Source organism: Mycobacterium kyorinense (assembly GCF_001672775.1).
In the GTDB taxonomy this organism is placed as follows: Bacteria; Actinomycetota; Actinomycetes; order Mycobacteriales; family Mycobacteriaceae; genus Mycobacterium; species Mycobacterium kyorinense_A.
In genome coordinates this window covers 1-55,917 of sequence record NZ_LZKJ01000193.1, presented here as the reverse complement: position 1 = coordinate 55,917, position 55,917 = coordinate 1, and the positions used below count along the sequence as shown (strand labels likewise).

Below are 55,917 nucleotides of genomic sequence, written 5' to 3'. Positions count from 1 at the left end.
ACTGCTCGGCGGCCTTGACCATCAGCGACAGGTCCGACATCGCGAGCATCTCGATCATCGTGATCGCCGCGCCGACACCGTCGCCGCCGCCGCCGCCGCGGGGACCGAATCGCCCCGCACCGCCTTCTCAATTGCCCACTCAGCGATTCCGGCCGCCCGTGCCCGAGCCAGAGCCTGCGCCGCCGCCCGCTGAGTCGACGCCACCACCCGACCGGCAACCGGCCGGACCAACGCCGCCGTCGGAGGCACCGACCCGACGATTTCGGACGCCTCAGCCGACGCCGGAACCGCCGCCACCACCGCCCCCACCGCCGACCGACCAACCACCGCAGCCCCCGACACCGCCGCCGCCCCAACAAGAACCGGCCCCGACATCCCAGCACGGAGGGTCCGATCTGATCGGGCGGATGACTGGAGCGATGCAACGGCTGATCCCCCACCAGCCCGAACCACGCCCGCACGAGATGACGCCGACCAGCCCGCTGCCGCACGCCGACGTCACCCACAGTGCGGCTCCGCCAGAGAAGCCTGCGGCCCTGGGCACATTGGAGACAGAACAGTTGGGCCTCAATATCGACGGGCACGCGGTTCTTGTCGACGTGTCCTTCACCGCCCAGCCGGGCACGCTGACTGCGGTCATCGGACCGTCGAAGGCGGCCCGCTCGGCTCTATCTCACCTACTCGCCGGTGAGATGCGGCCCAGTCTGGGCGAAGTCACCATCGGCGGTCACGACGTGCACGACGAATTCGCTTCGCTGCGAACCAGTATCGGGCTGGTAGGTCCATATGACGTGGTGCATCCGCAACTAACCATCGAACAGGCGTTGGGTTACATCGCTGAGTTACGGCTGCCGCCAAGCACTTCCGCTGACGAACGCCGCCGGGCAGTCAACCACGTCATCGCCGAGTTGCAGTTGAACTCGCTGCGTACCATCCAAATCGGCAAGCTTTCCGACGAACAGCGTCAACGCGCATCGCTGGCATCCGAGCTGATCACCGCGCCGTCGCTGTTGGTCGTCGATGAACCTGTGGCGGGATCCGACCCGCAGACGATGGCGCTGCTGCGCCGACTCGCCGATGCCGGGCGGGTCGTGGTGGTGTCGACAGCCTCGCCGGACCACGTCGATGTGTGCGACCAGGTGTTGCTGCTCGCGCCGCAAGGAACCCCGGCGTTCGTCGGGCCGCCCGCCGAGATCGACGACGCGTTGCGCAGCGCCAACTGGGAGGAGACTCTCGAGCGGGCTGGCGCAGTCCAGCACCGGCTTTCCCCGCCGAGCCCACAAGCTCGGCAGACCGCCGTGGAACCACTGGCTCCGCCCGAACACCTCGGGCTGTGGCGCCAAATCGCGGTCGCGGTCCGTCGGCAGGCCTGGCTGTTAATCGGCGATCAGCGCTACTTCATCTTCTTGACGATCCTGCCGGTGTTGTTCGGCGCCCTGACGCTGGTCGTGCCCGGCCACGCCGGCCTGGGGCAAGCCGACCCGTACGGAAACGGTCCCGACGAAGCCCTCGAAATATTGATTGTGCTGAATCTGGGCGCTGTCTTCATGGGCACCGCGTTGGCGGTCCGCGATCTGTTCGGCGAGCGCCGCATCTTCCGGCGCGAGCAATCCGGCGGGTTGTCGACGCCTGCTTATCTGACGGCCAAACTCACGGTCTACAGCCTGGCCGCCCTGGTTCAGACCGGCATCATCACCACCGTTGCCGTCGCCGGTAAAGGCGCACCGACCAAGGGTGCGGTTCTGCTGGGCAGTCCGGTGTTGGAGCTGTATCTCACGCTGGCGGTCACTGCCGTCGTCTCCGCGACCGTCGCACTGGCGCTGTCGTCGCTGGCGAAGTACCGCGAGCAACTGCTGCTGATGGCCGTCTTGGTGATCCTGCTTTCATTTCTGTTCTCCGGCGCGGCATTTCCGCTGGCGGGCCGTTTCGGTTTGGAACAGGTGTCTTGGCTGCTGCCATCGAGGTGGGGTTATGCGGCATCGGCGTCCACCGTCGACCTGCCTGCCGTCAATCTGCTGGCGACCAGCGACGAATCGTGGACACACTCGGCGGGTTGGTGGCTGTTCGACATGGCGATGCTGATCGCCCTCGGGGCGGTGTGCGCCGCGTTTCTGTACTGGCGGTTGCGGCGCCGCGCTGAACCCGGCACCGCGGTGAGCGAAACGGCTGACACTGGGCTGCCGGATGCGGGCGCGGCGCGTTACGGTCAGGTATGACCACGACTGCCGAACACCTGCGCAACGCCCTCGACGGGCGGTGGCGCGATGTGAAGAACCAGATGCGGGACAGGCTGACCGATGAGGTCTTCCGCCCGCACCACACCCCCAACACCGTGATCGCCCGCACCAAAGTGGTGGAACAGATGACGATCATGGCGGCGGCTGGCGCGGCAGACGACGGTTTCCGCAAAGAGCACGGCGGCACCGGCAACGTCGGCGCGGCGATCACGATGATCGAGATGCTCGCGATGTCGGACCTGTCGCTGATGGTCAAGGCCGGCGTCCAGTGGGGCCTGTTCGGCGGTGCCGTGGAAAACCTGGGCACCGAACGCCACCACGAGGCCTACGTCAAGAAGATCATCAACCTCGAGCTGCGGGGTTGCTTTGCGATGACCGAGACCGGGCACGGCAGCGACGTGCAGTCGCTGGAGACGACCGCGACGTACGACCCGGACACCGAAGAGTTCGTCATCGACTCAGCCACTCCGACTGCCCGCAAGGACTACATCGGTGGTGCCGCCGAAACCGCCACTATCGCAGCAGTATTCGCGCAGTTGATCACCACCGAGGACGGCAAGCCGGTCAATCATGGCGTGCACTGTTTTCTGGTGCCGATCCGCGACGCCGACGGCAACGACCTGCCCGGCGTGACGACGTCGGACAACCACTACAAGGGCGGGCTGCCCGGCGTCGACAACGGCCGCATCGTGTTCGACCAGGTTCGCGTTCCACGGAACAACCTGTTGAACAAATACGGCGACGTGGCGGCTGACGGCACCTACACCTCGCCGATCGACAACCCCGGCCGCCGATTCTTCACGATGATCGGGACGCTGATCCGCGGCCGGGTGTGCGTGGGCGGCAGCGCGGGCAACGCAGCGCGGCTGGCGTTGGACATCGCCACCCGGTATGCGTTGCAGCGCAGGCAATTCAGTGCGCCCGACGAAGACAACGAAGTGGTGATCATGGACTATCTGGTGCATCAGCGCCGGCTGTTCCCGCTGATCGCCAAGTCCTACGCATTGCAGTTCGCGCAGAACGAACTGGTGTCCAAGTGCCACGATCTGCAGACCGCCGACGAACCGGACGCCGAGGAGCAGCGTGAGCTGGAATCGCGGGCGGCCGGACTCAAGGCGGCCAACACCTGGCATGCCAGCCGCGCCATCCAGGAGGCCCGCGAAGCGTGCGGCGGAGCGGGCTACATGGCCGAGAACCGGCTGATCGCGCTGCGCGCCGACACCGACGTCTTCACCACGTTCGAGGGTGACAACCATGTGTTGACCCAGTTGGTGGCCAAGGAACTGCTGACCGCCTACGCCGACGACATCCGCAGCATGAACCCCGTCGAATGGGTCCGCTTCGCGGCGAATGCCGTCGGCGAGCGGGTGATGAAACGGACTGCGGCGGAGACGATTATGCAAAGAATCGTCGACGCCCGCCAAGACAACGAAGAAGAGGGCAGCCTATTCAACCGCGGCACCCAGGTCACCATGTTCGAAGACCGCGAGGAGTACCTGCTCTCCTCGGTGGCGCGCCGACTGCAGTCCAAGTCCAACGAGATGTCGGAGTTCGACGCGTTCAACGCCGTGCAGGACCACGTGCTGCACGCGGCGACCGCGCACATCGACCGGGTGGTGCTGGAGGCATTCGTCGCCGGGATCGACTCGTGTGAGGACGAGCAGGCTCGCGAGATCCTCGAGTTGGTGTGCGACCTCTACGCGCTGTCAGTGATCGAGGATGACAAGGCCTGGTACATCGAGCACCGGTATCTGTCCACCGAGCGGGCCAAAGCGGTCACTGCCGGGATCAACGAGCGATGCCGGCAGTTGCGGCCACACGCCGAAACGTTGGTCGACGGGTTCGGGATTCCCGAGGAATTGCGCTACGCCGAGATGCTGCACCCGGAGAACCTGCCGGAATAACAGGCAGGGTCTGCCGACGAGGTGGCTCCCCCGGAAGGACTCGAACCTTCAACCGTTCGGTTAACAGCCGAATGCTCTGCCAGTTGAGCTACAGGGGACTGCCCGGTCCACGCGGATGCAACCGCGTGACGAGGGATGACTCTAGCCTACGGGCCTACGGCGGCGCCAAGTCACCGCCGCCGCCCGCCGCCGCCTGACGATGTGAGGCAGGATGTAACCACGCACCGTTGTTTGGAGGGGACCGCATTGATCCGGTATGTCGTCGTGCTGGGACTGGGTTACATCTTGGGCGCGAAGGCGGGCCGCCGCCGCTATGAACAGATCGTCGGCACCTATCGCGCGATGACCAGCAGTCCTACCGCCAAATCGCTGATCGAAGCGGGGCGACGCAAGGTCGCCAATCGAGTCTCGCCCGACGCGCGGATGGTGACGTTGACCGAGATCGAGGATGGAACCAGCGTCGTCGAACCGCAAAAGCGGAACGCCGCCAGATAGCAGGGTCAGGCTGTCAGGTCGTCGCCGCTGGCCTGCTCCAGCAGGCTGCGTCGATAGGCCTCCATCGCGACGAGGTCACCGAACAGCGCGTGATACTCGTCGCCTTGCTCCACCGGTGACATGCGCTGCAGCTTCGACTTGACCTCGGCAATTTGGCGGCCCACCCAGACTTCCTGCAGCCGGGCCAGCACCCCGGCGATGTAGCGCGGCAACCTCTCGTCGTCGTCGACCCGGATGCCCTCGACACCCAGTTCGCTGATCAGTCCTGCCGCTGCCGGCGACGGAGCCCGTTGGCGCACCGCGTCGAGCCACTGGCCTCCGCTGATGCCGGCGTTGGTGCCGCCAGCCGCCTCGATTGCGGCGCGTACAGCGGCATAACCGGGATGGGTGAAGCTGTCCACAGTCAGCGCGTCGAACACCGGTCCCGACAATGCCGGATATTGCAGCGCCGACTTGAGCGCCTCGCGTTGCGGCCACAGCGTCGGATCCCGCGGATCGGGACGCACCGCGGCGGCCCCGGACGTCTTCTCGGCCGGCGCCACGGCGCTCCGCTGCGGCCGGCCCCGGCCTTTGGCTTGATCACGCACCCGGCCGACGACTTGGGCGACGTCTGACCAACCAACCCAGCCGGCAAGTTGGCGCGCATACTCGTCGCGCAGCGTGGGGTCCTTGATCTGGGCGACCATCGGCACGCAGCGACGCAGCGCGGCCACCCGGCCCTCGGCGCTGTCCAGGTCGGTCTCAGCCAGTGCGCTGCGAATCGCGAACTCGAACAACGGGGTTCGCCGCGCCACCAGGTCCCGCAGCGCGCCGTCACCGGAGGCCAGCCGCAGATCGCAGGGATCCATGCCGTCAGCAGCCACCGCGACGAACGACTGTCCGGCCAGATGCTGTTCGCCGCCGAACGCCTTGAGAGCAGCGTTTCGGCCCGCTTCGTCACCGTCGAACACGTAGATCAGTTCGCCGCGAAAGAAGTTGTCGTCCATCATCAATCGCCGCAACATCGCCAAGTGCTCGTCGCCGAAGGCGGTGCCGCAGGAGGCGACTGCCGTGGTCACTCCGGCCTGGTGCATCGCCATCACATCGGTGTAGCCCTCGACCACGACGGCTTGATGCCCTTTGGCGATGTCCCGCTTGGCCAGGTCGATACCGAACAACACCGACGACTTCTTGTACAGCAGCGTCTCGGGAGTGTTGACGTACTTGGCTTCCATCGGGTCGTCGTCGAACAGCCGCCGAGCGCCGAATCCGATCACCTCACCGGCCGACGAGCGGATCGGCCACAGCAGGCGACGGTGGAACCGGTCGATCGGACCGCGCCTGCCCTCCCTGGACAGACCGGCGGCCTCCAGCTCCTTGAATTCGAAGCCCTTGCGCAGCAAGTGTTTTGTCAGCGAATCCCATCCCGACGGGGCGAAGCCGCAGCCGAAATGACGGGCCGTGTCGGCGTCGAAACTGCGCTCGGTCAGATATTGGCGAGCCGGCGCGGCCTCGGCGGATTCCAATGCTTCTGCATAGAACTGCTGGGCGGCCGCAGTGGCGGCCACCAGCCTGCTGCGGCTGCCGCGGTCGCGTTGCACACTGGTGGCTGCGCCGCTGTAAGTGATCGTGTAGCCGATCCGGTCGGCGAGCACTTCGACGGCCTCGACGAAGTTGACGTGCTCGATCTTCTGGACGAACGCGTACACGTCGCCGCCTTCGCCGCAACCGAAGCAGTGGAAGTGGCCGTGGTTGGGCCGCACGTGAAACGACGGTGACTTCTCGTCGTGGAACGGGCACAAGCCCTTCATCGAATCGGCGCCGGCGCGGCGGAGTTGGACGTAGTCGCCGACGACCTCGTCGATGCGGACTCGTTCGCGGATGGCGGCGATATCGCGATCGGAGATACGGCCGGCCATCGGCTCAGTGTAGAGCCCACCGGCGACTAACTTGCCTCGATGCGTTCCAATCGGCCCTCGGTGTAGGAGGCGATCTGGTCGACGATGACGCGCAGCCGGGCGCCGTCGTCGGCGGCGGTGTTGAACGCCGGGACGAAGATCGGGTCGAGGGTCCGCGGGGCGCCGGCCAACAGCCACTGCGCCACCCGGTGAATGCGTTCGCGCTGCCGGGCTTGGACTTCCCGGTGCCGCGGATCGGACATGATGAACTGCAGCGCCAGGATCTTCAGCACCGCGACCTCCCCGCGGACCAAGTCGGGCACCTGCAGGTTCACCGCGTATCGCACCAAGGGCCCAGGCCCGGCAGCCGCGCGGGTGGCCGCGATCGCTGCCGAGGCGAACCGGCCCACCAGCTCGCTGGTCAGCCGCTTGAGCGCCACCGACGCCGCCAGCGTGGCGTCGTACTTGCCGACCGCGGCGACCACCGGCAGCCCGGAGAGGCGTTTGGCGGCGCCGACCAGGTCGTCGGCGCGCACCTGGGTGAACTCCGTCTCCCCCAGTTTGGCCAGCGCGGCGGCCTCGTCGTCGTCGGCCAGCACTCGTAGGTCGATGCGCCCGGAGACGACACCGTCCTCGACGTCATGCACCGAATATGCGACGTCGTCGGCCCAGTCCATCACCTGCGCTTCCAGACAGGCCCGGTCCGGCGGCGCGCCCTGACGCACCCAGGCGGCAGCGTCGGCGTCGGCGTGATAAAAGCCGAACTTGCGCCGGTTGGCAGCACGCGGCCAGGGATATTTGGTGACCGCGTCCAGCGCCGCCCGGGTCAAATTCAGTCCGGAGCTCAGCCCCTGTGGGTCAAGGACTTTGGGCTCCAGGCTGGTGAGGATGCGGAAGTTCTGCGCGTTACCCTCGAAGCCGCCGTAGTCTGCGGCGACCTCGTCGAGGGCCTGCTCCCCGTTATGGCCATACGGCGGGTGCCCGATGTCGTGAGCCAACCCGGCCATGTCGACCAGGTCGGGATCACAGCCCAACCCGATCGCCATCCCCCGCCCGATCTGGGCGACCTCCAGCGAGTGAGTCAGCCGGGTGCGGGGAGTGTCGCTTTCCCGGGGCCCGACGACCTGGGTCTTGTCGGCCAGGCGGCGCAGCGCGGCGCTGTGCAGCACCCGGGCTCGGTCGCGGGCGAAATCGGTGCGGTGCTGGCCCTCGCTGCCCGGTAAGCCCGCCGTCTTGGGCGCTTCGGGCACCAACCGCTCACGATCGTGCTCGTCGTAGGGATCCTGCTGGGTCATCGCCGCTCAGTCTGCCAGTACGTTCCGTCGGCGGATTACATTGGCGACCATGCGCACCGTTCGTCTGCTCGGCCTGGTTTTGGCGGCCTTGAGTGCCGCACTGCTGCTGGCGCCGGGCGCGGGCGCGCAACCACCGTTCCGGCTGCCCGACTACGTCGTCGACAACGCCGGAGCGTTGAGCGGGTCGGGCCACGGCGCGGTCGAGTCGGCGGTCGACAAGCTCTACACCGATCGCAAGATGCGGCTGTGGGTGGTCTACGTCGACAGCTTCTCCGGCCAGGGCGCCATGAGCTGGGCGCAGAGCACCTGGCGAGCCAGCGACTTGAGCTCCGGCGACGCGTTGCTCGCGGTGGCCACCGTCGACCGCTCCTACGCGTTTCTGGTGCCGTCGACGGTGAAGAGCATCGGTTCGAAGCAGGTCGACGACCTGCGGCACAACCAGATCGAACCGGCGCTGCGTCGCGGCGACTGGGGCGGTGCGGCAGTCGCGGCCGCCAACGGCCTCAACCGGGGACCAGGTGCGACAAACTGGGCGCCGCTGGCGATCGCGCTGGGCGTCATTGCGGCGGCGGTGCTGGGCTTGTGGTTGATCATGGGTTACCGGCGGCGGCGCCGGCGGGCGGCCGAGGTGGCCGCGGCGCGACGGGTCGACCCCACCGATTCGGAGGCGCTGGCCGCCGTGCCACTGCACGCCCTCGACGACCTGTCGCGGTCGAAGGTGGTCGACGTCGACAACGCGTTGCGCACTAGCACCAATGAGCTGGCACTGGCGATCGACGAGTTCGGTCAACAGCGCACGGAACCGTTCCGCCGTGCGGTCGAGAACGCCAAAGATACTCTGGCGCAAGCGTTTAACGTGCGTCAGCAGCTCGACGACGCCATCCCCGAGACGCCGGCGCAGCGACGCGAGCTGCTCACCAGTGTGGTCGTGTCGGCCGCACGGGCCGACCGTGAGCTCGAAGCGCAGCGGGAGGCCTTCGAGCAGCTGCGGGACCTGGTCATCAATGCGCCATCTCGGGTGGACGGATTGACCCAACAGTTCGTCGAGCTCACCGCGCGGCTTGAGCCGTGCGAGCAGCGGCTGGCCGCGCTGCGCGACGAATTCGACGCCGCAGCGCTGACTTCGGTGTCCGGCAACTGTGAAACGGCCAAGGAGCGGCTGGCTTTCGCCGAACAGAACATCGGCCATGCCCGCGATCTGGCGGCCCGGCCGGTCAGCGGGCAGCTCAGTGGTTTGGTGGACGCCGTGCGCGCCGCCGAGTCGGCCCTGGGCCAGGCCCGTGCGCTGCTCGACGCCGTCGACAGTGCCGCCGGCGACATCCGCCACGCCGCCGCCACGCTGCCGGAGCTGATCGCCGACATTCGGGCGGGTATCGAGCAGGCCAACGTGCTGCTGGGCAAGGGGCTGGGCGAGCACACCCGCGAACTGGCCGCCGCGCGTGATGCCGCTGCCAAGGCCGTCGACGCCGCGCGGGCCGGCGGCTCGGCCGATCCGCTCGGGGCGTTCACCCGCTTGACCAAGGCCGACGCGGATCTCGACCGGCTGCTGGCCGTCCTCGCCGAAGAGCAGGCCACCGCCGAGCGGCTCAACCGGACGCTGGAGCAGGCGTTGTTCACCGCGCAGTCGCGGGTGCGGGCGGTGTCCGACTACATCGACACCCGTCGCGGCAGCATCGGCCCGGAGGCGCGCACCAGGCTCGCGGAGGCGAGGCGGCAACTGCAAGCCGCCCTCGACCAGCGGGCGACGAACGTCGGCGAGGCGATTTCGTATGCCAACGGCGCGGCGACGCTGGCCGCGCAGGCGCAGGCGCTGGCCAACGCAGATCTCGAGTCCGCGCAGCGTGCTTACGCCGCGCGGTACGGCGGCGGCAATCAGATGGGCGCGATGCTCGGCGGGATCATCATCGGAGACATGCTCGGCGGTGGGATGCGTGGCGGCTTCGGCGGGGGCTGGGGCGGCGGCGGTGGCTGGGGCCCAACGTCCTTCGGCGGCTCCGACGGCGGCTTCTTCGGCGGCGGCGGCCGCTTTTAGGTCCCGTTTGGGGCGCGAGCGTGCGTGTCCCCGGTCGACACGCCGAGGTGATTTCCGGATTTGCGCACGCTCACGCAGCACGCGAGGCGGCCAGCTCGATGTCGATTCGACGCACCATGTCCCAGGAGCGACGCCGCACGTCGTCGGCGACAATCGAAAGCACCGTCCAACCGACCTCGCGCAGCGCGGCCCGCTTTTGCCGGTCACGGCGGAGGTCGTCGGGGCCGCTGTGCCAGTCGTACCCGTCGTACTCGACGGCAACCAGGCGGTCGGGCCAGGCGAAGTCGACGCGCCATGTCTGCCAGTTTCGGTCGACGATCTCATACTGAAGCGCAGGCGCCGGCAGTCCGCCGTCGAGCATCGCCAGTCGGGCCTCGCTCTCCATCGGCGATTCCGATTCCGCTGCGGCCAAAGGAATTAACTCCCGAACATGGACAATTCCACGCCGACCGGCCTGACGGGCAGCCGCCGCTCGAAGCTGACGCCGACTGCATGTCTCGCTGCGTAGCGCGGCGTCCAGCGTTGCCAATGCGCGGGGCCGACGGAGGCCGCGCGCGACTTCGACTGCCGTCCAAGCTGGTTCGGTGGCCGGCCTGCCATCGACGATGCCTAGTGGCGCGCCGTCGCGGCGGTGCACGATCAGGCCGTCGGAGTTGCGCAACTGATGCCCGGCCGGGTTCAGCACGTGCAGGTCGTCTTCGTTCTCTGTGTCGAAACCATAAGCGGCGGCCGCGGTTCCCAGACAGATCGCAACGGGCTCACCGGCGCGCAAGTCCAGGCCCCGCAGTCGCAACAGGATGTCGGGTTCTGTGCGAGCGTAGACGCCCGTCCACACCGAAACCAGTTCCCCGCGCGCAACACCGGTTTCGAATCCGGCGCGGCCAAGCCGCTCGATGAGCTGACCGCTGGTCGCGACGCCGCCTTGCTCGGCCAGGAGGGTATCCAGATCGTTGACCATCGGCGGATTGTTCCGCCGCCGCGGCGGCGACGGTAGTCACGCCTGTGGATAGCGAGCGTGCGCGGATCCGGCGACACTCCGTATTTGAATCTGGGACACGCACGCTCGCGCCGGAAAGTTAGCAGCCCCGCAGGCGCGCTCCGAGGTAGTCGGCCACCCCGTCGAGCGCCACCCGGTCCTGAGTCATCGCATCGCGCTCGCGAATGGTGACGGCGTGATCCTCAAGGGAATCGAAATCCACTGTCACGCAAAACGGCGTCCCGATCTCATCCTGACGCCGATAGCGTCGCCCGATCGCGCCGGCGTCGTCGAAATCGACGTTCCAGCACTTGCGCAATTCGGCCGCCAGATCACGCGCCTTGGGGCTGAGGTCGGCATGTCGCGACAGCGGCAACACCGCAGCTTTGACCGGAGCCAACCGCGGATCCAGCCGTAGCACCGTACGTTTGTCCATGCCGCCCTTGGCATTTGGCGCCTCGTCTTCGTGGTAGGCGTCGATCAAAAATGCCATGAACGATCGGGTCAGACCGGCCGCCGGCTCGATTACGTAAGGCACATAACGGCTGTCAGTGGCTTGGTCATAGAACGACAGGTCGACACCGGAATGCTTTGCGTGCGTGGATAAGTCGAAGTCGGTGCGGTTGGCCACGCCTTCCAGTTCACCCCACGGGTTGCCTTGAAAGCCGAACTTGTACTCGATGTCGACGGTGCGATCGGAATAGTGCGACAGCTTGTCTGCGGGATGTTCGAACAGCCGCAGATTCTCCGCGTCGATACCCAAATCGACGTACCAGGACAGCCGTTCGTCGATCCAGTACTGGTGCCACTCGCGCGCCGTGGCCGGCTCCACGAAGAACTCCATCTCCATCTGCTCGAACTCGCGGGTCCGGAAGATGAAGTTGCCGGGGGTGATCTCGTTGCGAAAGCTCTTGCCGATCTGCCCGATACCGAACGGCGGCTTGCGACGCGCGGTAGTCACCACGTTGGCGAAGTTGACGAAGATGCCCTGCGCGGTCTCCGGCCGCAGGTAGTGCAGCCCCTCCTCGGTTTCGATCGGCCCCAGGTAGGTCTTGAGCATCATGTTGAACTCGCGCGGCTCGGTCCACCGACCGGGTTCGCCGGTCTCCGGGTCGCGGATATCGGCCAGGCCGTTGGGGGGCGGATGACCGTGCTTGGCCTCATAGGCCTCGATGAGGTGGTCGGCGCGGTAGCGCTTGTGCGTGATCAGCGATTCGACTAGCGGGTCGTGGAACACCTCGACATGCCCGGAAGCAACCCACACCTCACGCGGCAGGATGATCGACGAATCCAAGCCGACGACGTCGTCGCGGCCGGTGACCACCGAGCGCCACCACTGCCGTTTGATGTTCTCCTTGAGTTCCACCCCCAGCGGTCCGTAGTCCCAGGCCGATTTGGTGCCGCCATAGATCTCCCCGGCGGGGTAGACCAGGCCGCGTCGTTTGGCCAGGTTGACGACAGTGTCGATGACAGACGCCACGAGGTGCTGCACTCCTGTTCGATGGGGGCGATGGGCACCGTCATCGTAGCGACCGATCCCGGGCATCTTTGACATGCATCAGTGCGCATGTGACAGTGGAAGCAACCGAAAACGGTTCCCACTAGCTTCCCAACAGCGCAGGTGATGGCATGTCCCCCTCGACGTCAATGGCCGCCCCCGACGGCGACGAGCTGGTCGGCGACCACGACCACAGCGGATCGGCGACGTTCCCCGCGCCACCGTCGCGGGAGATTCTGGACGCCGCCGGTGAGCTGCTGCGGGCGCTGGCCGCGCCGGTACGCATCGCCATCGTCTTGCAGTTACGCGAATCCCAGCGTTGCGTGCATGAGCTGGTCGACGCGCTGGGCGTGCCGCAGCCGCTGGTCAGCCAGCATCTGAAAATCCTCAAGGCCGCCGGCGTGGTCACCGGGGAACGGTCGGGCCGCGAAGTGCTCTACCGGCTGGCCGATCACCACCTGGCACACATCGTCATCGACGCCGTCGCCCATGCCGGTGAGGACCGACGCCTATGACCCGCGCCGACGACGATGCAGAGCGAAGCGATGAGGAGGAGCGGCGCCTATGACCCGCGCCGGCGACGATGCAGAGCGAAGCGATGAGGAGGAGCGGCGCCTATGACCAGAGCGAGTGTGCGCTCCACCCGGCAACGGGCAGCGATCTCCACGCTGTTGGACACCCTCGACGAGTTCCGCTCGGCCCAAGAGCTGCACGACGAGCTGCGCCGGCGCGGCGAGAACATCGGCCTGACCACCGTCTACCGGACGCTGCAGTCGATGTCGGCGGCCGGATTGCTCGACACCTTGCGTACCGACACCGGGGAATCGGTGTACCGGCGCTGCTCGGAGCACCATCACCACCACCTGGTGTGCCGCAGCTGTGGATCCACCGTCGAAATCGCCGGCCACGACGTTGAAACGTGGGCCGCTCAGGTTGCTGCCGAACACGGGTACTCCGACGTCAGCCACACCATCGAGATCTTCGGCACCTGCGCCGAATGTCGAAGGTAAGCGCCCGCCATGAGCGCGAGCGTGCGTGGATCCGGCGACACGCTCGGCGTGTCGACCGGGGACACGCACGCTCGCCGAGAACGGACGGCCAGACGCTAAGTGGTTAGCGCGCTGCGGATCTCGGCCCCTTTGTCCAGCACCATCAAAATCAACGTACGAAGCGCATCGTCGGTCAGACCGGCGCCGGGAAAGTTGTAGCGCAACATCACGTCGGCGGTTTTTCCAGAGTTGCGCTTGGCGGTAACGTCTCTGACTTTCTCCACCAATGCCACCGAGCCCAACAGTGTGCTATCCGCTTGTGCGGCTACTCGATCGCGAACCTGCTTGTTGAGCACCAGATCCCACGCCAGAACCTGGGTAAGCGATACCAGGTCGAGATCCTCGACGATGGTCACCACTCGCAGCGACGCGAATGTCCCGCCGTGCCGCACCGTCAGTGCGCCGTCGGCTTCCTCTTCGACGGGCAACACCGCGCCGAGTACCGACACCAGTCGCTCCTGCAACGACGACATCAGGCCGTCCCGAAGCGTCGATGCCGGGAGGCATATTCTTCGCAAGCAGCCCACAGGTCACGGCGGTCGTAGTCAGGCCACAGCTTGTCCTGAAAGATGTACTCGGCGTAGGCGGCCTGCCACAACATGAAGTTGCTGGACCGCTTTTCACCGGAGGTGCGCAGCAGCAAGTCCACGTCGGGGATATCGGGTCGCTGCAGATGGCTGGCGATAGTCGCCTCGTTGACCCGCTCCGGGTTCAGCTTGCCGGCGGCTGCCTTACACGCGATATTCCTTGCCGCTTCGGCGATTTCGGTTCGGCCGCCATAGTTGACGCAATAGTTCACGGTGATGACGTCGTTGTCCCAGGTCATCTCTTCGGCGATCGCCAATTCCTTGATGACGCTGCGCCACAGCCGAGGCCGCGACCCGACCCACCGGATCCGCACCCCCATCTCCTTGAGGTTCTCCCGCCGGCGTCGCACCACCTCGCGGTTGAATCCCATCAAGAAGCGGACCTCCTCGGCAGAGCGCTTCCAGTTCTCCGTGGAAAAGGCATACAAGCTGAGCCACTTGATACCGATCTCGATTGCGCCACAAGCGATGTCGATCACCACCGCCTCACCCATCTTGTGGCCCTCGGTGCGGGGCAGCCCGCGTTGGGTGGCCCATCGGCCGTTGCCGTCCATCACGATGGCCACATGATCGGGCAATTGGCTGGCCGGAATCCGTGGCGGCGCCGCCTTCGACGGGTGTTGCGGTGGCCGGCACGGTCCACCGTCGGGCGACGGCGGCAACTTCGGGAAGACGACAGGCCAGGTGGACGTATCGGGAAACGTCGGGTAGTCGTCGGGCGCCGGAGGTAGCTGCGGGAAGTCAGCCGGCTTCTGGTTCCGCACCATGGGCAACATCCTGCCCGACCACCGCGATGCGGCGCCCGGCGAGGCTCGAATCGACACGGTCCACCCGCTGCATCCGCTCCACCAGCGGCAACGTCCGCAGTTGCCGCTCGAGATGCCATTGCAGGTGCGCGGCCACCAATCCGCTGACATGGCTGCGATGAGATTGCGGTGCGGCCTGCGCGGCCTCCCAATCGCCGTCGTGCAACGCGGACATCAGCTCCAGCACACCCAGCGGCGGTGTGGTGGAACCCGCTGGGCGGCAGTACCCGCAAACGCTGCCGCCGGCAGCGATGTGAAACGCCCGATGCGGGCCGGGTGTGGCGCAGCGGGCACACTCGGTCAGCGCCGGCGCCCACCCGGCGATGCTCATCGCACGCAGCAGATAGGCATCCAGCACCAATTCGCGGGGACGCCGCCCGTCGGCCACCGCCCGCAGCGCACCGACGGTCAGCCGGTGCAGTGCCGGGGCCGGCGCCCGTTCTTCACCCGCAAGGCGTTCGGCGGTTTCCAGCATGGCGCACGCACAGGTGTAGCGGCCGTAGTCGCTGACGATGTCGGTGGCAAACGCGTCCAGCGACACCACCTGGGTGACGATGTCCAGGTTGCGACCGGGGTGCAGTTGCACATCGATGTGGGCGAATGGCTCTAGCCGCGCGCCGAACTTGCTGCGGGTGCGCCGCACACCCTTGGCCACCGCGCGGACCAATCCGTGGTCGCGGGTGAGCAGGGTGACGATTCGGTCGGCTTCGCCGAGCTTGTGCTGGCGCAGCACCACCGCCCGATCCCGGTACAGCCGCATCACACCAGTCTGTCATCGCGCCGCGACATCGCCTTGCCCACGCGCCGATAATGTCTAATACCGATGAGTAGCACTTCCGGCGCCCGCTTTCCGACCCTGACCGAGCAGCTCTACCAGCTGGCCAACAATGAGGTGAGCTCCGACGAGCTGGTCCGCCGCGCACTGCACGCTATCGATCTCAGCCAATCGACGCTGAACGCGTTCCGTGTGGTTCTCACCGAGTCCGCGTTGGCCGACGCCGCCGAGGCCGATCGGCGCCGCGCCGCCGGCGAACAAGCGCCGCTGCTGGGTGTCCCGATCGCGGTCAAGGACGACGTCGACATCGCTGGCGTGCCCACCGCGTTCGGCACGTCGGGGGGCGATGTCCGGCCGGCCACCGGCGACGCCGAGGTGGTACGACGGCTCAAGGCGGCCGGCGCGGTGATCGTCGGCAAGACCAACACCTGCGAGCTCGGTCAATGGCCGTTCACCAGCGGACCCGGCTTCGGGCATACCCGCAACCCGTGGTCGCGCAAGCACACGCCGGGCGGATCATCGGGCGGCAGTGCCGCAGCGGTGGCCGCGGGCCTGGTCGCCGGGGCGATCGGTTCCGACGGCGCCGGCAGCGTGCGCATTCCCGCCGCGTGGACCCACCTGGTGGGCATCAAGCCGCAGCGCGGCCGCATCTCGACCTGGCCGCTGCCGGAGGCGTTCAACGGCATCACGGTCAACGGCGTGCTGGCCCGCACGGTCGAGGATGCGGCACTGCTGTTAGACGCCGTGTCCGGCAGCGCCGACGGTGACCTGCACAAGCCGCCGTCACTGACGGTGTCCGACCACGTGGGCACAGCGCCCGGCCCGCTGCGGATTGCGATGTCAACGCGGTTTCCCTACACCGGTTTTCCGGCCCGGCTGCACCCGGAGATCAAGGACGCCGTCGAATCGGTGGCCGAGCAGCTGCGGCTGCTCGGCCACAGCGTGGTGGCCGGCAACCCCGACTACGGGCTGCGGTTGTCGTGGAACTTCCTGGCCCGCTCCACCTCGGGGCTGCTCGACTGGGCCGAACGACTCGGCGCCGGCGTCGATCTGGACCGGCGCACGCTGTCCAACATGCGGATGGGCCGGCTGCTGTCGCAGTCGGTACTGCGCGCGGCCCGCGCACACGAAGCCGCCGACCAGCGCCGGGTCGGCTCGATCTTTCGGATTGTGGACGTGGTGCTGGCGCCGACGACTGCCCAGCCGCCCCCACCTGTGCACGCGTTCGACCGGCTGAGTGGCCTCGGCACCGACCGCGTGATGATCGCGGCGTGCCCGGTGACCTGGCCGTGGAATGTCTTGGGCTGGCCGTCGATCAACATTCCTGCCGGATTCACCTCCGAGGGCCTACCGATCGGCGTTCAGTTGATGGGACCGGCCCACAGTGAGCCGTTGTTGGTGTCGCTGGCAGCGGAATTGGAGGCGGTCGGCGGCTGGGCCGCCAAACAGCCTGACGTTTGGTGGAACACCGGCACCGGGATGCAGCCGGCGCAGTAGTTCACATTGCGCGGCTGATGATCTCTTTCATGATTTCGCTTGTGCCGCCGTAGATTCGGTTGACCCGGGAGCCGGTGTACATTTGCGCGATCGGGTACTCCATCATGTAGCCGTAGCCGCCGAAGATCTGTAGGCAGCGGTCCACGATCTTGTCGCTGGCTTCGGCGGCGAACAGCTTGGCCATCGACGCGGTCGCGGCGTCGTTCTTGCCGTCGATGTACTGCTGGATCGCGGTGTCGACCGTCGCCTTGATCGCGAACGCCTCGGCCTTGCACTCGGCCAGGGTGAACGCAGTGTGTTGAAACGCGCCGATCGGGCGGCCGAACGCCTCGCGGTCTTTCGAATAGCGCACCGCCTCGAGGATCGCGGCCTCTGCCACCGCTGAGCACATCGCCGCGATGATCAGCCGCTCCCGCGCGAGCTGTTCCATCAGCTGGTAGAAGCCCAGCCCCTCTTGCTCGCCGAGGCGGTTGCTGACCGGCACCCGCATGTCGGAGAAGAACAGCTCTCGGGTGTCCTGGCCGTGCTGACCCATTTTCTCCAGCACCCGGCCGCGTTCAAAACCGGCGAGGTCCTTGGTTTCGGCCACGATCAACGACACACCCGCGGCGCCCTGCGCGGGGTCGGTCTTGGCGACGATGACCAGAAGATCGCAGTGAGTTCCGTTGGAAATGAATGTCTTCGATCCGTTTATGACGTAGTCGTCGCCGTCGCGGATCGCGGTCGTGCGCACCGCCTGCAGATCCGACCCGGTCCCCGGTTCAGTCATGGCGATCGCCAGCACCAACTCGCCGCTGATGATGCCCGGAAGCCAGCGCTTACGCTGCTCGTCGCTGCCGTAGACATCGATATAGTGCGCCACAATCGGCGCGTGCACCGCGAATCCAAATCCGCTGTCGTGGGCGTAGACCAGTTCCTCCTGAACAACGGCATGCATGCCGAAGTCGCCGCCCAAACCGCCGTGTTCCTCGGGCAGTTCGAAGCCGAGCAGTCCGGCCTGGCCGGCCTTTGTCCAGAATTCACGGTCGACCGCGTGCTGCTTGGCCCATCGCTCCTGGTTGGGTGACGCCTCCTTGCGGAAAAACTCCGCCGCATGCTTGCGCAACTCGCGGTGGGCATCGGTCTCCCAGGACGGGCGGTAATCGGGAAACAACTGCGACATGACCAGCGACGACCTCCGAGAATAGACGATACAGTTGTATCGTAGACCAGTCAGGCGTACAGCTGCGAAGGAAGTGGTGGGATGGCCAGCCCGCGCGCATCCGACGACCTGACCGCCAAGGCGCGGATCCGCAACGCGGCGCTCGAGCTGTACGCCCAACATGGCGAAGAACGGGTTTCCTTGCGCGCCATAGCCTCCGAAGCCCAGGTGACGCTCGGGCTGGTCCAGCATCACTTCAAGACCAAGTCCGGGCTGCGCGAGGCGGTCGACAAGTTCGTCGCGGATTACTTCGCGCAGGCCATCGCGGCGGCGCCATCAGATGGCACACCGGCCGACATCGCCGCTGCACGCGACGAGGCGGTGCGGCAGATGCTCGAGGACAACCCTGCCGTCGTGAACTACGTGCGACGTGCGGTCCTGGAACCGTCTGCGCAGCGGCTGCACTTACTGGAGGTGCTGGTCGACTTGACTCGCAGCGAGGTCGGCATGCTGCGAGCCGCGGGGTTAGCGTCCACGAAGCGTCGCGAGTCGATTCAAATCGTCGGTGTGCTGGTGCGGCAGATGGGCGAGCTGTTGTTGCAGCCGTTGGTCGACGCGGTCTGGGACCGGGTTGCCCGCCCGAGCGACGGGTCCAAGCCGCGGCTGTCGGTCAAGGTCGAGGAGTAGTTCCCGACGGCGGGTCAGGCGTGGCGGATAGCCCGGTATGCCGCGCGGCCGACCAACTCCCCGAGTTCGTCTGGGCTGTAGGTGTTGTCGGGTGCGAGCAGGCTGCGCACGCCGGCTTCGCCCATCGAGACGAACAACTCCACGAGAACAGGTAGCTTGCGCGCCGCATCCTGGGTTTCCCAACGGTGCAAATCTGGCTGGATCAGTTCGGCGAACTGCTCGGCCACCCGTCGGCGCCCCCGCGCGAACAACTCCGCCACATCGGGTCCGGGGTTGCACCAGAACAACGTCCGCCAACTGTCGGGCTGGTCGGCGACCGTGCGGAGCAGCGCCTGCATACCACCCACGAACGCCTGCTGCGCGCTGTCGCGGCGACGGCCGGGCGTGGGATAGGCGGCCAACACGCCAGTGAGCAGCTTTTGCTCCTCGCGGGCCAGCAGCGCCTTGATCAGTTCGATGCGGTCCGCAAAACACGCATACACGACGGGGCGAGTCACACCGAGCCGTTCCGCGACAGCGCCGATAGTCACCGCCGGAATGCCACCATGCAGCGCGATCGCCTTCGCGGCGTCCAGCACCTGCGGGCGTCGCCGTTCCGGGCCGAGATGGGCCGCCCGCGGCCGATGAACGGCAGCATGCGAGACGGTTGCTTCACCCATGAAGGAAAATGCTACGCTGCTGTAGGAATTGCCGCCAACGTGACACGCGGAAGGACACTGTCATGCGCCAGCGCACTGTTGTTGAGCCCGCCGAGGACTACGGCTTCTTCGGTCCCGAGTCGGTCACGTGGAAAGTCTGGAGTTATCCGACGTCACTGACCGTCGGCTTCATTCGCGCCGTCGTGATCGAGGAGCTCGACCCGGCTCTGGTTGCCTCCGTCGACCACACCCACGACATCTACAACCGGCCGCGCACCCGCTATGACCGCACGCTGCGCTATTTCGCGATGGTGGCATTCAGCGATGCCCGCTCCACGTCCCAGGCTGCCGACGTGCTGGTTAAGGTCCACTCCAAGGCGATCGGCACCGAGCCCTACAGCGGGCAGCGCTACGACGCCAACGATCCGCATTCACAGCTGTGGATCCATCTGACTGCGTGGCACTCCATCCTGTACGCATACGAGAAATACGGTCCCGGCAAGCTCTCGGCCGAAGACGAAGCCCGCTACTGGGCGGACTGCGCCGTCGCCGCCGAGCTGCAGACCTGTGATCCGGCCGACGTGCCGCGAAGCCGGGAGGGCATCCAGGCCTACTTCGAGCGGATGCGCCCGCAACTGTCCGGCTCGCCGATCGCCCGTCAGGCGATGAAGCACCTGATCAACGGCGCGGCGCTGATTTCCCCGCTGCCGCGCTACCTTGCCCCGCTCACGTGGATCATCAACCGCACCCTGCAAGCCGGCGTGATGGCCACCATGCCGCAGTGGATGCGCACCATGGGCGGAATGCGGCAGTCACGGCTCAGCGATATCGCCGTCGTCCCGATTCTGCGGATCGCCTTCGCGGCACTGAATGCCAGCCCGCCGGCGATTCGCCTCCAGGTGCTACGCCTCCTGTCCCCTGCGACGGTACCGGTCGTCGCCCCTGTGCTGCTCGGAGTGCCCCCGCAAACCCCGGTCGTGCTCACACCGACAGAAGCCCGCGAGCGCTACGGCTACGATCGGCCGGCCGAGGCGCACCTGGAGTGGCGCGCCAAGCAACACAAGCGCGTGTTCACCGACGGCGCGGCACCCAGCGATCAAGGGCTGATCGAATCCCAGCCGATTCTCGGATCGATCAGTTGATGTCGCCTCGCTGTAAACCTTTGACCCGCATGACGATTACAGCTATTGCCGCGGCACTGGCTGTCGGCTGCTCGGGCACCGACCCCGCCAGCCTCGGGTCGTCAACTGCAGCGTCGACCAGCCGAATTGCCACTCCCAGCGGGCAATTCGTCGTGCAAGGCGTAATCCTGCATAAATACAACGAAACCGGCGGGCCGACCGGACCACTCGGAGCACCGATCTCCAACGAGCAGTCGGGACCCAACGGTGGTCAATACAGCAAGTTCCAAACCGGGGTGATCTATTGGTCGCCGCGTACCGGGGCCCATGTCCTGTCCGGCGACGTCCGATTGGCGTGGCTCAACCACGGCGGCGCCGAAGGCCCGCTCGGTTACCCGACCAGCGACCAGCACACCGTTCCCGGCGGTTGGCAAGCGGAATTCGAACACGGCACCATCACCGTCACCGACGGCCAGCCCCACATCAAGATTTACCAGTAGCACTGGTAACGGCATCAAAACCCCAGTCGGCCAAGCTGCTTGGGGTCACGCTGCCAATTTTTGGCGACCTTGACCCGCAGGTCGAGGTAGACCTTGGTGCCCAGCAGCTTCTCGATCTGGCCGCGTGCGGCAGTGCCCACTTCCCGCAGCCGGGCACCGCCTTTGCCGATCACGATGCCCTTCTGGCTGTCCCGCTCCACGTACAGCACCGCATGCACGTCGATCAGATCGTCGCGCTCTTCGCGCGGGCGGACTTCGTCGATCACCACCGCCAGCGAATGCGGCAGTTCGTCGCGCACCCCTTCCAGGGCCGCCTCCCGGATGAACTCGGCCATCAGCACTTCCTCGGGTTCGTCGGTCAACTCACCGTCGGGATAGAACGCCGGCCCGGGCGGCAGTGCGGCCGCCAGTACGTCGATCAGCACGTCGATCTGCTCACCGGTGACTGCCGACACCGGCACGATCTCGGCGTGCTTTACGAGTTCGCCGACCGCGGCCAGCTGAGCGGCCAGCTTGTCTTTGGGGACCGTGTCGATTTTGGTGACGACGACGACGAGCGCGGTGTTGGGTGCAATGGAACTAATCTGTTGCAGGATCCAGCGGTCCCCCGGGCCGATGGCCTCGTCGGCGGGTATGCAAAGTCCGATGGCATCGACTTGGCTGTAGGTGTCGCGCACCAAATCGTTGAGCCGCTTGCCCAACAGCGTGCGCGGGCGGTGCAGTCCGGGTGTGTCGACCAGGATGATCTGGAAGTTCTCCCGGTGCACGATCCCGCGGATGGTGTGCCGGGTGGTCTGTGGTCGGTTCGAGGTGATCGCGACTTTGGAGCCGACCAGCGCATTGGTCAACGTCGACTTCCCGGTATTCGGTCGTCCGACCAAACAGACGAAACCGGAACGGAATTCGCTCATGGTTCGGCCGGCGCGGTCATGACGGGTTTCCGGCGCCGTCGGTCAGGATGATCGCCGCTGTCGGCGACAGTTCGCGGACCGCCGCGATCCCGGCATCGTCGGCCGATCCAGCCACCAGTACCGCGGCTTCCAGCCCGGCCACACCGCTGGACACCGCCGCGGCGACCGCCGTCTGCAGCGCAGTCAACTGTAGGGCCGAGAGCTTCACCGGCGCGCCGGCGTAGGTCCGGCCGTCGAGATCACGCACCGCCGCGCCGCTGTCGGCTTCCGCGCGCGCCATCGCCGAGCGCGCCAGCACCACCAGCTTTGCGTCCTCGTCGTCGAGTGACTCAGGCATTGGCCTCCTCAGCACCATGACCGTCGGAATCGATGCGGCTCAGCAAGACAGTGCCAATCCGCAGACGTCCGCGATGATCGGGGCCGCCCTCCGCGTAGAGCCGCAGACCATGGGATATCACCTCGGCGCCGGGCAGCGGCACCCGGCCCAGTTCCAGGGCCAGCAGCCCACCCACCGTGTCGACGTCGAGGTCGTCGTCGAATTCCACACCGTAGAGTTCGCCGACGTCTTCGATCGGCAGCCGCGCCGAAACCCGGAACCGGTTGTCGCCCAACGGCTCTACCGGCGCCGTCTCGGCGTCGTCGTATTCGTCTGCGATTTCACCGACAATCTCTTCGAGCACATCCTCGATCGTCACCAGCCCGGCGATCGCGCCGTATTCGTCGACCAGCAGCGCCATGTGATTGCGGTCGCGCTGCATTTCGCGCAGCAGCGCGTCTAACGGCTTGGAGTCCGGCACGAACACCGCGGGCCGCATCACCTGCGCCACGGTGGTGTCGCGTCCTCCGTTGACCGAGTAATACGTCTGCTGGACAAGATCTTTGAGATAGACCACGCCGACGATGTCGTCGACGTTCTCACCGATCACCGGCATCCGGGAATGCCCGCTGCGCACCGCCAGCGACGTCGCCTGCCCGGCGGATTTGTCGCTCTCGATCCAGATCATCTCGGTGCGCGGCACCATCACCTCGCGGGCCGGTGTGTCGCCGAGTTCGAAAACCGACTGGATCATCCGGCGTTCGTCGGCGGCGACGACACCGCGCTGCTGGGCCAGGTCTACCACCTCGCGCAGCTCGATCTCCGAGGCGAACGGGCCGTTGCGAAATCCGCGTCCGGGGGTCAGGGCGTTACCCAGCAGCACCAGCAGCCGGCTGATGGGCATCAGCAGCCATGAAATCACCTGCAGCGGATATGCGGCCATCAATGAGATCGTGTACGCATTCTGCCGGCCCAGGGTGCGCGGGCCCACGCCGATGACGACGAAGCTCGTCACCACCATGATCGCGGCGGCAAGTAACCGCCCCCACTCCAGCTGGAGTTTTGCGTAAAGGAAGACCACCAGAAAAACCGTCGCCGCGATCTCACAGGTGATCCGTAGCAGCACCACCAGGTTGATGTAGCGGGGCCGGTCGGCCATCAGCCGCGCCAGCCGCTTTGCGCCCGGCCGTCGATCGCGCACCAACTCCTGGACACGGGCCAGTGACACCGTGCTGATCGCGGCGTCGGTCGCGGCGAACAGCCCACCGAGACCTATCAGCGCTATCGCGCTGAACAGCGGAACATATCCGTTCACGGCTCGTCGAAAAACCTTGACTTGTCCAGCAGCCGGCGGTCTCGTTCGAGTTGACGGTCCAGATGATAGGACTCGACCTGTTCGGCGACCCATTCCTCGAGCAGACCGCGTTGCAGGTCGAACATCTCCCTTTCCTCGTCGGGCTCGCCATGGTCGTAACCCAGCAGATGCAACACCCCGTGGATGGTCAGCAGGGCCAGCTCGTGGCCCAGCGAATGACCCGCAGCAGCAGCCTGTTCAGCGGCGAATTCCGGGCACAGCACAATGTCACCGAGCATGGCCGGCCCCGGCTCCGGGGCGTCGGGGCGCCCGCCAGGCTCCAACTCGTCCATCGGGAAACTCATTACGTCGGTCGGGCCGGGCAGGTCCATCCACCGCATGTGCAGATCGGCCATCGCCGCGGTGTCCAGCAGCACCATCGACAGCTCCGCTGCGGGGTTGACGTCCATCTTCGCGATGACAAACCTTGCCACGCTGATCAATTCGGCCTCGGACACGTCGATGCCGGATTCGTTGGCTACCTCGATACTCACGGGCGCCGCTCTCCCCCGCAAGCGGGAGGTGCCCCCACCTCATCGCTGCGTTGTATATCGTCGCCGGCGCGGATCATGAACGTCACCGGCGACTGCGGCCGCCGGACGCCCGCCGCGCGGCCCGGTTCAGCGCCAGGCCCGGCTCCTCGTGCTTGGCGTAGGCATCCACGATTTCGGAAACCAGCCGATGGCGCACCACGTCGGCGCTGGTGAGTTCGGCGATGTGGATGTCGTCGATACCCTCGAGGATGTCGACTGCTGCCCGCAGCCCGGATCGCGCGCCGCCCGGCAGGTCGATCTGCGTAACATCGCCGGTGACAACGACTTTGGAGCCGAACCCCAGGCGGGTCAGAAACATCTTCATCTGTTCGGCGGTGGTGTTCTGGGCCTCGTCGAGAATGATGAACGCGTCATTCAAAGTTCTTCCGCGCATATATGCGAGTGGTGCGACTTCAATGACACCGGATGCCATCAACTTGGGGATCAGCTCCGGGTCCATCATGTCGTGGAGCGCGTCGTAGAGCGGCCGCAGATACGGGTCGATCTTCTCGCTCAGCGTGCCCGGCAAAAAGCCCAGGCGCTCACCGGCTTCCACCGCCGGGCGGGTCAAGATGATGCGGGTGACCTGTTTGGTCTGCAGTGCGCTGACCGCCTTGGCCATCGCCAGGTACGTCTTACCGGTACCGGCCGGGCCGATGCCGAAGACGATGGTGTTGGCGTCGATCGCGTCGACGTAGCGTTTCTGGTTGAGCGTCTTAGGCCGGATCGTCTTGCCCCGGCGCGACAAGATGTCCAAGGTGAGGACTTCCGCCGGCGACTCATTGCCGGTGCCGACCAGCATGGCGACACTGTGGCGCACCACTTCCGGCGTCAGCGTTTGACCGCTCCCCACGATCGCGACCAGCTCCGAGATCACCCGCTCGGCAAGCGCGACATCGGCAGGCTCACCGGAAAAAGTGATGGCGTTGCCGCGCACATGCAGGTCGGCGGCCAGGATTCGTTCGAGTGCGCGCAGGTTTTCGTCGGCTGAACCCAGCAGGCCCACGACGAGGTCGGGCGGAACATCGATGCTGCTGCGAACCTGCGAAGACGGGGAGTCAGCAGCGTTGGTCTCGCGGGGCGTCACGTGGCTTCTGATGCCTGCTTTCTGCGGTTTTGACAGTCGGTCGGTGTCCCATTCTACCGCCGGCACCGTCACTCGTCTGCGGTGTGAGGTTTCGACAGCAGCGTATTGGCCGGCAAATCCTGGTCGAGCACCTTTCGCGCCTGGACGGCCCCGGTGATCGGCAGCTCGGTGTCGTCGAGCAGGCCGATCTGTGCCAGCAGCGACGCCTGATCCCAGTAGATGCGCTCGTAGGCGACCTTGCCACCCTCGATGCCCATCACGACCACCACCGGCAGCATGACCGGACGGCCGGTCGGCGCCACGTTCGGCAGGAAGGCCGGCATCGGTATGTCGTGGGTAAACGACATGATCATCTCGTCGACGACGCGATCGGCGCCGACGGTGCGGCACACCGGGCTGATTGTGGTGTCCTCGGGCCAGTGCCCGATGAAGTAGTTGGTGTAGAACTCCGTGAGCGCCGCGCCGCCGACGCCGCCCATCATCGTGGGCACGTGGTTGACGTTCGGTTCGGCGACCATGGTGGCCATCGTGGCGGCCACGTCCTTGGCGACGAACTCGTCGGCCACGTGCTCGTCGAAGATCGCGCTGAGATCGTGAGTGGCCTGACACATGAGGGACGCTCCCTTCGAGTGCTTAAGCTGTGATTATGACCACCGCGCATTCAACGGTTAAGGCTTATCGTTCGTGAACTTTCGGTATCTCGAGCTCCTGCGCGCCGGCTGGGGCCTGACGTTGCTGATCGCGCCGCGCACGGTGTTGGCTCGGGCCCGCGCTGTGCGGATTGACCGTAGGGCCGTTGTCGTCACCCGCATCCTCGGCGCACGCCAAGTCGTGCAGGCGTCGTTGTCGGGAACCCAACCGACGCCGGAGATCCTGGCGGCCGGTGTCTGGGTGGACGCCGTGCACTCGCTGACCGCGCTCGGGCTGGCGGTGGCCGACCCCCGACGGGTCCGCGTCGGTGTGGTCGACGCGGTCGTTGCCGCGCTGTGGGCGGCGCTGGGGGCCTACGACCTGCGTCGCGGCAATGTCCCACCAAACGACCACGCACAAGTCCGCAACCAGTTGGCGCGCACGGTTATCGGCGCCCTTCCGGGCGGTCGCATCGTGATGGACCAAGCGCGCAAGGCACGAGCAGGTTAGTCACGCTCCCACCGCGGCGTCAGCACGCCCAGCGCACCTAACGCCACCGCCGCCGCCGTCGACGTGCGCAGCACCGAGGGACCCAGCCGGACGGCCACTGCACCGGCGTCGGTCAGCGCGGTGATCTCCTCGGGCGCGATGCCGCCCTCGGGGCCGACGATCAGCATCAGCGAATCTGCCTGCGCCAACGCGAGTTCCGTCAGTCGCTCAGTCGCCGACTCGTGCAGCGCCAGCACCACGGAACCGCGCGCTGTCGCGCCACGCACCCGCTCGACCAAACCCGCGGTGGACAACACGCCGTCGACGACGGCGATATGAGCGCGGCGAGATTGCGCGGCCGCCGATCGGGCGACCGCGCGCCAGCGGCGCAGACCCTTCTCGACCCGTGCGCCATCCCAGCGCGCCACGCAGCGGGCGGCCTGCCAGGCCACAAACGCATCGGCACCGGCCTCCGTGGCCAATTCGATCGCCAGCTCCGAACGCTCGGCCTTCGGCAGCGCCTGCACCACCGTCACCGGCGGTTGCCCCGGCGCCACACTCCAGCGGTCCAATACACGCGCGGAAAGCCCGCCGCGGTCGGCCTCTTCCACCCGGCAGCGCGCCAATGTGCCGGCGCCGTCGCCGAGCAGCAGCTCCTCGCCGGGACGGATGCGTCGAACGGTCGCGGCGTGAAACCCGTCGTCGCCGCCGAGGACGGTCAGCGCGCCGGTCTCCGGCAGCGCGTCGACGTAGAACAGGCCGGCCACACGCGGCTCAGCGTCCGGTGAATGTCTCGCGCAATCTGCTGAACAGTCCGCTGGTGGCCGTCCCCTGCGTGGACCGGACTTCGGGCACGTCGCGGGTGCGGCGACTCTTGAGCTCGCGCAGCAGTTCGGCGTCGCGGTGGTCGAGTCGATCCGGCACCACGACGTCGACGTGAACGTGCAGATCGCCGCGCGCTCCGGAACGCAAATGGGGCATGCCGTGCCCGCGCAACGTCGTCACCGAGCCGGGCTGGGTGCCGGCCGGAATCGCAATTTCGGTGATCCCGTCCAGGATCGCATCCACGGTCACCGAGGTGCCCAACGCCGCGTCGACCATCGGCACCGAAATCGTGCAGTGCAGGTCGTCGCCGTCGCGGACGAAAATCTCATGCGCGTGCTCGTGCACCTCGACATACAGGTCGCCGGCCGGTCCTCCGCCAGGCCCCACTTCGCCCTGAGCAGCCAGCCGAACCCGCATGCCGTCGCCGACACCGGCCGGGATCTTCACGCTGATCTCCCGGCGGGCCCGCACCCGGCCGTCGCCGCCGCACTGATAGCAGGGGTCGAGGATGACCTCGCCAACGCCGCGACAGGTGGGGCACGGCCGAGACGTCATCACCTGGCCCAGCAACGAGCGCTGCACGCTTTGCACCTCGCCGCGACCACCACAGGTGTCGCAGGCCACCGGCGCCGAATTCCCGTTGGTGCCGCGCCCCTGACAACGGTCACACAGCACCGCGGTGTCGACGGTGACCTGCTTGGTGACGCCGGTTGCGCATTCAGCGAGGTCCAGCCGCATCCGCAGCAGCGAATCCGATCCGGGCCGGACCCGGCCGACCGGCCCGCGGGAAGTGGCACCGCCACCGAAAAACGCCTCGAAGACATCGCCCAGGCCTCCGAAACCCGGGAAGCCGTTGGCTGACGCCGCGTTTTCCAGCGGGTCTCCGCCCATGTCGACGATGCGTCGTTTCTCCGGGTCCGACAGCACCTCGTAGGCGACGCTGATCTCCTTGAATTTCGCCTGGGCGGCCTCGTCCGGGTTGATGTCGGGATGCAGCTCGCGCGCCAACTTGCGATAGGCGCGTTTGATCTCCGCATCGCTCGCGTTCTTGCTCACGCCGAGCAGACCGTAATAATCGCGTGCCACGCCTGACCTCTCCTACGCCGCGTTTACGCAGCTATCCACAGATTCGGGTACAGCATTATCGAGCACCCAGCACTTCGCCGATGTACAAAGCAACCGCAGCGACACTAGCGATAGTTCCCGGATAGTCCATTCGGGTGGGCCCCAGCACACCCATGCCGCCGTAGACGGTGTCCATCGAGCCGTACGCGGTGGACACCACCGAGGTGCCCACCATCTGTTCGGCCTCGGTCTCGTGGCCGATGCGCACCGTCACCTTGCCGGCCTCCTGCTGAGCCGCCAGCAACCGCAGCACCACGACTTGCTCTTCCAGCGCTTCCAGGACCGACCGCAGCGAACCACCGAAGTCAGCGGTGTTGCGGGTCAGGTTGGCGGTCCCGCCCAGCAGCAGCCGCTCCTCGCGGTGCTCCACCAACGACTCCAGCAGCACGGTCGCCGACCGCCCCACGGCGTCCGACAGGCTGTTGGACTGCCCGCCGCGTCCGTCCAGGTGGCCGACGAGCTCTGCGACGGCCACCGAGGCCGCCGCCAGCTTCTTGCCCTCCAACGCCTGGCCGAGCATTTCCCGCAGCTGGGACAGCTGATGGTCGTCGATGGTGTCGCCGAGTTCGACGATGCGCTGGTCCACCCGGCCCGAGTCGGTGATGACCACCATCAGCAACCGGGCCGGCGTCAGTGCGATCACTTCCAGGTGCCGCACCGTCGACGTCGACAGCGTCGGATACTGCACGACGGCCACCTGACGGGTCAGCTGGGCCAGCAGGCGCACCGCGCGGCGCAGCACGTCGTCGAGATCCACGCCGGACTCCAGAAAACTCTGGATGGCGCGCCGCTCGGCGCCCGAGAGCGGCTTGACGTCGTCCAGCCGGTCGACGAACTCGCGGTAGCCCTTCTCGGTGGGCACCCGCCCGGAGCTGGTGTGCGGCTGGGTGATGTAGCCCTCGGCCTCCAGCACCGCCATGTCGTTACGGACAGTGGCCGACGAGACACCGAGGTTATGACGCTCCACCAGCGACTTCGATCCGATCGGCTCCTGGGTGGCGACGAAGTCGGCGACGATCGCACGCAGCACCTCGAAGCGGCGCTCGTCGGCAGTCCCCATACCAATCCACCTTTCTGACCCGGCCTATTTTACGGTGATCAGCGCGGGACTAGCCTTGTCAACCATGCTCACGTCGGTCGGGGCACCCCGGACGGTCGGGGAATGATCTTCAAGGGCGTTCGGGACGGCAAGCCGTATCCCGACCATGGCCTGTCCTATCGGGACTGGTCGCGGATACCCCCTCGGCAGATCCGGCTCGACGAACTCGTCACGACGACGACGGTGCTGGCGTTGGACCGGCTGCTGTCGGAGGACTCGACGTTCTACGGCGATCTGTTCCCGCACGCGGTGAAGTGGCGCGGCATCCTCTACCTCGAGGACGGCCTGCACCGGGCGGTACGCGCGGCGTTGCGTAATCGCACCGTGTTGCACGCGCGGCTGCTCGACATGGACGCGGTCGGCCAGCACGCGTAGCACTCCGGTCACGTTCTGGCGCCCGCCGGTGTCGAGGTAGGTGAGACCGCTCGATAGGAGGACCGCCATGCCACGAATCGCCGGAGTCTCGGACCGCGACGCCGGGCTGGGCGCAAAGATCGCTTTCTTCTTCACCAAGAGGCGTTTCAAGCAGATGACCGGTCTGGAAACCGCCACCATGCTCGAACCACTGCGAATGTATGCGTATATCCCCAAGTTGCTCAACGCCATTGGCCGATTGGAGCTGGCGGAGTCGAAACTGGATATCCTCAGTCCCCGCCACCGTGCGCTGGCCGAGCTCAAGTCTGCGACGACGGTGCGCTGCGAGTACTGCATCGACCTCGGTTCGCAGATCGCGCGCGGCTGGGGAATCAGCGACGAGGAACTGCTGGCGATGGCCGACTATCGCAACGCCACCTGCTTCTCCGATCTGGACAAGCTGATCCTCGAGTACGCCACCGCCATCAGCCGTACGCCCGTCGAGGTGAGCGACGAGCTTTTCGACAGGCTGCGGCCGCATTTCGACAACGCTCAACTCGTCGCGCTCACCCATGTCATCAACCTGGGCAACTTGCGGGCCAGGTTCAACTTGGCGCTCGGCATCGGATCCTCAGGCTTTTCCGACGGCCGGGTGTGCGCGTTGCCCGAGACCGGCACGTGACCGCAGATACGGCGCCTCAGTTGGTGGCCGTGGCCGCCTGCACCAACGCGATCGCGGCGTCGTGCTGCATGATCCAGTTGCCGCCCTCGTTGACGAACGCAAGCTGCTTCGTCACCGGGCCGGCGAACTTTGGACCCGAAATTGCCACATCGGCGGTGGCCGCATTGGGGCCGGCCGGCTGGATATTCGTCACAGCGAACTGCTCGGGAAAGTTGCCGTTCCGGTAGGCCTTCCGCAGGTCATGGTCGGCCACGTGCCCCTCATCCGGACTGATGCCGCCCTGCACCAGATTCTGCTTGGTCGTGTAAGACACGCCGGCATCCGTCACCTGGTTGCACAGGTTAGTCAACTGGTCAGGAGTCGGCAGATCTGCCGGCGCACCGGGCGGCGGGTCCAGCGGAGCTCCGATAGCAGCGGGCTGCACCTGAACCGAGGCGGGTGTGTTCGCCAAGGCGGCCACGCCGCCGGCTGCGGTGCCAATTGCGGCCAACGCTGCCACACCGGTGATAACGGCTTTCACAGTCATAGCTGGTCCTTTCGATACGCGGTTGCGATTGGCCGCGAGCGTGCACAAATGATACGGGTTTGAGGCCGCGTTACGTCGAAATACGCACGCTCGTCGAAAGCGGATAACGGCGAGGTCAGTGCCCCGAGGCGGCCTGCAGCAGCGACATGGCCGAGTCGCGGGAGAGCATCCAGCTGCCCTGGTTGACGAAGGTGACGCTCTGCGTCACCGGCGCGGTGAACTTGGGACCTGAAACTGCCACGTCAGCGGTCGCCGCATCGGCAGCCGCGGGCTGGATGTTCGAGATGTTGAAGGACAACGGCAACTGCCCCTTCTTGGCGGCCTTTTGCAGTGCGCGGTCGGCCATGTGCGCCTCCGTCGGACTGATCCCGCCTTCAACCAGCCCGGCCTTGTTCCCGAACGGAATGCTGGGGTCGGCAAGGCTGTTCAGGACGCTGGTCAGCTGCCCGGCGGTCGGCAGGGCGGCGGTCTGGTCCTGAGGCAGCGGCGCGGTGAAGACGACGGGCTGAACGTGCGCTACAGCGGGGCTGCTGAACGCCACCGAGCCGACGGCGGCGGCTCCGATTGCGGCGAGGGCGGCCGCACCAGCGGCGAGGGCTTTCACGGTCATAGCTGTTCCTTCGGTCGGCTAGGCACTGATACTGGTGTGTCGCATCGGCGGCCGGTTGTGTTACATCGCAGCCGAAACACGACCTGACGTGCACCGCACTGGGGCGATGGTGCGCTGGTCAGCCTGGCCTAGACTCAGGAACTTGGCCCGGTGAGCCGCCTGAAAGAACCGAAAGGGCACGCCATCACTTACCCCGAGCAGACGACGTATGCGTTCCGTCCCGGCGTCACCTGCGTGACCACTCCCGCTGGAGCCGTGCTGCTGAATCCACCGCGCAGCGAGAAGCTGGCGCGATTGTCCCCGAGTCAGCTGCGGGCGCTCAAGACTCTGAACCTGGGTCCGGCAACGGTTTCGGAGATATCGACGCCGGGAGAAGGCGGCGACGCCGACACACTGATCGATCAGCTCATCGCCGGCGGCTGGCTGACCATCGCGGTGCGCGACGACGAGAGCGAGCTGTACTCGATACTCCCGTTCGGACAACCCCCGCCACGGGTCGAGCCGCAGTCGCCGGGCACCGGCATACTCTCGAAATTCGCGGTATTGCATCGCGATTCGGACGGTTTCGTCCTCGAGCACCCGCTGGGATGGTGTGATCTGCGGATCCACGACTCACGTCTGCTCGCCCTGCTCGGCGGGACGGCGGCAGCCGACCCGGGATTACCGCCTACCATCGTCTCGCGATTCATCGAGGATCTGCACTGGTGCGGCTTCCTGCTTCCGGCCGGTGAAGAGGACCGCAGCTTCGAGTCGCTCAGCTGGAGCACACCGGATCTGTGGTTTCACCGCCGCAGCACACTCGGCGAACGCACCGTTACCTGGGAGCATTTCGGCCCGACCAAGTGGGCCAAGGACCGGTTTGCGCAACCTGCCGCGCGTAGGCCGGACTATTCCGGGGAACCGATCGGCCTGTTCGTTCCCGACCTGACACTCACACGAGCGCACGACCCGACGCTGACCGCCGTTGTCGAGGACCGTGTTTCGACGAGGACATTCGACGACGCTCGCCCGATCACCGCCGACCAACTCGCCGAGTTGCTGTATCGCACAGCGCGGACGCGGCGCACTCAGCCGGTCGGTCCGGGTGAGGAACTCCTGTCCCGGCCATACCCCTCCGGCGGCGGGATCTATGAACTCGAGTTGTACCCGGTGGTGCGGAATGTCGCTGGACTGCATCCGGGTATGTATCACTATGACTCGTTTGACCATGTGCTGCGGCCGGTGGCCGACGCGGAGTCCAAAGCGGTGGCTGCGCTTCTCAAACCGGCTTCGGCGACGCTGGCCGGTGGCGCCGAGCCCCAGGTGCTCATTGTCATGGCGGCGCGGTGCGGGCGCATCATGTGGACCTACGAACAGATCGGTTACGCCGCCATTCTCAAGGATGTCGGCGTGCTGATGCAGACGATCTATCTGGTTGCAACCGCGATGGGCCTTGGCGCGTGTGCTCAGGGCTTCGGTGACACCGCGGCGTTTGTCGCGGCCACCGGAGTCGACGAGCGACAAGAATGCAGCGTCGGCAGTATCATCGTCGGCTCCCCCGGCCCGACCTGATCACGCCGCGTCACTCCTGAGCGAGAACCTGCTCATCCGTCAGCGCAGCGACTTCCAGGTAGGCCCGCGCGATCACCGCAAGGCGGTCTGGTGTGCCGCGTTGCGCTTCACGATGATTCAGCCGCTGCGCCAAGCCGGCGGCGGATCGTGTCGCAAACAAGTCAGCGACCACTGCGTGATCGATTTCCAGCCAGTCGCGCACCCGTGCGATCACGGCGGTAGCCAGCACCGAATCACCGCCCATCGCGAAGAAGTCTTGTTGCACCCCAACACTATCCACGCCAAGAACTTCAGCGACGATCATGGCCAACGCCGCTTCGACGTCGTTGCTCGGAGCACTGTCTCGGGCGTCCGCGGCCTGCGGCTCGAGTAGATGGTTCACGGCGCGACGGTCGAGTTTTCCGTTCGGTGTCAACGGAATCTGCTCGAGGACCACGATGCGTTTGGGAACCATGTAACTCGGCACCAGGTCGGCGACAGCCGTGCCAATGCCGTCGGCGTCGACCACGTCTCCGGCGACCGCGGCGACCAGGGTAGGCGCGTTGGCTCCGATCACAGCGGCGACGGCGTGGCGCACGCCGGGCATCGACCGCAGCGCGCTTTCCACTTCGCCGAGCTCCACGCGGTAGCCGCGAATCTGCACCTGATCATCTGCGCGGCCGAGGAATTCGATGGTGCCGTCCGGCCAGTAGCGGGCCATGTCGCCGGTTTTGTACCACCGGATTCCGTCGTACTCGACGAAGCGCTCCGCCGTTCGCTGCGGGTCGTTACGGTAGCCCGCTGCGACATTTGCGCCGCCGACCCAAAGTTCCCCGGGGACCCAGTCGGGGCAATCGCGGCCCGCGGGTGAAACCACGCGGCACCGCACATTGCGTAGCGGACGACCGAACGGCACCGTAGCCCAGTGTGACGGTGGTTCGCCGGTCACTTCGCAGATGGTGTGATGGATCGACGTCTCGGTGGCACCGCCGAGACCGGCGAACCGGCAACCAGGAACCTGCCGGGCGAGTCGGTGGGCCAGATCAGCGCCGACCCAGTCACCGCCGAGCGTGACGGCCCGCAACGAGTTGCCCAGCCGCTCGCCGCCGAGCTCCAAGATCATGTCCAGCATGCTGGGCACGCAGTTGAGGATCGAGACTCGGTGGCGGCGAAGCAACTCCACCCAGGTGGTGGCTGCGGCTCGTTGCTCGGCATCGAGGACGACCAGCGATCCGCCGACTGACAACATGCCGAAGATGTCGTAGACCGATGCGTCGAACTCGAGTGCGGACAGCGCGAGCACCCGGTCGGCGCTGCCGACATCGAACCACTCGTTGACGGCGTCGATGGTGTTCATCGCCCCGCTGTGGCGGACGTCCACTCCCTTGGGTACACCCGTCGAGCCCGAGGTGAAAATCACGTAGGCGATTTCGTCGGCGTCGGCGAAGATCGGCCCCGACAATGGTTTGGTGTCGAGGCGCGCGTCGTCGAGCGACACGCACGGAATCGTCGCACCCATGTCGGCGCCCGCACAGGTGACTGCTGCGGCGACGTCAGCGTTCTGAAGAATCTTGGCGCGCCGCGCAGCTGGCTGATCGAATCCGATCGGCAGATAGGCCGCCCCGGACGCGAGCACCCCGAGTACCGCCACTATCTGGTCACGCCCTTTGGGCAGCTGAACCGCGACCGTGTCCCCTGGCCGCACGCCGCGGGCACGCAGCGCCCCGGCAACGGCCAGTGAGCGCTCCGCGAGTTCGGCATAGCTCCACGCGCCCGCGTCGTCACCCAGTCCCCACACCACGGCGGTCGCATCGGGTTGGGCTGCAGCGTTTTCGAAGAAGCCCTGGTGCAGGCACCGACCGCTGACCGGGCCGGCAGTCGCATTGACTGCTGCCCGAACTTGTGCCTGCTCGCTGGGCAACCGCAGCACTGCCTCGGCGTCCCAGCCTGCATCGGTCTCGGCGAGTCGCGCGATCGCGTCGGTGAACTTAGTGAACATCGTATCGATGAGGCCCGGCGGGAAAGCCGACTCGCGGACGTCCCAGTTGACCAGCAATCCACCGCGCAGTTCGGTGATCTGGGCATCGAGTAGCACTTGGGGACCTTGCGAGACAATCCACACCGGGTCGCCGAAGGTCTCGATGACGTTGTCGGCGAACAGTTCACCGAGATCGAGAGCACTGGTGAAGACGACCGGCGCAAGCACCGGCTGGTCGCGATGTCTGCCCAGGTCCCGCAGCACATCGAGGCCTGAATACGCGGAGTGGCTTGCGCTGTCATACATCCGACGCTGGATTTCACGGGCCCGGTTCGCGACGGACACATTCTCGGAGACGTCGACCTCGAGCATCACCGATGAGGTGAAGTCTCCGATCACCCGGTCGATGTCGGGATGAACGGATTGCCGCTGAAACAGCGGAACATTCAGGAGAAATCTGCTCTGGGCAGTCCAGCCGCCGATGGCGTCGGCGAAGATGGCCGCGACCGCCATCGCCGGCGTGACCCCGTGCTGGTGGGCCTTGGCTATCAGTCGCTGCTTGGCGGCCGGTTCCAGCCAGTGTTCGTAGCGGACAGTGCGATGCGACGCGGTGGGATCGGCACCGGTCAGCGTGGGAAGTTCAGGTGCGCCGGGCATATCGGCTAGCCGCTGCTGCCACCATTGCCGGTCGTCGGCACGTGCGGCGCTGTCTGTGGCGTGCTCGGTGCGGTACCGCCGGTAGGTGTAGCCCGGCGCCGTCAACGTCGCGCCCCCGTACAGCTTCGCAAGCTCGGAAACCAGGACGCGATAACTCATCGCGTCACCGGCCAGCATGTCGACGTCCAGATGCAGCCGGCTGCGGTTCTCGTCGTAGAGCGTCAACGCGACGTCGAAGACTTGACCGTCTTCGATGGCCAGGCGCTGGTGGGTCTTTTCGTCGCGTATCTGCGCCAACGTGGCGGCGACGGTCTCGCGGGGCCGCCCGCGCAGATCCATGACGGCGAACACCGGCCGCCCGGGCCGGGGCATGGTTTGCTGGGTGCCGTCGGGCAGGAACCGGGTGCGAAGCATCGGGTGGATGGCCGCGAGATCGGACACGGCCCGTTCCAGACGCGCCGGATCGACTGGGCCGCCGTCGAATTCGACGTAAAGATGGGCCGCCACGCCACCGAGCCGCTGGCCCTCGGAGCGGCCGATCCAATACGCGTGCTGCATGGCGGCCAGCGGGAATGGCGCATTTTCGTCACCGGCGGCAGCGTCAACCGCGACCGGCTCTGCGGCGCTTCCCGTCTCGTCCACGCCGAGCAGAGCATGCCAGGATTCCACCGTCGGGCTGGCGGCAAGTTGAGCGAACGTGATGTCGGTCCCACGCTTGCGCCACCCGCCTGCCAGCGCCATCATCCGAATCGAGTTCAGGCCCAACTGGATCAGGTCGTCGCCGTCGGCGATGTCTGCGGTCGGGCACTCGAGCTGGGCCGCAACGGTAGCCCTGATCTCGTCCCGGGTGATTCGCTCACCGTTGGGCAAGCTCTGGCGCGGCGCCATGCCGGTCCCTTCTTTCCAAGCCAACTGCGAGGGCCGCCACGCCGCGCTGCCAGAATTCGGCCAGCAGGTCGATGTCGGACGCGGCGAACAGCGCATCGCTCCAGCGCAGGTTGGTGATCAGTTGCGCGCCAGTTTCGGTGGCGCCGACCAGGGTGCTGATATTCAGCGCGAAACGCAGCGGCAGTTCGGGTTCCGGGTCGATCGGCAGCGCACCGATATACGGCTCGGTGAGCAGCGACCAGGGCTGGTCGCTGATGCCGCTGAGATCCAAGCGGCCCAGATAGCCGAACTGGATCTGGGGTTCGGCCTGCACCTCGGGTATGCGCGCGACATAACGGAGCAGGCCGTAATCCAGGCCTTCGTTCGGGATTGCCCGCAACTGCGTTGCGACCGAATCGAATAGCGCGTGAGCTGCTTGGGGGTCGTTCTCTGCCTGCTCGACGTCGAGCGCGGCGGCGCCCGAGCCGATGCGCACCGGAAATGCCGTGGTGAACCAGCCGACCGTGTTGGTGGTGTCGGTGTCCAGCACCGCGTCCGCCCGGCCATGTCCCTCCAGTGCGACAAGCGCCCCGGCGCTGGGATCTTGCCGGCGGGCCCGCCGCCAACTGGCAACGGTCATGGCGGCCACGGTCAGCAGGAATTCACGCATGCCTTCGGACCTGACGAGCGTCGACAGCACCTGCGCGGTGAGACCGACCGGTGTGACCACCGGGGTGACACGCAGCGTGGACCAGGTGTCACGAGTGGGGTCCGGATGCCGCGATCCCAGCGCGGGATCGACATCCCGGACCTGTGCGGCCCAATAGTCGCGCTGCGCCAACACCTGCGCCGACGCCGCGCGCTCCCACATCAGTTCCGACCAACGGCGATAGGAAGTGAACTCTGGCAGCATCTTTGGCGTGACACCTGATTGCGTCATTCGCCATGCTTCGATGAGGTCCCCCAGCATGATGTGCCAGGAGACCACGTCTACCGCCAAGTGATGGGCGGCGATGAGCAGTATCTGCGCCCGGGCGCCGGACAGCCATACCGCCCGCACCATCGCGCCCCGGCGCGGATCGATGTCGTCACTGGCCGCGCGCGCGTAATGAGTGATGGCTGAACTGAATTCCTCGTCGACCGTGGCCGACACGCCGGCCGTGGTCAGCACGTCGGCCGCACGGACCGAGCCCGGTTCGCGGGTGACCAAGCGTGGCCCGTCGGGGGTCTCGTCGACGAACGATCGCAGCGTGTCGTGTCCGTCGAGCAGCAATTGCAGCATCGACTTGATGGACGATTCGTCGATGTCGTCGGGCAACCGAAGCAAAACCGTGTGGGTGAAGCGGCGGTAGGCACCGTACTCGTAGAGCCAGGACACCATCGGCAGTGGCAACACCTCACCGTATTCGCCGACGTCGACGCGAGTTGGCGAGCTTGCTGACTCGTCGATGGCTGCCGCGAGTTGGCGGATGGTGGGACAGGCGAACACCATCCGGGGACTTGCGGTCAGGCCGCGCCGTTGGGCCTTGTGCACCAGCGAGATCGCCACAATGCTGTCCAGCCCGAGGGCAAAGAAGTCCTCGTCGACGTGTGGCGTCACACCGTTGAACTGTTCACCGAATACCTCGCACAGCAGCCGTTCGGTGTCGGTGGACGCCGACGCCGCACCGTCACCGGTAGCGCCGGCAAGCGCCTCGTCGGCCAGTCGCTCCAAAGCATGGCCGTCCAGCTTGCCGTTGGCGTTCACCGGCAACCGAGGTAATGCGACGATGCGCGCCGGAACCATGTACAGGGGCAACCGCTGGGCGAGCGCGGCACGCAACCGGCCGGGGTTGTCCTCGACACCGTCGCGCCAGACCACGAATCCCACGAGTTGAGTGCCGCCGGAACGCCGCAGCACCGACACCGCTGCGTCGTGCACCGCGGGCAGGCCGCGCAACGCCGCCTCGATCTCGCTGACTTCGACGCGATAGCCCCGGATCTTGACCTGGGTGTCGCCGCGACCCAGATAGCTGAAGCCGCCACGCGGCAGTCGGCGAACCAAGTCTCCGGTGCGGTACATGCGCCGGCCGAGCCGAAACGGGTCCGCGACAAACCGATCCGCGGTCATCGCCGACCTGCCGACGTAGCCGCGCGCTAGTTGTGCGCCGGACAGGTACAGCTCACCAACCACGCCGTTGGGCACCATCCGCAAGCTCGAATCCAAGACGTAGCCGCAGGATCCGGCATTGGCGGTGCCGATTGCCGGGGCTCGGTATTCACCGACCGGTGCCACCACCGCTTCCACCGTGGCCTCGGTGGGGCCATAGCAGTTGAACACCGCGTCCGCCGGCAGCGCACGCAACTGGTCCCACAACGCGGTGTCGATCGCTTCGCCGCCCAGCGCCAGGACCGAAAGGCCACAGTCCAGCAGCCCGGCGGCACGAAGTTGAACGAACATCGACGGAGTCGTATCGATCATGTCGATCCGCTGCGCGGCTATCCCGCGCACCAGCAGGTCGGCGTCGCGCATCTCCTCGGCGTCGAACAGGTGCAGCGCGTGACCGTCGAGCAGTCCGACCATCGGCTGCCACGACGCGTCGAAGCTGAACGACCAGGCGTGCGCGATACGTAGCGGTCGGTTCAGCCGGGACCGCGCCGGGCGGTAGACACGGTCGCGGTGGTCGGCGAAATAGCTGAGTAGCGCGGCGTTGGTGCCGACAACACCCTTGGGTTCGCCGGTGGATCCGGACGTGAAGATGACGTAGGCGGCGTTCCCGGGATCACGGCGGATCGACGGCGCGGCGGCCGGTAGCCGCGAAATACGTTCGGCCACTTCGGTCTCATCGAGAAGCAGCGCGGGCAACCCGTCGTCGAGCAGCTCGGCGTAGTCCACTTCGGTGATCGCCAGTATCGGGTCGGTTTGGCGCAGCATCGACGTGATGCGGGCTGCAGGCAGCGTGATGTCTACCGGTAGATAAGCGCCGCCGGCCGCCAGCACCGCCAGAATGGCGATGATGGATCGGGGTGAGCGCGGCAGTACAAGTGCGACAACCGTTTCCGGCCCGACGCCGTGGGCGGCCAGCTCCTCCGCTAACCGGCTAGCCTCGGCATGAAGCTCGGCATAGCTGTAACGCGCACTGGTTCCCGCGGTCAACGCCGGCCCGTCCGGCGTAGCAGACACCTGCCGTTCGAACACGTCCCACACCGTTTCGACCGGCGCGGGTATCGGCAAGGCAGCGACATCGGCGGATTCGATGCGCTCGGCCGGGATGAGAACGTCCAACACCTCCGGGCTGCCGTCGCCGATACAGGGAAGTTGACGCAGCACCACGAGTATTCGCTCGGCGATCTCGGCGGCTGGAAGATGCGGCAGCGCAGCGCGAATCGCCTCGACAACCATCACCAGCGCGTCATCGTGCAGGTGCGACACCACGGTCAACGGGTAGTGGGTCAGGCTTTCCATCTCCACCGGGGTAAAGCGGGTGCCGTCGGGCTCGGTGACCGTTTGGATGGCATCCTCGATGGGCGCATTCTCGAACAGAAACAGGCTGTCGAACAGGGCGCCCTGACCGTGCTGGCGCTGCAGTTCGGAGAGGCTGAAATAGCCGATGTCACGCATCGCCGACAGTTCGCGCTGCAGCCGGACGCACTGCTCGACCACCGACGTGGTGCCACCCAACTGATGCACGACGGGCACCGCGTTGATGAAAAGCCCGACCATGGTTTCCACCCCGGGCAAGTTCTCGGGGCGCCCGGAGACGATGGTGCCGAATACGACGTCGCGGCGGTCGGTGAGTCGTCCCAGGACAACGGCCCAGGCGAACAGGACCGCGGTGCCCAGCGTGATGCCAGAACTGCTCGCCCAGTGGCGCAGCCGCGCGGTATCGGCCGCGGACAGTAACAGGGTTGCCTTTTCGGGCACCGCATCGCCGGCGACGACGGAGCCGTCGGCGACCATGAGCGGACCGGAAACGCCCGCGAGATACTCACACCAGGTGTTCAGCGCGGCTGCCTTGTCCTGCTCGGCCAGCCAGACGATGTAGTCGCGGTACGGGCGCGCGGCCGGCAGCGCCTCCAGCGATCCGCCGGCCCGATAAACGGCGAGCATCTCGGTGAAGAACACCGCCAGTGCCCATCCGTCGACCAGAATGTGGTGCGCGGTGAAGATCATCCGCCGTCGCGACTCACCCGGCACCGTGACCAACACGACCCGCAGCGCCGGCCCCCGGCTCAAGTCGAACCGGCGACGCCGCTCGGAGCGTGCGATCGAGTCGAATTCGGTTGGCAGCGCGATGCGTTCCGACCATGGCAATTCCGCCTCGACCGGCACGATCTGCACCGGCTTGGGCACACCGCGATCCCAGAACGCGGCCCGCAGGTTCGGGTGCCGAATCAGCATGGCGGCGGCACTGCGGCGCAGCAATTCGACGTCAACCGGGCCGTCGATGTCGACCACGAACTGCATGCTGTAGAGGTCGACGCCGTCCTCGGCCAGTCGGTACAAGGCGAACAGCCCCTCTTGCAGCGGGCTGAGGGCCAATACGTCCTCGATCTCGGGCGGCGTCGTCGTCACGATTGCTCTTGCCACGCCGCCGTCAACTCGGCCAACGCATCGGCACTCAACCCGGACGTGCTCATCGGCGTGTATTCCTGCTCGCGCGCCGACTCGGCGTGGGCCGCAGGCTGACCGGGCTGATCAGCGAGCGTGGCGACGTCCACCGCGGCGGCCAGCTCTGCGATGGTCATGTGCTCGAACACCATTGCCGGTGTCAGAGCCAGGCCCTGCGCCGTCGCCTGGGCCGACCACTTGATGGAAATGATGCTGTCACCCCCGAGCGCAAAGAAGTTGTCATCACGGTCGACACCGGTGATGTCGAGCAACTCCTCCAATAGCGTGATCAACAGCCGCTCGGTGTCTTCCGATCCGCCGACGGCCGGCTGGGACGGGCCGGTGGCGGCAGGGGTCGGCGGAGCGAGCAGTTTCTCCAGCGCAGGCGCCGGCAGCAATTCCACGGTGGACACTGGGCAATCCGGCGTTGTCGCAAAGGCTTCAAGCGCGGCTTTCAGGGCATCGGCAATGAGCCGAACGGTTTGCGGTCGGTAAAGGTCGGCGTTGGCGACCACCCGCACGTCGAGTTCGCCGTACGTGGTCACCGTCAGGCCGATGTCCAGATCCAGCAGGGAGACGTCGAAGTCCATCGGAAGCGCTACCACGGTGGTGGGTCCGGCGTCGGTCAGGCGGCGTGGAGTCAACGCCCAGTCCTCGCCGCGGAAATGAACCGCATTCTGGTACAGCGGGTTCCGAAACCGGGAGCGCGCCGGTTTGACCGCCTCGACCAGGCGCTCGATCGGAACTTCCTGATGCGCGAACGCATCGAGCACCGTGTCGCGGCTGCGTGCAACCATCGAGCGAAGGCTCGGGTTGTCGGACAGGTCGTTGCGCAGCACCACCATATTGGCGAACAGACCGACCAGGTTGCTGGTGGTCGCTTCGACCCGCGACGCGACCGGGCTGCCCAGCGCGATGTCGGTGCCGCCGCCGAGCTTGTGCACCAGCACCGCAATCGCGGCCTGATACACCATGAACTCGGTGGCCCCGTTCTGCTCGGCGAGCCGGGTAAGAGCCGAACGCTGCGCCTCCGAAAGCGTGAAAGTTACGACCTCTCCCGGCTTTCCAAGGATCGGTTGGCGTTCGCGGTCGGGCACTATCGCCGCCTCGTCGGGCAAGTCGGCCAAGGTGTCGCGCCAGTAGTCGACCTCGGTCTGTCCCCACTCGCTGGGCGCATCGAATGCCTGCCGTTGCCACAGGGCGTAGTCCACGAACTGGATAGCCAAGGGTGTCCATTGCGGCGGCTGTCCGCCCAGCCGAGCGCGATAGGCCGTGACGAGGTCGTCGTAGATGACGCCCAGTGATGCGTGGTCGCTGACGATGTGGTGGATGATCACAAACAGCACATGGGTATCCGAGTCGACCGTCAACACGGTAGCCCGCAGCAACGGCCCGCTCTCGGGTGACAGCACGTCTCGGCGCAGCTCGGCGATCACGTCGTCGACCTGCTCGGCTTCAACCCTGCGGGCCGGTACGTCCAGCTGCACGGTGGGATGCACGAACTGGTAGGGAACCCCCTCGTGTTCGGCGAAATTGGTGCGCAGCGCATCGTGCCGGGCCACCACGTCATTGAGCGCCGTGGCCAGTGCGGCGGTGTCGAGTGGACCGCTGAAGCGCAGCGCGAACGGCATGTTGAAAGCGTCACGCGCGCCGTCCATCCGATATTGGAACCACGCGGCGAGCTGCGAGTAGGACAACGGAATCCGCTGCGGCCGCGCCGACGCGACAAGTTCGGGCCGCCGCGAATGCGACTCTGTGGCCGCGTCATCGAGCATGTCCTCGAAATCCGTCGCGTCGAGGTCGATGTCGAACTCCGCACGGAACTGCTCCACCAGTCGAGCGGCCAACCCGGCGGGCGTCGGGGTGTCGAACACAGCGCGGACGACGAGTTCCACGCCGAATTCCGCCCGGATCTGCGCGACCAGTCGGGCCGCGAGCAGTGAGTGGCCACCCAATTCGAAGAACGAGTCCTCGGCGCTGACGCGCTCAGAGCCGAACAGTCCCGCGAAGATTGCGCAGATGCGACGCTCGGTGGCCGTAGCCGGCGCACGGTAGGCGCGCGCCGCAATCGGTGTCGGCGGCGGCAGAGCACGCTTGTCCAGCTTTCCGCTCACGGTCACCGGGATTTCTGGAATCAACGCAAACGCGTTGGGCAGCATGTATTCCGGCAGCAACTTCGCGGCGTGTGCACGCAGCTCGTCGAGGTTGAGTTGGACGCGGGGCACCACGTAGGCGGCCAGCATCGGCCCCAGCTCCGTGTCGGTGACGAGAACGAGGCACTGTTGTACCGCCGGGTGCGACGCGATCGCGGATTCGACCTCGCCGGGTTCGATACGAAAGCCGCGCACCTTGACCTGTTCGTCCGCCCGACTGACGAACTCCAACTCCCCGGCGATGTTGCGGCGAACCAGGTCGCCGGTTCGATACAGCCGCATCCCGGGGTTGAAGGGGTCGGCGACGAACCGTTGAGCTGTCAGGCTCGCTCGGCCAAGGTAGCCGCGGGCGAGCTGAACCCCCCCAAGGTAGAGTTCGCCGGCCACCTCGGCGGGCACCGGCTGCATCTCGTGGTCGAGCACGTAGGTGTAGACATTGCGGTTCGGCGCGCCGATCGGTACCACGCCGGTTCCGTACGACCGGTCTACCAGTTTGTGGGTGGAGCAGACCACCGCCTCGGTTGGGCCATAGTGATTACGCAATTCGGCGTCGAAGTAGGTGGCGAACTTGTCGGCCACCTGCCCCGGCAGTGCTTCACCGCCGACTGGGACGTGACGCAATTGGCGCCATTGCGTGGCCTGCGGCAGCAGTAGCAGCGTGCTCAGCAGGGAGGGCACCATGTGCACGACCGTGATGCGGTGGCGGGCAATCAGATCGGCGATGTAATCGATGTCTCCGAAGGCGTCGGGCCTGGGAACGACCAGCCTGGCGCCGACGGACAACGTCATGAAGATCTCCGGCAGTGACGCGTCGAAGCTCACCGACGACGACTGCAAGAGCCGGTCGTCGCCGGTCATGCTCCACTCGGCGATGAAACCGGCGATGTGGTCGGCGATCGCGCGATGTGAGACCGCTACGCCTTTGGGCTGCCCAGTGGAGCCGGACGTGTAGATGACATAAGCCAAATGGTCGGGGTGCAGCGGGCACACCCGGTCTGCGTCGGTAATCCCAGCCCCCGACAGCTGGGCGGCGGCGGCCTCGGCGGCGAGAAGCTGTTGTTGCCCGAGAACCATGCGGGGCCGGCTGTCGGTGGTGAGGTACTCGATACGGTCACCCGGGTAGGCGGGATCAATAGGCAGATACGCCGCACCGGCTTTGTGGACGGCCAGCGCCGCGACGATGAACTCGATCGATGCGCCGATCCGCAATCCGATGATGTCCTCTGCGCCGACTCCCTTGTCGAGCAGCCAGCGCGCCAAGCGATTTGCGCGCTTGTGCAGTTCGGCATAGCTCAGCTCGGCGTCATCGGAGACCACTGCGACGGCGTCGGGCGCTGCTGCCGCAGCTTCTTCGAGCATGGCGACCATCGTGGTGGGCCGCGCGGCGACCAGCTCGCCGTGCGACTGCGCCAACACGGCGGCCCGCTCCCCCGGGCCGAGCATGTCCAGGCTGGTGACGCGATGCGACGGCTCGCTCAGCGCATTGTCCAGCAGCCGTAGGTAATGGGTCAGCATCTGATCGACGAGTGCATCGGGCAACACGTCGACCTGATACTCGATCTCGGTCAACACGCCCTCGGGCTCGAGCACGATCGTCATCGCAAGCGGAACCGGCGCCGTGACAGCGCCGAGTTCGAGTTGGCGCACAACGACATTGTCGAGCGCGAATCCGCCCGCGCTCTTCCGCATGCTGAAGCCGAGCCGGACCAGATGGTCCATCCCGTCGCGCCCGGCCGTCCGCTCCGGGTTTGTCTCGCTGACGACCCGGTCGATACCCACGGACTGGTGCGCGAGGCCGCCGAGGCAGGTTTCACGGACCGTATCGACGAATGAGCCGAACGAATCACCGTGCGGCCCCGGAGCGATGCGCAGCAACAGCGTGTTCCCGAAATACCCGATGGCATGCTGGGCAGCGGCCCGCCGGTCGGTAACGGGGACAGCGATCAGAAAGTCCGGTGCACCGGTGTAACGCCGCATGAGCACACCAAAAGCTGCCAGTAGCACCGTGAACGGCGACGTGGAATATTGGCGGGCAAAGGTTTCAACCCGGTTGAACAGGTCGGCCGGCACCGCGCGGCTTCGACGCTCGGCGCGCCGCGACGCGTCGGCGGCAGCCGGTCCGGGAAGCTCGACCGGTTCCGGCACCGGCTGCAGCGCATTTCGCCAGTACTCGACGTCGTCCTCGCCGGGTTCGGAACTCTCGAGCACCTCGACGGCGACATACTGCGGCGGTGCGCTGCCCAACTGGTGACCGTTGTACGCAGCGCTCAACTCACCGAAGAAAAGATCCCAGCAGTCGTCGTCCCAACAGATGTGGTGCACAACGAAAAGCAGCACCGCCTCGCCCGGGCCGGTGCGCAATAGGTTGACCCGCAACGGCAGTTCGTTCGCAAGATCGAACGGCCTGCCGAACTCGACTCGGGTCAGCGCCTCGATGTGCTGTTCGCGGTCCGTTGGCGCAACGTCGGCGAAGTCATGGACGTGCCACGGTATCTCGACATCGTCGCGGAACTGCTGATACGGCTCGCCGTCGCCGTCGACGTCGTAGGTGGTGCGCAAAATCGCATGACGCGCAACAACGTCACGCAGCGCCGTGTGTAAGCGCGGCTCATCCAGCGCGCCGGTCAATTGGTAGGCGACACAGATGTTCAGCGTGGAGTCAGTCGCATCCATGGTCTGCAGAAACCACATCCGGCGCTGACCGGTCGACAACCGGTAACGCTCCCCGGCGCGCACACTGCGACGTTCAGCTGTGTCACGCGCCGCCACGCCGCTTTGGGCGATTCGGGCACGCAACAGTTCCCGGCGGCGGTCCTGAACGGTCTTGGCAGTGTCTGTCATGCCTCGTCTCACTTCTGACATTCAGTCGGCTGGAGCAGGTTCTGTCGTGACGCTGGATTGAACGTCGCCGGCGGTGGCCGCCCCGACCAGCCGGCATCGCCGCAGCACGGGCTTAGCATAGGCTATGCTAACTGGCCGCGGCTCGGGGTGGTTCGGCCATCCGTTTCGCCAGTGGGAAGGTACGGAGGTGAACAGGCTGGATCTGCAGCAGCGCCACATCGCCCTGGACCATCCGGGGTTCTCGGGAAGGTTTGCGCTGCGCCGCCTTGACCCGGACCGCGACCTCGACTTGATGCATGCCTGGATGAATGATCCCGAGATTGCCAGGTTTTGGCGCAAGCCGTGGCCCCGCGACCGGATCAGCGCCTATCTGCGCGAGCAGGCCGACAGCGCACATTCCACGCCGTACCTGGGCGAACTGGACGGAGCCCCGATCAGCTACTGGGAGCTTTACCGCGCCGATCTTGATCCGCTGGCCGACTACTACGACGCGCACGAACACGACGCCGGCATTCACCTACTGTTGGGGCCGGCCCAATGTCGCGGCCGCGGACTCGCGGTGGATCTGCTGCGGGCAGTATCCACCTGGCTGCTGGATGCCGATCCAAGCGCGACCCGGGTCATCGGCGAGCCGGACGTCAACAACCCACGGGTGATCCGGATATGCGAACGCGCCGGGTTCCGCCGTGTCAAAGACATCGACCTTCCGGATAAGCGGGCTGCCCTGATGATCCGCGACCGCGAGCAGCAATAAGCCGTGTGAATGCGCCACCGACGGCGCGGTCCCCGGGCCGGGAGCTTATGTTAGCCTTCGCTAAGTTGTGGGATCGTTGCCGCGGCCTACGCGGCTGGTTCGACGCTGATTGCGCGAGGTGTCCATGCCGGGCCAGGCGGAACTAGGCGAGCGAGAGGTTGTGCCCATGCCACGCACCCTGGGCTGGATCAGGCAGTTCCACCGTGCGGATTCGGCCGAGAACCCGCCGTTGCTGGTGTTCCCGCACGCAGGATCCGGCGCGTCGGCTTACCGCGACTTCTCGAAAGCCCTCAGCACGAGGTTCACCGTCATCGTCTTTCAATATCCGGGGCGCCAGGACCGGGCACGCGAGGAGTCGTTGCTCTCCCTGCCGGCGATCGCCGAGGGCGCCTTCGAGGAGTTCTCGGGGTCCGAGCACAACCGCGGCGTCCCGCTCGTCACCTTCGGCCACAGCATGGGAGCGCTGATCGCGTTCGAGTTCGTGCGGCTAGCCGAGGCCGGCGGAATCCCTGTACGCCAACTCAACGTCTCCGCGGCGGTTGCGCCCTGTCATGCGGCGGCCAAACCGCCCCACCCCAAAGACGACGAGGACATCCTCAACCATCTGGCAACCCTGGAGGGCACCGACACCAATGTGTTCGCCAACCGGGAGGTCATGCGACTGGCTCTGCCGGTAATCAAGGCCGACTACCGGGCCTTCGATGCGTACGACTGCGCAGACAACGTGAAAGTGGCCGCCCCAATTCAGGCGATGGGGGGCGATCAGGATCCGTTCGTCACGCTGGGCGATCTCTACGGCTGGGGTAAGCACACCGAGCAGCTCAACGTCACGATGTTCGACGGCGGGCATTTCTATCTCAATGATCATCTCGGCGCGGTCGCGGAGTTGTTGGCGCCGTCCGGGCAACGCGAGCAAACGGCGTGAACACCAGCGACCCGATCGTCATTTCCGGACTGGCCGTCGAGGCGCCCGGCGGAATCGACACCCCTGCCGCACTGTGGTGTGCGGTAGCCGAATCCAGGGAGTTGATCACCCCATTCCCACGGGACCGCGGCTGGCCGATCGACGACCTGCTCTCGGTGTCCCGGCTGGACGGTTGGGGACGCGTCTGCGATGCGGGCGGTTTCCTGGAGGGTGCCGCGATGTTCGACGCACCCTTTTTCGGCATCACCCACCGAGAAGCCCTGGTGATGCATCCCCAGCAACGGGTAGCGATACGGCTGGCCTGGAAGGCGCTGGAGAACTCCGGCATCAACCCGGCAACGCTCGCCGGCGAAGAGGGCGGCTGTTTCATCGGAATGTCGCCCATGGAATACGGGCCGCGTGCGGCAGTCGCCGACGCTCATAGCGGTCATCGAATCGCCAGCTTGGGGCAGTTGGGGGCGGCGGGCCGGATCTCGCACAGCCTCGGGCTGACCGGGCCGTCGATGTGCGTCGATTCGGCGTGCGCATCGTCGTTGACCGCCTTGCAGCTGGCCGCCAACGCGGTGGCGACCGACGAGTGCGAATGGGCACTCGCCGGCGGGGTATGCGTAATGGGTTCTCCCGGCGCGTTTTTCGAGTTCGCCAGACTCAATGCGCTATCCGACGACGGTCATTGCCGCGCCTACTCCGACGACGCCAGCGGCACTGTCTGGGGCGAAGGCGCGGGCATGGTGCTCGTCGAACGTGAGTCGCGGGCACGCCAACTGGGCCACACCGTCTACGGGCGCATTCTGGCCATCCGCACCAACCACAACGGCAAAGGCAAGCCGATCCTCGTTCCCCGGGTGCGCGCCCAAGAACAGCTCATTCGAAAGACGCTCGACGCGGCGGAAATCGACGCCGCCGACGTGGGCATGATCGAGGGTCACGGCACCGCGACCGTCGCCGGCGATCCGGTGGAATTGCTGGCCCTGTTCAAAACCTACGGCGCCGCGGGAAGCACCGCGCTGCTCGGCTCGATCAAGTCGAATTCCGGTCACGCCCAAGCGGCGTCGGGGATCCTCGGGCTGATCAAACTCTTGCTCGCCGGACAGCATGGCCACATCCCGCCCACGCTCTTCTCGGACAACCCGACCAAGAAGCTGGACTGGGATCTGGTAGGGCTGCGGCTGGCCACCAAACTGCATCCCTGGGAACCCAAAGATGGCGTCCGCTACGGCGCCGCATCGTCATTCGGCGCCGGGGGTGCCAATGCGCATGCGATCATCGCTATGCCCGTGAGTGAGACCCGTGACCATTCCTAGCTACCGCCTTCCCGATGGCACCATCCCCGTTCTGGTGTCGGCGGGCAGTCCTGGTCTGGTGTACGGCGAAGCCGCCGCGTTGCTGAGTTATGCCACAGACCATCCCGAGGTGGCGCCGGACGCGATCGCCGAAATGCTCTTTCGGACAAGAGTTGCCCGCCCATACCGCGCGCTGGCGATGGTCACCACCCGCGACGAGTTGCTCGATGCCCTGCAGGCGATCCTCGACGACCGCGAACATGCCGCGGTGGTGCGCGCCGCCACGCCCGCGGCCGCACGTCGGCTCGCCTATGTCTTTCCGGGCCAGGGCGGCCAACGCCCCGGGATGGGCCGCGTCTTCTACGACTCGGTTCCTGCCTATCGAGCCGAAGTAGATCGCTGCGCCGACGCTTTCCAGTTGGGCGATTCGCCGTTGAGTTACCTCCTCGACGAACACCTTTCGGCCGACGACAGTGCCCGCACTGTCCAGCCCGCGTTGTTCGCCCAGATGGCCGGGCTGGCCGCGACGTGGCGCTCATTCGGTGTCGAACCGGCCGTCACGATCGGTCACAGCCAGGGCGAGATCGCCGCCGCCTACGTCTCCGGTGCGATCAACCTGGCAGACGCCGTCCATGTCGTCGGCATCCGCGCCCGCGCCGCCGACGAGTTCATTTCCGGCGACTACGCGATGGCAGTTGTCGCCTCCGACCGCGATACCTGCGAGGACGAACTCGCGCGTTGTTCCGGTTGGGCGGAGCTGTCGGTGATCAATTCGCCCGGCATGACCGGGATCTCAGGAGACCGCGAGACGGTGCAGCGCATCGTGGACACGCTGACCGAGCGCGGCGTCTTCGCGCGCGTCATTCGCGTCCGCTACCCCGCGCATACCAGCGCGATCAATCCCCTGGGCGACAAGGTATGTGCGGCGGTGCGCCGGCAACTGCAGAATCCGACGTTCCTCGACACCGACACCGTCTGCCTTGGCGCCACGCTCGGCGGTCCGATCACCCAGGACCTGTCCGTCGAGCAGTACTGGTTCTGGAACCTGCGTAACACCGTTCGGTTCGACAAGGCCATTGCGGCTGCGCTGCCGCTGGGCATCGACACCTTCGTCGAACTGGCCGAACATCCGACGCTGCAGTTGGCGATCGACGAGAACCTCGCTGCCTTGACGAAGGACCACCTAGTGGTGGGCACGTCCAACCGGACTGCCACCGACCTGAGCGATTTCACCCGCAACCTCGCGCGGCTGGCGGTCCATGACCTGCAGTACCCGTGGGAGCGACTGCGCACCGACGTGGCCGGCCCGGCTCCGCTGCCGCTCGCTGATTTCCCCAACACCCGCATGGACGAGAAACTGCTGTGGTTGCCCTACGACGGCGTCGAGCCCACACCGGACAACCGAACGGCCGCTGCAGCTCCGCCGCCCGGAGCGGCGCCACGTCTTTTGATCGAGAAGTGGATTCGACTATCGCAGCGGGCACTGGTGCCGCCGCGCACTATCGGCATCGTCGATCGAGGCGGAGCGTGCTCTAAGCTTGCCGCCGCGCTATGCGCTGCAGCCGCAGACATCGGGGCTGCCGCACAGGTGCTCGATTCCTCGACCCAAAGCGACAGTCCCGCAGCAGATCTCGATACATATGTCATCCTCGTTCCGCCGTCGCCGAAGCTGGACGACGATGCCGCGGCAACCGAAGTTTCACAATTCTTCGGTGACCGCCCCTGGTGGCCGGGAATACCGGACACGATTACCGAGTGCTGGCTGGTGACGACGGGCGGCGAGGCCGTCGTCGGCGACGACGCGCCACCGGATCTGGTGCACGCGGCGGCCGGCGCCGGATTCCGCAGCATCGGGGCCGAATATCCCGGGGTCGGATTTCGGCACCTCGATCTGTCGGCCGGATCGACGCCGTCGGAGTCAGCGCCGGCAATCCTGTCGGCGCTGCACACCAAGGCGGAGTCGGAGCTCGCGCTGCGCCCCGGCGGGTTGTACGCCAAGCGAATTGTCGAGGGCGACAGCCCCGTCGCCGAATCCGACACCGATGCGTATGAGCACGTGCTCATTGTCGGCGGGACCGGAAATCTCGGGTTGGAGTTCTGCGAACACTACGCGCGACGCGGTGCGCGGCGAATCACCTTGGTGAGCAGGTCGGGCGAGACGGCCGCCGTGGCGGATCGACTGCGCAAGATCCGCTCAGCTACGTCGGCGCGAATTGATGCCGCCAGCTGCGACGTGGGCGACGCAGGTGCCGTCACACGACTGGCCGACGAGTACGGCGACGCGCCTACCGATCTGATCATCCATGCCGCGATGGCGTATTCGGATGTCGAGCTGACCGACATCACCGCCGAGAAGGTCGACATTGCGTTGCGCGCCAAGGTCGTCGGCATCTCGCGGGTCCTGAGTGCATTCCCGCGCACCGATCAGTGCCGCGTCGTGTTGTGTTCCTCGGTAGCGGCGACCATCGGCGGTCGCGGCCAAATCATCTATGCGGCGGCCAACCGGATGCTCGACGCGATGGCGCATCGGCTACGGGCCGAGGGAATGGATTGCGTTTCGGTGCAGTGGGGCCAGTGGACGGTTGTCGATCTCGACCCCTCGGGGTGGGCGAAGGTGGCCGCGACCGGCGTCGTGCCGATGCGTCCCGCTGATGCGCTGGCGGTGGGGATGCCCCGGCGTGGTGACAATGCCGTCGTCGCGGCATTCGATCTGGATCGCGCGCAGCCTGTGTTGGCAGCCTACGGTTACGGTCCGCTGTTGTCCCAGTTGACTTCTCCACCCCCAGCTGCGCCGGCTCCGGCCGGTGGGCAAGATCTCGAGCAGCGGCTGATGAGCCTGCTGGCCGGGGCCATCGGCGTCGATACTGTCGATGCGATCGACACCACGGCACCCATGGTCGCGATCGGCTTGGATTCACTGCAGGCGCTGGAGTTACACCGCCGCGTCAAAACCGAGTTCAACCACGAGCTAGAGGTGGCGGACTTGCTCGGCGGGGCCTCGATCGCCGACATCCTGGTACGACTGGGCGGGTAGTCCTAGCTACCGGCGGACCTGCTGGCTCACCGACCGCCTACCCGAAATTGAGTGTGAACTCAGGTATTTGAGTGTGAACTGAGGGCGGTCTGAGCGCAAAAATCCCGCCATGGATTCACACTCAATGACGTGGGGCGCTAACCGCGAAGGCCAACCTCAAACGGATTGGTAGGCGGCGCTCTTGACCGACGGCTCGGTGACGGTGAAGTCCGCGCCAAGCACCCGGTCGGACAGCAGCCCCAGGCAGCTCAAGTTCGGGAATCCCGGGCCCTCGTTGAGCCCGGACAGGTTGGGCAGGAACAGCTTAGGAGCGGTTCCCTGTACCGCGAGGTCATGACCGATGGACTCTTCTAGCCGCTCGCTGGTCAGCGGCCCGCCCAGCCACAGTTCCAGGCTGTCGCGGGCAGGCTGGCTCAGCAGCGACAGGAACCACAATGGGTCCGCGCCCGATCCGTCGATCACCAGATCGAAGCCGTGCAACGACTCGACGCGCTCGTTACCGCCGCCGTCGGTGTACATCGTGACCCAGATACGGCCGTCGCGGTCGACGACGTCGGCGACGCGGCCGCGCAGATGCCTGATCCGTTCGTCGGCAAGCAACGACTCTTGAACCCGCGCGGAGAACACCCCGCGGTCGGTGCGGGCGATACAGTCGCGTCGTTCGGCGTGAGTGAGACTGCGCCATTTGGTGGGATCGGAAAACAGCGAGTTCTCGAAATAGCCCTCGCCGCGGGTGAACAGCGTCGCTTGCGGCGAGATCGCGGTGATCGCCGAAACCCGGTGGTGGAAGAGCTCATTGAGCATCGATGCGGCGGTCTCTCCCCCACCGATCACGGCGACGTTCTGAGCGACGATCCGATCCTGCGATGCGGCCCGCTGCCAGAATTGCGCGATCGACAACACCCGCGGATCACCGGAGAGCATGGAGCGTTCCGATTGACCCGGGCCGGTGATCATCAGCGCATCAGCCGACAGCCGAGAGTCGCGGGTATGCAGCGCCCACTGCAGTCCGTCGATGGAGATATTGACCAATTCGCCGCGAACGACATTCAGCCCGGCCATGTCGGCGACCCAGCGCAAATACTGCGCCCAGGTGTCGTGGGTGGGCGCCGGCCGGCCGCGATCGACCCAGCCGACGAATTGGTCCGTCGCAATCAAATACGCCTGCCAACTCCACCGCATCAGACGTTCATCGAGTTCGGCGTTACGGCCGGGCAGCAGCTCCGAGCGGTACGGGAAGCCGACGTCCTTTTCCGGGCTGGTGCCCAGCCGCTGCCGGCCGTCGGTCCACCCGCCGCCGGCCCGCCAGTTGGCCGCCACTCCGGAGCGTTCGATGGCGATGATGTCGACGGTGTCGACGCCCATCTGGCGCAGTACGGCCGCCTTGGCCGCCAGCGCCACGGCCTTGGCGCCCGCCCCCACGATCGCCAGGGTCTTACTCATGCTCGGCCGGCCGATACTCGCCGCCGGTTACGGCAAAAAGCCAGCCGAGACTGAGAGCATCACCCACGACCACCCTCCATTGATTAGCCCAGGCTGTCCTAACTTTCGGTACGCTACACGATGATCCATGCCCAGCCCACACCCGTCCGAAGGGAGTTGCCGAGTGCCGGTCGCCTCTGCCGACCCGCCCGGATCCGCGTTGGCCGGATTCATTCCGTTCCCGCCGGATCGGGTGGCCCGTTATCGCGCAGCCGGCTTCTGGACCGGCGACTGCCTGGATTCGATTCTGCGGCAGGCCGCGACGGCATGGCCCGACCGCGTTGGTGTCGTCGACGCGGTCAGTAGCCATACCTACGCCGAGCTTGACCAACTCGTCGACCGCGCCGCCGCCGCATTTGCCATACGCGGCATCGCCCCGGCTGACCGAGTGCTGTTGGATTTGCCCAACTCGTGTCAGTTCGCCGTTGCGCTGTTCGGCCTGCTGCGTGCCGGCGCGATCCCGGTGATGTGCCTGCCGGGGCATCGATTGGCCGAGCTCAGTCACTTTGCCGAGGTGAGTGGGGCAGTCGGTCTGGTCGTCGCCGAGACGGCGAATGGCTTCGACTACCGCCCACTGGCCGAGCAGCTGGTCGCAGCACATCCAGCGTTGCGTCAGGTCGTCGTCGACGGGGATCCCGGACCGTTCAGCTCGTTTGCCGAGTTACTTGCCGATGCCCCGGCGGCCGGGCCGGCCGCGCCCGTCGCCGATACCACTCTTCCCGCATTGTTGCTGGCGTCGGGGGGCACCACCGGACTGCCCAAACTGATTCCGCGCACCCACGACGATTACCGCTACAACGCCACGGCGAGCGCGCAGCTGTGCCGGTTGACCGGTGACGATGTGTATCTGGTGGCATTGCCGGCGGCGCACAACTTCCCCTTGGCCTGCCCCGGCCTGCTCGGCGCGATGAGCGTCGGCGCTACCACGGTGTTCATCGCGGATCCCAGCCCGGAGGCGGCGTTCGCCACGATCGCACGCCACCGCGTTACCGTTACCGCGCTGGTACCGGCACTGGCCACGCTGTGGGTCGAGGCCTGCGACTGGGAGCCGGTCACGCCGGACTCGTTGCGGTTGCTGCAGGTCGGCGGATCCAAGCTCGCTGCCGAAGATGCCCGTCGCATCCGGGCAACTCTGACGCCCGGCCTGCAGCAGGTGTTCGGGATGGCCGAGGGGTTGGTCAACTACACCCGCCTCGACGATCCCGTGGCGGTGGTGGACCACACACAGGGCCGGCCGTTGTGTGAGGCCGACGAGGTGCGGATCGTCGATGAGGCGGGCATCGACGTCGCCGACGGCGCTGAGGGCGAGCTGCTGGTGCGCGGGCCCTACACGCTCAACGGCTACTTTCGCGCCGAGGCTGCCAATCAGCGGTCGTTCACGCCGGACGGGTTCTTCCGCACCGGCGACCGGGTCCGCCGTTCGGTCGACGGCTATCTCGAAGTGACCGGTCGGGTCAAAGATGTCATCCAGCGCGCCGGCGAGACGATCGCCGCAGCCGACCTCGAGGAGCACCTGGTGACCCATCCGGCGATCCGGGCCGCGGCCGCGGTGCCACTGCCCGATGAATATCTCGGCGAAAAGATCTGCGCGGCCGTCATTTTCGATGGTCAACCGATACCGCTGGCCGAGCTGAATCGCTACCTCGACGAGCGCGGAGTGGCAACCCACACCCGGCTCGACACGTTGGTGACGATGACGTCGCTGCCGATGACGCCAATCGGCAAAGTCGACAAGAACGCCATCCGCGCGAGCGTGCGTGTCCCCGGTCGACACGCCGACTAGAAACCCGTTTCTGCGCACGCTCGCGGCAAAAGTAGCCACAATGTTGCCATTGACTAATGTCACCATTAGCTGTTGACTCAATGATGTGATCGGCATTCCCCGACTGCCCGGACTGTCCCGCGCCGCCAACAAGACCAGCCGCGACGCGTCGGCGGTGGTCACCGGAGCCGGCAGCGGAATCGGCGCAGCGTTCGCCGTCGAACTCGCCCGACGCGGCGGCGCGGTCGTGTGCAGCGACATCGACGAAGCCGCTGCCGCCCAAACTGTGGACGCGATCACCGCAGCCGGCGGTCACGCCACCGCCATCCGCTGCGATGTCTCCCAGATCGACGACGTGGCCGACCTCGCGGCGCAGTCAGAGTCCTGGTTCGGCGCCGCGCCCA

45 protein-coding genes and 1 tRNA gene are annotated in these 55,917 nt (G+C 66.4%); 20 read left to right on the top strand and 26 right to left on the bottom strand.

Going from position 1 to position 55,917, the window contains the following annotated elements:
• Positions 1 to 54: 54 nt before the first annotated feature.
• The gene (locus A5707_RS20310) at positions 55 to 375 is read right to left on the bottom strand and encodes a hypothetical protein (protein WP_156658200.1); all 321 of its coding nucleotides are present in this window, start codon (positions 373 to 375) and stop codon (positions 55 to 57) included.
• 32 nt (positions 376 to 407) lie between these two features.
• On the opposite strand from A5707_RS20310, the gene A5707_RS20305 reads away from it, so the two are divergent.
• Together A5707_RS20305 and A5707_RS20300 are read left to right on the top strand one after the other, a co-directional pair.
• Entirely contained in the window at positions 408 to 2,216 is a 1,809-nt protein-coding gene (locus A5707_RS20305) for an ATP-binding cassette domain-containing protein (RefSeq protein ID WP_082969590.1), read from the top strand.
• Positions 2,213 to 4,141: an acyl-CoA dehydrogenase gene (locus tag A5707_RS20300; protein ID WP_065016223.1), complete on the top strand. Its 1,929-nt coding sequence runs from the start codon at positions 2,213 to 2,215 to the stop codon at positions 4,139 to 4,141. The genes A5707_RS20305 and A5707_RS20300 overlap by 4 nt, the downstream gene beginning before the upstream one ends.
• A 22-nt stretch (positions 4,142 to 4,163) precedes the next feature.
• On the opposite strand, the gene A5707_RS20295 is transcribed toward A5707_RS20300, so the two are convergent.
• A tRNA-Asn gene (locus tag A5707_RS20295) sits at positions 4,164 to 4,239 on the bottom strand.
• A gap of 148 nt (positions 4,240 to 4,387) precedes the next feature.
• On the opposite strand from A5707_RS20295, the gene A5707_RS20290 reads away from it, so the two are divergent.
• Positions 4,388 to 4,636, top strand: coding sequence for a hypothetical protein (locus A5707_RS20290; RefSeq protein WP_082969593.1), 249 nt, complete (start codon positions 4,388 to 4,390; stop codon positions 4,634 to 4,636).
• Between the two features lie 5 nt (positions 4,637 to 4,641).
• Here A5707_RS20290 and dnaG read toward each other — a convergent pair whose 3' ends face one another.
• Complete coding sequence (dnaG, locus tag A5707_RS20285; RefSeq protein WP_065016221.1) at positions 4,642 to 6,534, bottom strand: DNA primase; 1,893 nt, start codon at positions 6,532 to 6,534, stop codon at positions 4,642 to 4,644.
• Between the two features lie 26 nt (positions 6,535 to 6,560).
• Positions 6,561 to 7,808 (bottom strand): deoxyguanosinetriphosphate triphosphohydrolase, encoded by a 1,248-nt coding sequence (locus A5707_RS20280; RefSeq protein ID WP_065016220.1) that lies wholly within the window; start codon positions 7,806 to 7,808, stop codon positions 6,561 to 6,563.
• 49 nt (positions 7,809 to 7,857) lie between these two features.
• On the opposite strand from A5707_RS20280, the gene A5707_RS20275 reads away from it, so the two are divergent.
• A complete protein-coding gene (locus tag A5707_RS20275; RefSeq protein WP_065016219.1) occupies positions 7,858 to 9,840 on the top strand; it encodes a TPM domain-containing protein in 1,983 nt (660 codons plus the stop codon).
• Between the two features lie 70 nt (positions 9,841 to 9,910).
• Here A5707_RS20275 and A5707_RS20270 read toward each other — a convergent pair whose 3' ends face one another.
• Together A5707_RS20270 and A5707_RS20265 are read right to left on the bottom strand one after the other, a co-directional pair.
• The gene (locus A5707_RS20270) at positions 9,911 to 10,798 is read right to left on the bottom strand and encodes a hypothetical protein (protein WP_065016218.1); all 888 of its coding nucleotides are present in this window, start codon (positions 10,796 to 10,798) and stop codon (positions 9,911 to 9,913) included.
• A 118-nt stretch (positions 10,799 to 10,916) separates the two neighbouring features.
• Positions 10,917 to 12,308 (bottom strand): glycine--tRNA ligase, encoded by a 1,392-nt coding sequence (locus tag A5707_RS20265; protein WP_065016217.1) that lies wholly within the window; start codon positions 12,306 to 12,308, stop codon positions 10,917 to 10,919.
• A 137-nt stretch (positions 12,309 to 12,445) separates the two neighbouring features.
• Between A5707_RS20265 and A5707_RS20260 the strand changes: the two genes are divergently transcribed.
• Both A5707_RS20260 and A5707_RS20255 read left to right on the top strand, forming a co-directional pair.
• Positions 12,446 to 12,829, top strand: a complete 384-nt coding sequence (locus tag A5707_RS20260) for an ArsR/SmtB family transcription factor (RefSeq protein ID WP_065016216.1) — start codon at positions 12,446 to 12,448, stop codon at positions 12,827 to 12,829.
• 102 nt (positions 12,830 to 12,931) lie between these two features.
• On the top strand, positions 12,932 to 13,324 hold the full coding sequence (locus tag A5707_RS20255; RefSeq protein ID WP_065016215.1) for a Fur family transcriptional regulator: 393 nt from the start codon (positions 12,932 to 12,934) through the stop codon (positions 13,322 to 13,324).
• Between the two features lie 95 nt (positions 13,325 to 13,419).
• On the opposite strand, the gene A5707_RS20250 is transcribed toward A5707_RS20255, so the two are convergent.
• Genes A5707_RS20250 through recO form a run of 3 tightly spaced genes read right to left on the bottom strand, consistent with a single transcriptional unit; the run spans position 13,420 to position 15,516 of the window.
• Positions 13,420 to 13,836, bottom strand: coding sequence for a hypothetical protein (locus A5707_RS20250; protein ID WP_065016214.1), 417 nt, complete (start codon positions 13,834 to 13,836; stop codon positions 13,420 to 13,422).
• Positions 13,836 to 14,726 carry a decaprenyl diphosphate synthase gene (locus A5707_RS20245; protein WP_419866455.1) on the bottom strand — a complete coding sequence of 297 codons (891 nt, stop codon included), beginning with the start codon at positions 14,724 to 14,726 and terminating at the stop codon, positions 13,836 to 13,838. The genes A5707_RS20250 and A5707_RS20245 overlap by 1 nt, the downstream gene beginning before the upstream one ends.
• A complete protein-coding gene (recO, locus tag A5707_RS20240; RefSeq protein WP_065016212.1) occupies positions 14,692 to 15,516 on the bottom strand; it encodes a DNA repair protein RecO in 825 nt (274 codons plus the stop codon). The genes A5707_RS20245 and recO overlap by 35 nt, the downstream gene beginning before the upstream one ends.
• A 63-nt stretch (positions 15,517 to 15,579) precedes the next feature.
• Here recO and A5707_RS20235 point away from each other — a divergent pair, with 63 nt between their 5' ends.
• Positions 15,580 to 17,028 (top strand): amidase, encoded by a 1,449-nt coding sequence (locus A5707_RS20235; RefSeq protein WP_065016211.1) that lies wholly within the window; start codon positions 15,580 to 15,582, stop codon positions 17,026 to 17,028.
• Between the two features lies 1 nt (position 17,029).
• On the opposite strand, the gene A5707_RS20230 is transcribed toward A5707_RS20235, so the two are convergent.
• Positions 17,030 to 18,190 (bottom strand): acyl-CoA dehydrogenase family protein, encoded by a 1,161-nt coding sequence (locus A5707_RS20230; RefSeq protein ID WP_065016210.1) that lies wholly within the window; start codon positions 18,188 to 18,190, stop codon positions 17,030 to 17,032.
• An 81-nt stretch (positions 18,191 to 18,271) separates the two neighbouring features.
• Here A5707_RS20230 and A5707_RS20225 point away from each other — a divergent pair, with 81 nt between their 5' ends.
• Positions 18,272 to 18,856: a TetR/AcrR family transcriptional regulator gene (locus A5707_RS20225; RefSeq protein ID WP_065016209.1), complete on the top strand. Its 585-nt coding sequence runs from the start codon at positions 18,272 to 18,274 to the stop codon at positions 18,854 to 18,856.
• 14 nt (positions 18,857 to 18,870) lie between these two features.
• On the opposite strand, the gene A5707_RS20220 is transcribed toward A5707_RS20225, so the two are convergent.
• Complete coding sequence (locus A5707_RS20220) at positions 18,871 to 19,515, bottom strand: TetR/AcrR family transcriptional regulator (RefSeq protein ID WP_065016208.1); 645 nt, start codon at positions 19,513 to 19,515, stop codon at positions 18,871 to 18,873.
• A gap of 62 nt (positions 19,516 to 19,577) precedes the next feature.
• Between A5707_RS20220 and A5707_RS20215 the strand changes: the two genes are divergently transcribed.
• Positions 19,578 to 20,636: an oxygenase MpaB family protein gene (locus A5707_RS20215; protein WP_065016207.1), complete on the top strand. Its 1,059-nt coding sequence runs from the start codon at positions 19,578 to 19,580 to the stop codon at positions 20,634 to 20,636.
• Positions 20,637 to 20,665: 29 nt separating this feature from the next.
• Complete coding sequence (locus A5707_RS20210; RefSeq protein WP_082969589.1) at positions 20,666 to 21,115, top strand: LGFP repeat-containing protein; 450 nt, start codon at positions 20,666 to 20,668, stop codon at positions 21,113 to 21,115.
• A gap of 14 nt (positions 21,116 to 21,129) precedes the next feature.
• On the opposite strand, the gene era is transcribed toward A5707_RS20210, so the two are convergent.
• The 6 genes from era to A5707_RS20180 all read right to left on the bottom strand — a co-directional run bounded on the left by era (position 21,130) and on the right by A5707_RS20180 (position 25,927).
• On the bottom strand, positions 21,130 to 22,026 hold the full coding sequence (era, locus tag A5707_RS20205; RefSeq protein WP_065016206.1) for a GTPase Era: 897 nt from the start codon (positions 22,024 to 22,026) through the stop codon (positions 21,130 to 21,132).
• Between the two features lie 16 nt (positions 22,027 to 22,042).
• Positions 22,043 to 22,378, bottom strand: coding sequence for a cytidine deaminase (locus A5707_RS20200; RefSeq protein ID WP_156658204.1), 336 nt, complete (start codon positions 22,376 to 22,378; stop codon positions 22,043 to 22,045).
• On the bottom strand, positions 22,356 to 23,657 hold the full coding sequence (locus tag A5707_RS20195; RefSeq protein ID WP_065016204.1) for a hemolysin family protein: 1,302 nt from the start codon (positions 23,655 to 23,657) through the stop codon (positions 22,356 to 22,358). Before A5707_RS20195 ends, A5707_RS20200 begins: the two co-directional genes overlap by 23 nt.
• Complete coding sequence (ybeY, locus tag A5707_RS20190; protein WP_065016203.1) at positions 23,654 to 24,190, bottom strand: rRNA maturation RNase YbeY; 537 nt, start codon at positions 24,188 to 24,190, stop codon at positions 23,654 to 23,656. Before ybeY ends, A5707_RS20195 begins: the two co-directional genes overlap by 4 nt.
• 82 nt (positions 24,191 to 24,272) lie before the next feature.
• Entirely contained in the window at positions 24,273 to 25,316 is a 1,044-nt protein-coding gene (locus tag A5707_RS20185) for a PhoH family protein (RefSeq protein ID WP_065016228.1), read from the bottom strand.
• Positions 25,317 to 25,384: 68 nt separating this feature from the next.
• Positions 25,385 to 25,927, bottom strand: a complete 543-nt coding sequence (locus tag A5707_RS20180) for a nuclear transport factor 2 family protein (protein ID WP_065016202.1) — start codon at positions 25,925 to 25,927, stop codon at positions 25,385 to 25,387.
• A 73-nt stretch (positions 25,928 to 26,000) separates the two neighbouring features.
• Here A5707_RS20180 and A5707_RS20175 point away from each other — a divergent pair, with 73 nt between their 5' ends.
• Complete coding sequence (locus tag A5707_RS20175) at positions 26,001 to 26,456, top strand: hypothetical protein (protein ID WP_065016201.1); 456 nt, start codon at positions 26,001 to 26,003, stop codon at positions 26,454 to 26,456.
• Here the strand turns inward: A5707_RS20175 and A5707_RS20170 are convergent.
• The 3 genes from A5707_RS20170 to hrcA are packed head-to-tail and all read right to left on the bottom strand — an operon-like array spanning position 26,453 to position 29,445.
• On the bottom strand, positions 26,453 to 27,202 hold the full coding sequence (locus A5707_RS20170; RefSeq protein WP_065016200.1) for a 16S rRNA (uracil(1498)-N(3))-methyltransferase: 750 nt from the start codon (positions 27,200 to 27,202) through the stop codon (positions 26,453 to 26,455). The genes A5707_RS20175 and A5707_RS20170 overlap by 4 nt on opposite strands.
• 7 nt (positions 27,203 to 27,209) lie before the next feature.
• Positions 27,210 to 28,346, bottom strand: coding sequence for a molecular chaperone DnaJ (dnaJ, locus tag A5707_RS20165; RefSeq protein WP_065016199.1), 1,137 nt, complete (start codon positions 28,344 to 28,346; stop codon positions 27,210 to 27,212).
• A gap of 55 nt (positions 28,347 to 28,401) precedes the next feature.
• Positions 28,402 to 29,445 (bottom strand): heat-inducible transcriptional repressor HrcA, encoded by a 1,044-nt coding sequence (gene hrcA / locus A5707_RS20160; RefSeq protein WP_065016198.1) that lies wholly within the window; start codon positions 29,443 to 29,445, stop codon positions 28,402 to 28,404.
• Positions 29,446 to 29,547: 102 nt separating this feature from the next.
• Here hrcA and A5707_RS20155 point away from each other — a divergent pair, with 102 nt between their 5' ends.
• Both A5707_RS20155 and A5707_RS20150 read left to right on the top strand, forming a co-directional pair.
• Entirely contained in the window at positions 29,548 to 29,859 is a 312-nt protein-coding gene (locus A5707_RS20155; RefSeq protein ID WP_065016197.1) for a type II toxin-antitoxin system VapB family antitoxin, read from the top strand.
• Between the two features lie 67 nt (positions 29,860 to 29,926).
• A complete protein-coding gene (locus tag A5707_RS20150) occupies positions 29,927 to 30,520 on the top strand; it encodes a carboxymuconolactone decarboxylase family protein (RefSeq protein ID WP_065016196.1) in 594 nt (197 codons plus the stop codon).
• A gap of 16 nt (positions 30,521 to 30,536) precedes the next feature.
• Here A5707_RS20150 and A5707_RS20145 read toward each other — a convergent pair whose 3' ends face one another.
• Positions 30,537 to 31,046, bottom strand: a complete 510-nt coding sequence (locus tag A5707_RS20145; RefSeq protein ID WP_065016195.1) for a hypothetical protein — start codon at positions 31,044 to 31,046, stop codon at positions 30,537 to 30,539.
• Positions 31,047 to 31,161: 115 nt separating this feature from the next.
• Positions 31,162 to 31,656, bottom strand: coding sequence for a hypothetical protein (locus tag A5707_RS20140; RefSeq protein ID WP_065016194.1), 495 nt, complete (start codon positions 31,654 to 31,656; stop codon positions 31,162 to 31,164).
• 150 nt (positions 31,657 to 31,806) lie between these two features.
• On the opposite strand from A5707_RS20140, the gene A5707_RS20135 reads away from it, so the two are divergent.
• Positions 31,807 to 33,207 (top strand): SagB family peptide dehydrogenase, encoded by a 1,401-nt coding sequence (locus A5707_RS20135; RefSeq protein ID WP_065016193.1) that lies wholly within the window; start codon positions 31,807 to 31,809, stop codon positions 33,205 to 33,207.
• A gap of 10 nt (positions 33,208 to 33,217) precedes the next feature.
• Here the strand turns inward: A5707_RS20135 and A5707_RS20130 are convergent, their stop codons facing one another.
• Genes A5707_RS20130 through A5707_RS20120 form a run of 3 tightly spaced genes read right to left on the bottom strand, consistent with a single transcriptional unit; the run spans position 33,218 to position 46,273 of the window.
• The gene (locus A5707_RS20130; protein WP_065016192.1) at positions 33,218 to 36,709 is read right to left on the bottom strand and encodes a non-ribosomal peptide synthetase; all 3,492 of its coding nucleotides are present in this window, start codon (positions 36,707 to 36,709) and stop codon (positions 33,218 to 33,220) included.
• Positions 36,678 to 41,243, bottom strand: a complete 4,566-nt coding sequence (locus A5707_RS20125) for a non-ribosomal peptide synthetase (RefSeq protein WP_065016191.1) — start codon at positions 41,241 to 41,243, stop codon at positions 36,678 to 36,680. Before A5707_RS20125 ends, A5707_RS20130 begins: the two co-directional genes overlap by 32 nt.
• Positions 41,240 to 46,273: a non-ribosomal peptide synthetase gene (locus tag A5707_RS20120; protein ID WP_065016190.1), complete on the bottom strand. Its 5,034-nt coding sequence runs from the start codon at positions 46,271 to 46,273 to the stop codon at positions 41,240 to 41,242. The genes A5707_RS20125 and A5707_RS20120 overlap by 4 nt, the downstream gene beginning before the upstream one ends.
• A gap of 187 nt (positions 46,274 to 46,460) precedes the next feature.
• Here A5707_RS20120 and A5707_RS20115 point away from each other — a divergent pair, with 187 nt between their 5' ends.
• From A5707_RS20115 to nbtC, 4 genes are all read left to right on the top strand, one after another.
• Positions 46,461 to 47,027, top strand: coding sequence for a GNAT family N-acetyltransferase (locus A5707_RS20115; protein WP_065016227.1), 567 nt, complete (start codon positions 46,461 to 46,463; stop codon positions 47,025 to 47,027).
• Between the two features lie 166 nt (positions 47,028 to 47,193).
• Positions 47,194 to 47,952: a thioesterase II family protein gene (locus A5707_RS20110; RefSeq protein WP_065016226.1), complete on the top strand. Its 759-nt coding sequence runs from the start codon at positions 47,194 to 47,196 to the stop codon at positions 47,950 to 47,952.
• Positions 47,949 to 49,256 carry a polyketide synthase gene (locus tag A5707_RS20105; protein WP_065016189.1) on the top strand — a complete coding sequence of 436 codons (1,308 nt, stop codon included), beginning with the start codon at positions 47,949 to 47,951 and terminating at the stop codon, positions 49,254 to 49,256. The genes A5707_RS20110 and A5707_RS20105 overlap by 4 nt, the downstream gene beginning before the upstream one ends.
• Positions 49,243 to 52,269 carry a nocobactin polyketide synthase NbtC gene (gene nbtC / locus A5707_RS20100; protein WP_065016188.1) on the top strand — a complete coding sequence of 1,009 codons (3,027 nt, stop codon included), beginning with the start codon at positions 49,243 to 49,245 and terminating at the stop codon, positions 52,267 to 52,269. Before A5707_RS20105 ends, nbtC begins: the two co-directional genes overlap by 14 nt.
• A 156-nt stretch (positions 52,270 to 52,425) precedes the next feature.
• Here the strand turns inward: nbtC and mbtG are convergent, their stop codons facing one another.
• Positions 52,426 to 53,712 (bottom strand): NADPH-dependent L-lysine N(6)-monooxygenase MbtG, encoded by a 1,287-nt coding sequence (gene mbtG, locus A5707_RS20095; protein WP_065016187.1) that lies wholly within the window; start codon positions 53,710 to 53,712, stop codon positions 52,426 to 52,428.
• Positions 53,713 to 53,875: 163 nt separating this feature from the next.
• On the opposite strand from mbtG, the gene A5707_RS20090 reads away from it, so the two are divergent.
• A complete protein-coding gene (locus A5707_RS20090) occupies positions 53,876 to 55,534 on the top strand; it encodes a (2,3-dihydroxybenzoyl)adenylate synthase (protein ID WP_065016186.1) in 1,659 nt (552 codons plus the stop codon).
• Between the two features lie 94 nt (positions 55,535 to 55,628).
• A partial coding sequence (locus A5707_RS20085; RefSeq protein ID WP_419866456.1) for an SDR family NAD(P)-dependent oxidoreductase occupies positions 55,629 to 55,917 on the top strand: 289 nt, incomplete at its 3' end.

Bases quoted from the DNA above. Each gene is read 5' to 3' on its own strand.
- A5707_RS20250 (WP_065016214.1), bottom strand. From the start codon at position 13,836: ATGTCGTCGTTGCAGGAGCGACTGGTGTCGGTACTCGGCGCGGTGTTG.
- A5707_RS20245 (WP_419866455.1), bottom strand. From the start codon at position 14,726: ATGTTGCCCATGGTGCGGAACCAGAAGCCGGCTGACTTCCCGCAGCTA.
- A5707_RS20275 (WP_065016219.1), top strand. From the start codon at position 7,858: ATGCGCACCGTTCGTCTGCTCGGCCTGGTTTTGGCGGCCTTGAGTGCC.
- A5707_RS20130 (WP_065016192.1), bottom strand. From the start codon at position 36,709: ATGGCGCCGCGCCAGAGCTTGCCCAACGGTGAGCGAATCACCCGGGAC.
- A5707_RS20280 (WP_065016220.1), bottom strand. From the start codon at position 7,808: ATGACCCAGCAGGATCCCTACGACGAGCACGATCGTGAGCGGTTGGTG.
- A5707_RS20150 (WP_065016196.1), top strand. From the start codon at position 29,927: ATGCCACGAATCGCCGGAGTCTCGGACCGCGACGCCGGGCTGGGCGCA.
- A5707_RS20260 (WP_065016216.1), top strand. From the start codon at position 12,446: ATGTCCCCCTCGACGTCAATGGCCGCCCCCGACGGCGACGAGCTGGTC.
- mbtG (WP_065016187.1), bottom strand. From the start codon at position 53,712: ATGAGTAAGACCCTGGCGATCGTGGGGGCGGGCGCCAAGGCCGTGGCG.
- dnaG (WP_065016221.1), bottom strand. From the start codon at position 6,534: ATGGCCGGCCGTATCTCCGATCGCGATATCGCCGCCATCCGCGAACGA.
- A5707_RS20270 (WP_065016218.1), bottom strand. From the start codon at position 10,798: ATGGTCAACGATCTGGATACCCTCCTGGCCGAGCAAGGCGGCGTCGCG.
- hrcA (WP_065016198.1), bottom strand. From the start codon at position 29,445: ATGGGGACTGCCGACGAGCGCCGCTTCGAGGTGCTGCGTGCGATCGTC.
- era (WP_065016206.1), bottom strand. From the start codon at position 22,026: ATGAGCGAATTCCGTTCCGGTTTCGTCTGTTTGGTCGGACGACCGAAT.
- A5707_RS20310 (WP_156658200.1), bottom strand. From the start codon at position 375: ATGTCGGGGCCGGTTCTTGTTGGGGCGGCGGCGGTGTCGGGGGCTGCG.
- A5707_RS20180 (WP_065016202.1), bottom strand. From the start codon at position 25,927: ATGTGTCAGGCCACTCACGATCTCAGCGCGATCTTCGACGAGCACGTG.
- A5707_RS20235 (WP_065016211.1), top strand. From the start codon at position 15,580: ATGAGTAGCACTTCCGGCGCCCGCTTTCCGACCCTGACCGAGCAGCTC.
- A5707_RS20110 (WP_065016226.1), top strand. From the start codon at position 47,194: ATGCCACGCACCCTGGGCTGGATCAGGCAGTTCCACCGTGCGGATTCG.
- A5707_RS20255 (WP_065016215.1), top strand. From the start codon at position 12,932: ATGACCAGAGCGAGTGTGCGCTCCACCCGGCAACGGGCAGCGATCTCC.
- A5707_RS20225 (WP_065016209.1), top strand. From the start codon at position 18,272: ATGGCCAGCCCGCGCGCATCCGACGACCTGACCGCCAAGGCGCGGATC.
- A5707_RS20155 (WP_065016197.1), top strand. From the start codon at position 29,548: ATGATCTTCAAGGGCGTTCGGGACGGCAAGCCGTATCCCGACCATGGC.
- A5707_RS20300 (WP_065016223.1), top strand. From the start codon at position 2,213: ATGACCACGACTGCCGAACACCTGCGCAACGCCCTCGACGGGCGGTGG.
- A5707_RS20140 (WP_065016194.1), bottom strand. From the start codon at position 31,656: ATGACCGTGAAAGCCCTCGCCGCTGGTGCGGCCGCCCTCGCCGCAATC.
- recO (WP_065016212.1), bottom strand. From the start codon at position 15,516: ATGCGGCTGTACCGGGATCGGGCGGTGGTGCTGCGCCAGCACAAGCTC.
- A5707_RS20145 (WP_065016195.1), bottom strand. From the start codon at position 31,046: ATGACTGTGAAAGCCGTTATCACCGGTGTGGCAGCGTTGGCCGCAATT.
- A5707_RS20215 (WP_065016207.1), top strand. From the start codon at position 19,578: ATGCGCCAGCGCACTGTTGTTGAGCCCGCCGAGGACTACGGCTTCTTC.
- A5707_RS20120 (WP_065016190.1), bottom strand. From the start codon at position 46,273: ATGACAGACACTGCCAAGACCGTTCAGGACCGCCGCCGGGAACTGTTG.
- A5707_RS20230 (WP_065016210.1), bottom strand. From the start codon at position 18,190: ATGTCGCAGTTGTTTCCCGATTACCGCCCGTCCTGGGAGACCGATGCC.
- A5707_RS20210 (WP_082969589.1), top strand. From the start codon at position 20,666: ATGACGATTACAGCTATTGCCGCGGCACTGGCTGTCGGCTGCTCGGGC.
- A5707_RS20305 (WP_082969590.1), top strand. From the start codon at position 408: ATGACTGGAGCGATGCAACGGCTGATCCCCCACCAGCCCGAACCACGC.
- A5707_RS20220 (WP_065016208.1), bottom strand. From the start codon at position 19,515: ATGGGTGAAGCAACCGTCTCGCATGCTGCCGTTCATCGGCCGCGGGCG.